Below are 57,671 nucleotides of genomic sequence, written 5' to 3'. Positions count from 1 at the left end.
GGAAATAAAAAAACTTTCAATCGATAATCCTGATTTTTTAAATTTTTACAAAACCCATCGGGAAAAAGTAGCCATTAGCAGCTGGCATATCAATGAATATGAATCGTTTGCTATGTGGCAGATTTTTACGCAAAACAGTGAAGGTTTAGCGATTCAATCCACAATAGGCAGATTACAGGAATCGCTTGGTCCTGAAACAAATTTCTATCAATATATTGGAGAAGTAAATTACATCGATTACAAAAAAGAACACATTCCGTTTGACGATATGTTTTTCCCTTTTTTGTTCAAGCGAAAAAGTTTTCAATATGAACGTGAAGTTCGTATCATTTCAGACATTGGCGAAAGCACTATCAAAATCAATGAAGGACTGAAAATTAGTGTAAATATCAATCAGTTGATCGAAAAAATATACATTCATCCTAAATCCGAAAACTGGTACAAAAACCTAGTTATCCAATTAGTAAAACAACTGGGATTTGATTTTACCATAGAAAAATCAGACTTGGAAAGTGATATTTTGATTTAAAATTATCGCTTCTAAACCGGTTCGTAACCAATTATTTTCCATTCCTTTTTTGACAAATCAATATAGTAGTAATTCACCACGTCTTTCTTATCAAACTCTCCATTTTTATTGGTATCCTCTACGGTTCTGTAGTACAAACGATTTTTAGATTCTATCAATTTCCAATCTATTAATTCCTGTAAATTATACGATATCTTAGTGAATTTTTTACCGCTAATTTCGCTTAAATACAATGCTTTAATATCACTTGTATCTAATTTTCCGTCTTTGTTTGTATCCATGTCGACCATCGTGTACACCATAATCTGATTATTGGTTTTATCAGCAACCGACTTCAAATACGTAGCTGTTTGAATCAAAACAGGCTTGTCTGTCAATTTTCTGATGGAATCCGAATCTACTTTTTGAAATTTTATATTTTGCAAAAACCCGGTAATTTCAAATTCTCCATAATTAGAAATGGTAAAACTCAAATCATTGACGCTGGAAGAACCATATCTCGATTTTATCCCTTTCTCACGAATACTTAAATCCGCTACGGGATGAATCAAATAATCCGTTCCTTCCATTTGAAGTGGCAAGTCGGCAATTTGTATTTGAGTAGAATCGGCTACGGCAATTGCTTTTCCTTTATTAGATCCATTATAAGTCACTTTTGGCTTTTCGATTTCCTCTTTGCAACTGGCTAAAAGTAAAACTGCGATTCCTAATATTGTGATATGTAGTTTTTTCATGTTGTTGTACTATTAAAATTCAAATGTAATCATTTTTAAAAATGGTAATGGTATTCGGTACTTGATTTAACTAATTAAAATTGGGTTAAACTTTTCTAATTGTTAGCGTTTACAACTTCGCCGTCAATTTCACATTAAAAACTCTGGTGGTCATATAATTAGGAATCGCATATTGATTTTTAGAATACACATCACGAACCCAAGTATTCGTAATGGCATTTTGATTATCAAAAAGATTGAAAATTTCTAATCCTATCGCCAACTCTTTAAAGTCCTTAAACCAACCTGTATTCTTTTTTACTGTAGTGTTATCTATAAAAACTTTGGAGAAGCCAACATCCACACGGCGGTAATCATTCAATCGATTTTGGTACAAATAAGGATCAGCATACGATGGCGAACCACCCGGCAATCCAGTATTGTAGACCAAATTCAAGTACAATTTTATACTTGGAATATTAGGCATATAATCTTGAAACAAAAGCCCAAATTTCAATCTTTGGTCCGTAGGTCTGGCAATATATCCTTTATCATTACTGTTTTCTTCTGTTTTCAAGTAACCAAAACTAAACCATGATTCTGTTCCGGGCACAAATTCCCCGTTCAAGCGAACATCTAATCCTTGCGCATACGCTGTTGCATTATTATTAGCCGCATAACGAATGCGAACATTGTCAATCGTATATGTATTTACATCTGTCAGCGATTTATAATACAACTCTGAAACCAACTTGAAAGGGCGATCCCACATTTTGAAACTATAATCATTTCCAAAAACAAAATGAACAGACTGTTGCGCTTTAGTATTCGGTTGTACCATTCCATCTGCATCTCTTAATTCCCTGTAAAATGGCGGCTGATGGTATAATCCTCCCGAAAGTCTAAAAACCATATCTTTCTCCCAATCTGGTTTTATGGCAAATTGTGCTCTGGGGCTAAAAGTAATTTGGGATTTTCCTATTACATTATCACCTGTAACTTCCCAATTGTGCATGCGTAAACCAGCATTATACCAAACTTTACTCGTACCAATATTCGATTTCAAACTCCATTGACCATATCCCGAAAACCTATTGATGGAATTAAAATTAGTCGCTCGGATATTTTGATACGGAACAAGCGGTCCGGTGTAAGGCGAATAGGGCTGATCATTTTTAGGCAAATCAATAATTGGTGGATTCAATGAAAAACCAGCCGAATCAATTACCTCCCACTCTATTATTCTGTCACGGATGGATTCTCGTGTATATTTTATTCCCCATTCAAATTGATTTTCTTTCCAATCGTGAAATCCTTTTATCTCTGTATTTACAATTAGTGCATCCAAATCATTTCTGGCATGACTCAACTGCGATCCAATTCCTCTTGTAAAAGCCACTTCTCCAAAAGTTTCCGATCCAATACTGGAATCTACTTCCCCTAAACGGTATTGGGCGAAAATATCAAAATATTCTTGTTCTAAAGTTTGAAAAACAGAACCGATAAATTTCAAAGTAAAATTATCCGAAACATTAAAAGTTGTTTTTAAAGCCCCAAAATAAGTATCGTATTTATCCTTTTCCTGACCTTCATAAAAAACAGTGAGCGACATAGGATTATCTATGGTTCCAAAATTAGTCTGTCTCGTTAATGGCTGATATTGGTATTTATTTTGTGAAATATTCCCAAGAAAACTCCACTGCCATTTAGCCGAAGCCTGATAGTTTATATTGGTTTGAATATCTGCAAATGAAGGGGTGAAATTCGTTTGAGTCTCTTGGCTTTTTACCAAAAGGCTGTTGTTGCGGTATCGAACTCCCGTAACCGCAGACCATTTTTCATTCTTGGAAACAGCATCAACGGAAAGGCTTCCGCCAAGAAAACTTGCTTCAAGGCTTGCGCCAAATTTAACCGGTTTTCTATAGGTAATATCCAAAACAGACGATAACTTATCCCCGAATTTAGCTTGAAAGCCTCCTGCCGAGAAATCAACATTTTGAACTAAATCCGTATTGGTGAAACTCAAACCTTCTTGTTGTCCCGAACGAATCAGGAACGGACGATAGACTTCAATTTCATTTACATAAACCAAATTCTCGTCATAATTCCCGCCTCGAACTGCATATTGCGTACTCAATTCATTATTAGAATTTACTCCAGGTAAGGTTTTTAAAATGTTTTCGATTCCGGCATTAGCTCCTGGAATTTTTCGGATGATTTCAGGCTCAATTGTTGCAACACCCTGAATCAGTTTTCGGTTATTGGATGTCACAATCACTTCTCCCATTTGTTCCTCCTGATCACTCATCACTGGGTTGAACTCCTTTTGTTCATTAGAATCCAAAGAAAAAATTACCGTTATTTTTTTCAACGAGACATGCGTAAAAACTAACGTTACTTTTTGGTTCGCAGGGACTTTTAGATCATAAAAACCATTTTTATTGGATTGAGTGCCAATACTGGAATAAGAAACATTTACGTTTTCTACCGGTTGATTGTTTTTGTCTAAAATCACACCTTTTATTCTAGCCGTTTGGGCCAATAAACTTAGGCTTGCGAAGAAAAAAAAGAAAACAAAAATTAATTTATGAGTACTCAAATGATTTGGTTTTTATTTTTTTTGGCTTCTAAAAAAACGAGTTTCAAAGGTAGTCGAATTTCCTACATTATCAATCACCACAACTTTTAAATCATTAGCACCATCAGCAACAATTCCATCATTGAAATAATGAATTAGTTTTCTGGTTTTATTATCATATTCGAATAATACCCATTTTCCGTTTAAATAGCCGTTGTATGATTTTATACCTGACAAGTCATCGTATATGGAAAGCTGAATTGTTTTTTGCTCGCTGATCCATTTCCCTTCTACAGGAACGGCCATACTTATTTTTGGTGTAATAGTATCTGCAACCAAAGCATATTTTCCTAAAACTTTAACCTTTGTATTGAATACGCTGTCTTTTCTATAGGTTGGATTGTAATTTACTTTTTTTCCTTCGATTCTACCAATGAACATTTTTTCTCTTTGCGCTTCAGTCGATTTTGTATCTTCAATTGAAACCGTAAAATTAGTATGCACAGGAATAGTATCGTCGTGTAAAAACAAAGTATCATTTTTTACATCAAAATTCAAATCAAAATCTTCGTAAAAAGTTCCTGCAGGAAAGAAAACCGACATGTTTGCTAAAGCAAAATTGCTATCTTTATTAGCTTTGACAAAATAATTCGATTGCACTGGCTCAGGACTGATTATTGTAGTCAATAAATCATATTGAACAGGAATGGCTATTGTTTTTTTATTTCCAAAGAAATCCGAAACTTCAATGCGATACAGCGATGCTAAATTTGGAGTAACTTGTAGCACTCCTTTATTCTCATCAGCTTGGATAATGCTCAAACTATACGGGTTTTTCATAAAAAGCTTCTGAACCCGTTGTTGCATTTTCTTATATCGCGAATAATCAATCAGCGCATTAATGTAGCGCATGTCGTCGAATGAATACGTATTGAATTCATACCCGAAGTTTGGTTTTCCATTATAAAAAGATTGCACTTTATACACTCCGTTATTATTAAACGAGACATCATCAGTGTCATAAGCAGAAATTCCAAAACCTATTGCACCGTTTGCAACTACTTTGTCAGATAAATAGGTTCCGTCTTTTTGCAATGAAACATTCAGTAATAAAGGTCGTTTCGAATGATTGACTGTAGTTTTCGAATCTAAAGGATACACATAAACTCCTGAAACAACTGGTTTCTTAGTATCCTTTAAAAATTTATTGTACCCAAAAAGCATCGGATTGATTATGAATTCTGTTTTAGAATCCCGAAATTCAAAATGCAAATGCGGTCCTTCGGAAGCTCCTGTATTACCAGAGAAAGCAATAATTTCTCCTTTTTTCACCACCATTTCATCTGGCTTAAAAAACATTTCAATTTCAAATGATTGTGCTGCATAATGCGTTTTCTTGATGTAGTTTTCTATTTCACCATTGGCCATTTTTAAATGCCCATAAACGGATGTATACCCATTAGGATGATTGATGTAGATTGTTTTTCCGTTACCAAAAGTAGATATCTTTATTCTTGACACATAACCATCGGCCACTGCATATACTTTCAATCCTTCTTTTTGTTGCGTTCTTAAATCAAAACCTGCATGAAAATGATTGGGTCTCAATTCTCCAAAATTCCCGGACAATTGCATCGGAATATCTAATGGTGAACTAAAATAATCTTTTGGATAGTCAACTTGTGCAAAAACAGAAGTGCAAAAAAATAAAAAAAATACAGAAAATCTCATCGTTTACATTTTTGCTAAGATAAAAAAAGTATTCAAAACAGCGCTAAAAAAAATAGTTCGTAACCATTTGTAAAACTGATATTTAATTAATTTAATGCAAAAAAAATAATAAAATATTGCAAAATTAAAAAGGAATACTAACTTTGTATGATTATGTAATGAATAAGATATATAATGAGTGCAATTGCAGAAATTATTGATACTCTTGAAAATAAGATTGAAAAACTTTTCACTAAAATGAAAGGTTTGGAGAAAAACAATCAAGATTTGAAAAACGAATTAACAAAAACTGCATCCATAATACAAACTCAATCACAAGAGATTGAAGCGCTAAAAACGCAGTATGAAACACTCAAAGTAGCAAATACATTACTAGGCAGTGACGATAATAAAAGAGATACGAAGCTTAAAATAAATTCATTAATTCGCGAAATTGATTACTGTATAGCACAGCTATCAGATTAATAAAAGATATGGACGAAAAGCTTAAAATTAAAATATCAATCGCAGACAGAGTCTACCCGTTAACGGTTGATTTCTCTCAGGAAGAAGGCCTTAGAAGCGCTTCGAAAAAAATTGATAAGATGATCAAGCAATTTGAAGAAAATTACGCGGTTCGTGACAAGCAAGATGTATTAGCAATGTGTGCTTTACAATTTGCTTCACAAACGGAACAAAAACAAATTGATAATGCCATAGATGGAGAAGCAACCATCGAAAGAATTAAAAAAATCAATTCGATTTTAGATCAATATCTCGACAAATAAACGTTCTTTACAAAAACTAAGATACTGCCTACATTAGTTCATATTTGGTAAACTCAACACTAACAATTTAGAATGAGCAAATCATCGTTACTATAGCAAGCCGTTTAAGTACGGAAGCTTGAACAACGAGTTAGCTCAAAACTTGTCTTTCCGAGTTTATACAAGCAACCTAATGTAGGCTTTTTTATATATAAATTTTAACAAACATGGACATATTAACGATTATTATTTCAGGAATTATAGGTATTGCGGGAGGTTTTGGTATTGCCAAACTGATAGAAAAAAGCAATATTTCAAACTTAATTAAAAACGCAAAAAAAGAAGCATCATCCATTTTGAAAGATGCTAATCTGGAAGCTGAAAACATAAAAAAAGATAAAATTCTTCAAGCAAAAGAGAAATTTATTGAATTAAAATCAGAACACGAACAAGTTATTTTATCCCGTGATAAAAAAGTTGCCGAAATAGAAAAAAGAGTTCGCGATAAAGAATCTCAAATTTCTAATGAATTATCAAAAGCTAAAAAAGTAAATGATGATTTTGAATCTAAAACTTTAGAATATACTACTAAAATTGAAAATCTAGATAAAAAACAAACTGAAGTTGACAAACTACATAAAAGTCAATTGCAACAGTTGGAAGTTATCTCTGGTTTATCTGCTGAAGAAGCTAAAGATCAATTAGTAGAAGGACTGAAAGCTGAAGCAAAAAGCAAAGCAATGTCTCATATTCAAGATACTATTGAAGAGGCAAAATTGACGGCACAGCAAGAAGCGAAAAAAATCATCATCAATACCATTCAAAGAGTTGGTACGGAAGAAGCAGTAGAAAACTGTGTTTCTGTATTTAACATTGAATCTGATGACGTAAAAGGTAGAATCATTGGTCGTGAAGGTAGAAATATCCGCGCACTGGAAGCTGCAACCGGAGTAGAAATCATTGTAGACGATACACCGGAAGCTATTATCCTTTCTTGTTTTGATCCTGTACGAAGAGAAATTGCTCGTTTGGCATTACACAAATTAGTAACTGACGGAAGAATTCACCCGGCACGTATTGAAGAAGTAGTTGCAAAAACTGCTAAACAAATTGACGATGAAATTATAGAAGTTGGTAAACGTACCGTTATTGATTTAGGAATTCATGGATTACACCCTGAATTGATTAAAGTGGTAGGACGTATGAAATACCGTTCTTCTTATGGACAGAATTTATTGCAACACTCCCGTGAAGTTTCTAAACTTTGTGGAATCATGGCTGCTGAACTTGGTTTAAACGTAAAACTGGCTAAAAGAGCTGGTTTATTACACGATATTGGTAAAGTTCCAGATGCCGAAAGTGATTTGCCACACGCATTATTAGGAATGCAGTGGGCTGAGAAATACGGTGAAAAAGAAGAGGTTTGTAACGCTATTGGAGCACACCACGATGAGATTGAGATGAAATCCTTATTATCGCCAATTATTCAGGTTTGTGATGCTATTTCAGGTGCAAGACCAGGAGCGAGAAGACAAGTATTGGATTCTTATATTCAACGTCTAAAAGATCTTGAAGAAGTAGCGTACGGATTCAGCGGTGTGAAAAATGCTTATGCCATTCAAGCGGGTAGAGAACTTCGTGTAATTGTTGAAAGCGAGAAAGTTTCTGATGAAAATGCAGCTAACTTATCTTTTGATATTTCACAAAAAATCCAAACGGAGATGACATATCCTGGACAAGTTAAAGTAACTGTAATTCGCGAAACAAGAGCCGTGAATATTGCTAAATAATTTATTGAATTTACATATATAAAAAAACTTCTCATCACTGAGAAGTTTTTTTTTGCATTATATAGAAAGAAGAATATCATTAAAATATGCTATCTATTTTCGAAATCAGCTAATTAATCATTCAAGCAGTCGTTAAAAATGATTTTAAAAGTAGTTCCTACCCCAACTTCACTTTCAACCGAAACAGTCCCTTTCATCGATTCTATTTGATTCTTTGTAATGTGCAATCCTAATCCTCTGGCTTCTTCATGCTTGTGAAATGTTTTGTACATTCCAAAAAGAGAATCCCCATATTTTTTCAAATCGATCCCTAATCCATTATCAGAAATTGACAACGTTTTATTTCCATTTTCCAATGAGAAAGAATATTTTATCTCAACAGGCTTATTAGGATTCGAATATTTTATGGCATTTGTTGTAAAATTCAACAAAACACTTTCTAAGTATGCTGGATTAAAATCGACAAAAACACCATCAGGAATCTCTTTTATAATGGTAACTTGATTTTGATTTTTTAAATTCTTGATCAAGTCCAAAGTCTTATTTAAATATAAATTCAAGTCCAATGATTCAATCGGAATACTCGAATTACTTTGTATAAGTACCAATTGGGTCAAATTTGCTATTGTTTCGTTTAAATCATTCGAAACAGTGCGCAAATGAGACAACATTTCTTTGTTGCTCTCTAAATTATCATCAGCATCTATAAAATCTAATAGTGATTTAATATTACCCGCTTGAGTATTTAGATTATGGGATACAATATGTGAGAAATTCAATAGTCGGCTATTTTGCTGACTATACAATTCCATTGTTTTTATTAACTCTAGTTCTTTTTCTTTTTGCAAAGAAATATCAGTATGCGTTCCTATAACTCGCAATGCTTTCCCATTGATGTCCCGCTCTATTACTTTTCCTCTATCTAAAATCCATTTATATTTTCCGCTTGACGTTAAAACACGGTGATAATTTTCATAAAAAGGTGTTTTATTGTCAAAATGATCATGAATTTCAGAGTAATATTTTTCTAAATCATCAGGGTGCACAATTTCATCCCAACGCTCAGGATTATCAAAAATATCCAAAGACTCCTGTTCGAGAATTTTCATCGATTGTGAGGAATAGAAAACTTTGTTAGTCGTTAAATCCCAATCCCAGACTCCTGCTGTAGAAGCTTCAAGAGCAAATTTAAAACGTTCTTCAGAAATTTTAAGTTTAATTTGCTGCTCTTTTAAGTCTGTTATATCTGAAATCCTTCCATAAAAAGCAATATTCCCATCAGGATATAATTCTGGTTTTGATTCAACTTTAAGCCAGCGCAATCCCTTTTCAGGTAATAAAACCCGGAACTCAAAATCCCATCTTGTAATGTTTCTTTTTGCTTTTACCAATGACTCAAAAAACGACAATCGATCGGCCTCAAATATCCTGTCATAGACAAGGAATTTATCACTGTCAACAAAATGATCTGAAGACAACTCAAAAAAATCGTTTACCGATTTACTCACTAATGGAAATAAATAGGTATTGTCAGGAGCAATAACAAATTCAAAAATTAAATCTGGAATCTCATTAAATAATTTATTGTAAAAATTATTTACCTCTTGGCAATTTTCGTTTTGGGGAAAATCAAAAATCATAACTACTTTTTATCATTATAATACAACACAATTTAGATTATATTTTTTATTTAGCTATCAAATTAACAATAAAATCGCATCAATTTAATGAGAAAGCCCCCTTGCTATTTAGAAATTTCATTTTAGGTTCAATCTGTAGATCTTTTCCTTCCTAAATAGTTTAAAATTTGAAATTATAACACAAAATGTTATTTTCTGGGATGAAACGAATTTAGAACTTGTGTCAGAAACTTTCTGTCAAGATGCACATATATTTCTGTTGTCGTTATCGATTCATGACCTAGCATCAACTGTATTGAGCGTAAATCAGCTCCATTTTCCAAAAGATGAGTTGCAAAAGAATGTCGCAAAGTATGCGGACTTATAGTTTTATTCAAATCAATTTTGACTGCTAAGGTTTTTATAATAGTAAAAATCATTGCTCGAGTTAACTGTTTTCCTCTTCTATTTAGAAAGAGCGTATCCTCAAAACCTTTTTGAATAGTACTATGTGTTCTAATAGTATTCCTGTAAATTTTAATGTATTTCTGCGTCAAATCACTTATTGGAACAAAACGCTGCTTATTTCCTTTACCCGTTATTTTAATAAAGCCTTCCTCAAAGAATAAGTCGGAAATTTTCAAAGAAACTAATTCTGAAACCCGTAATCCACAACCATAAAGTGTTTCGAGCATGGCCCGGTTGCGTTCGCCTTCGTTTGTGGTTAAGTCTATCGCAAAAATAATACGATCAATCTCATCCACCGATAGCGTATCCGGAAGCTTCCTGCCCGTTTTAGGAGTTTCAATAAGTTCTAATGGGTTGTCTGCCCGGTAATCTTCAAATATCAAATAACTAAAAAAACTTTTAAGACCTGATATAATTCTGGCTTGTGAACGTGGATTGACTTCCTTAGCCACACTATAGATAAATTGCTGCACCGTTTCTTCTCCAATTTTTATTGGCGAAACGATAATTTCGTTTTTAGCCAAAAAAAGGCACAACCGTTCGATATCAAAAGAATAATTATCTATAGTATTCTTAGACAAACCACGTTCGATTTTTAAGTATGATTGATAGTTTTTTATACAGGAAATCCAGTTCATAATTACAAAGTAAAGCTTTTTTGGGCATAAAAAAACCTTCCACGAATGTGGAAGGTGCTATAATCAATTTTCAAAAATTTAGAATTTGTAGTTAAAACCTAAATTGATTGAAGAAAATGTTCCGTTATTAGAAATTCCTTTGTAACCTGCATAAACTTCAATTTTTTCAGATTGATAACCAAATTTCGGTTGGTATAAGAAACCACCATCTCCATCACCGCTACCAGCATAAATTGCATACCCTAAATCAGTCCCTAAAAACAAATGATCAGTAAATGAGTATTGCCCTGTAGCAGCTAATGGTATAAATCCAGCGTTAGGGACTTCAAATCTACCAGCTCCAGAACCAATTGTTTCACCTAAATAAGCAGTGTACCCTGTTGTAACACCCGCACTAAATTTGTCTGTAACATTCCACATGTAAGTAACATCGACACCTAAATTAACAGAATAAGCATCTTTAATGTCCCCAGTAGGCAAACCTACATGAGCTCCTACTTTAATCCCTCCATCTTGAGCATTTACATTTCCAAACGTGAAAACTGCAACTAATAACAAAGTAATTTTTTTCATAATAATTTTATTTACATTTAGCAACACAAAGTTAAACAACTCATATACAGCTAATTACATTAATTAATAAAATTCGATGAATTTCAAATTAATTCGATTAAAAACAGTAAAAATTAACATTTAATCATCTGATTGCAATGTGTTTACTGTTTTTTAAAATAATTATAAGTCGTGAAAAAAATCTGTTAAATAAAAACAATATCAATTTGATCTTTAAGTTTAAGTGAATCTTATAAGTAAAAAATATAAAATTATAATATTTCTATACTTTAAGAGTTTTATCTTGCATGTTCAAATTAAGAACAATAATTAAAAACAATATTATGAAAAAGACAATTTTAGTTACCGTTTTACTGCTCGCAATTTCAAGTACTATGCAAGCTCAATTAGTTAAATTTGGAATTAAAGCCGGTTTAAATTACGCCAATCAAACGGGAAGCGAAATAACTATCAATTCAACTAATTACAATAAAAAAGATGCAATTACCAGTTATCATGCTGGTTTAGTAGCCGAGATTAAGTTAACTGATGGTTTTTCTGTTCAGCCTGAATTATTATATTCTACTCAAGGAGCAAGCTATGAAAATGCTGGAGAAGAATTTAAAAATGAATTGGGTTATTTATCCATTCCGGTTTTGGCAAAATTTCATTTGAATAAAACAGTCAGTCTTGATCTTGGACCACAAGCCTCTTTTTTATTGAGCGAAAGAAATGATTTTGATGTAAAAAATGCTGAAACTTTTGAGTTTGGAGTAGCTGGAGGTTTAGGATTTAATATCACTAAAAACTTTTTTCTACAAGGTCGTTACGTATTAGGATTAACCGAAGCTTCAAAAGAGGCTGAAGTTAAGAACTCCGTTTTACAAATATCAGCTGGATTTACGTTCTAAATTCCAATAAAAAATTAAATTTATCAAAACCGTTCTTTAAATTGGAACGGTTTTTTTATTTTTACAAAAACTGGAATTATGAAAATTAGCATTATCAACGGACCAAATCTCAATCTTTTAGGAAAACGCGAACCAGAAGTTTATGGCAGCTTAACCTTTGAAGAATATTTTACCTCGTTACAAATAAAATTTCCAACAATAGAATTCACGTACTTTCAAAGTAATATTGAAGGCGAATTAATAGATAAAATTCAGGAATTTGGTTTCTCCTACGATGGTATTATTCTAAATGCCGGGGCCTATACCCATACTTCCATTGGCATTGGCGACGCCATAAAAGCCATCACCACTCCAGTGATTGAAGTCCATATTTCGAATACGTTTTCACGTGAAAGCTTCAGACACCAGTCCTATATTTCTGGAAATGCAAAAGGAGTTATTCTGGGTTTTGGTCTAAAAAGTTATGAATTGGCAATACAATCTTTCTTGTAGCTCCCCAATTAAAATAAAAATATTCCTATAAATGTTTAACAAATAATTAATACCCTCTTTTTAAAGTTCTTCTATTTTTGCGAAAGAAAAAACTTTCATGAGAAAATACTACCTACTTCTAATTACTTTGGTATCAATTACCAACCATGCACAAATAAAGGGAACAGTTTCTGACGAAAAAGGGAATCCCCTACCTTTTGTAACCGTTTTTCAAGAAGAAACCTATAATGGGACTACCTCAAATGAAGCAGGGAAATATGAACTTAACTTGAAGAAAACGGGAAAGCAAACTGTCGTATTTCAATTTTTAGGTTTTAAAACACAAAGAATAACAATTCAGAAGGATAAGTTACCGTATTCATTTGACGTTAAAATGATTGAAGAAAGTTTTTCTTTAAATGAAGTTGTTATCAACACCAAAATTAATCCTGCAATTGCTATCATAAAAAACGCAATTGCCAGTAAAAAAGAAAATACCCAAAAAACAGCTCGTTTTAACGCCGATTTTTATTCCAGAGGTATTTTTAAACTAAAAAATGCCCCTAAAAAAATATTCGGTCAAAAAATTGGTGACATGAATGGCTCTTTGGATTCTACAGGAACCGGGATTATTTCATTGTCTGAAACTTTTTCTAAGATTACTTTTGAAAAACCCAACAATTTAAAAGAAGTGGTAACCGCCTCTAAAGTAAGCGGAAGAGACAATGGCTACAGTTATAATACGGCCAGATCATCTTTTTATGATTTCTATGACAATACGATTGACTTTGGGGTTAATATGATTTCTCCAATCGCAAATAATGCGTTCAATTATTATAAATATAAACTGGAAAGCACTTTTTATGATGCCAATAATCAAATAATCAATAAAATAAAAGTTACTGCAAAACGAGACAGCGAACCTGTTTTTGAAGGTTACATATATATTGTTGAAGATTCTTGGGCCATATATGCCGTTGACTTAGATATTAAAGGTTACCGAATGAAAGAAGAGTTTGTCGATGTCATGACTTTAAAACAAAACTTCAGTTACAATAAAAGCAATAAAATTTGGGCAAAAAACACTCAAAGTCTTGATATTACAGCCGGAGCCTTTGGCATAAAATTCAATGGAAAATATACCTATGTGTATAGTAATTATGAATTTGTAAACTCCTTTGCTAAAAAAACGTTTACAAATGAAATTACAAGTGTCGAAATAAATTCAAATAAAAAAGATTCTATTTTTTGGAATAGCACCAGACCCATTCCTTTAACAATCGAAGAAAGCAGTGATTACATTCGAAAAGACAGTATTTACAAGGTTAGAAATTCTAAAAAATATTTAGATTCTATTGATGCCAAAGGGAATAAATTCAAAATAATGAAACTACTGACAGGTTATACTTATAGAAATAGTACAGAGAAAAACTCCTTTAGTTATGAAGGATTACTAAATCTGGGTTCTTTAAGTTTCAATACCGTACAAGGTTATAATTTTGATTCTGGATTTAGATACACCAACTGGAAAAATCAGGAAAAAAAAGGAATATACACTTCCATCAGTACAAAACTCAATTACGGTTTTGCTGAAGATCGTTTGCGTGTAACAGGGCAATTTATCCATCGGTTCAACAATCAGAATTACGCCACTGTATACTTAACAGGAGGCAGTTCCGTCAAGCAATTTAATCCCAATGAACCCATCAGTAAAGTTATAAACACGATAAGTTCATTGGCATTCAAGAACAATTTCATGAAGCTGTATAATCTAGAATCGGCAGCAATTGGGTACAGCCAGGATGTTGTAAATGGAGTAAACCTAAATGGAAAGATAGAATACCAGCAACGCAAACCATTATTTAACAACACTGATTTCTCTTTCTTTAACAAGAACGATTTATACACTTCTAATAATCCGCTGGCACCAGATGACTTTATTACTCCTGCTTTTGAAAAGCATCATTTGATGAAAGCTACTCTAAATGCAAAAATAAATTTTGGAAACAAGTATTCCTCGCGTCCCGATGGGAAATTTAACATCCGAAATGAAAAATATCCGACTCTTTATTTAGGATATGAAAAAGGGTTTGCTGCCAATGAAAAAAAATATGAATTTGACCACGTAAATGCACGATTAACCTATGATTTAAAATTGGAAAACAAAGGAACTCTAGGAATGAATTTAAAAGCTGGAAAGTTTCTAAATGCAGAAAATATCTCCTTTGTAGATTACAAACATTTTAACGGAAATCAAACACACATAGGTCAGACAGAACGCTATTTGAATGTTTTTAACTTATTGCCTTATTATTCTAACAGTACAAATACCCGTTATTTTGAAGCACATGCAGAATACAATGACGAAGGATATATTATGAATAAAATTCCGCTGTTGAATACATTAAAATCAACTTTAATACTGGGGGCTCATACACTTTCTACACCAAATATTAAGCCTTACACTGAGTTCACGGTTGGTTTAGATAATTTAGGCTTTGGCAAATTTAAAATGTTACGGGTCGATTATGTACGTTCTTACCAAAATGGTTTCCAAGGTGACGGTGTAGTTTTTGGACTTAAATTTTTAGATATTTTAGAGTAAAACTTCAACAAAAAAATAGCTTAGTAACAAGAAAAAAGGCACGAAAAATAATCTTCTTGTGCCTTTTTTAGTTTTATGAATTTCAAAAATGATTTAAATAATGAAATTAATTCGGTTCCACATGAATCAAAACGTGACCCAATTCCGGGATTTCCTTTTGCAAAGTGTCTTTCAGTTTATGTGCTAAGTCATGTCCTTCTTTTACTGTAATATTCGAATCCACAATTGCATGCAAATCTACGTGATATTGCATACCGGCTTTTCGAATAAAACACTTTTCCGTGTCTATAATTCCGTCTACTTGAAGCGAAACTATTCTAATTTGTTCAATTAAATCATCGTATAAATGTTCATCCATTATTTCCCCCAGAGCAGGTCTGAATATTTGATAACTATTATAAAGAATAAATCCTGAAGCAAAAAGTGCTGCCCAATCATCAGCTGATTCGTATCCATTTCCTAAAATTAAAGCAATTGAAATCCCAAGAAATGCCGCCACGGAAGTTATTGCATCGCTGCGATGGTGCCAGGCATCAGCTCTCAGTGAGGAACTATTGGTTTGAATGCTCCTTTTCATCACTAATCGAAAAGAATACTCTTTCCAAATGATTATTGCCCCAAGAACGATTAATGTCCATGGTTTTGGCAATTGATGTGGTGTGCCAATATTGATGACACTTTCATAAGCAATAATGGTGGCAGAAGTGATTAAAAAACCCACAACCAAAAAAGTGATTAATGGTTCAGCTCTTCCATGTCCATAAGGATGATTTTTATCTGCTGGTCTATTGGAATATTTAATTCCAAATAACACCAAAAATGAAGCAAAAATATCAGTGGTAGATTCAATTGCATCCGCTATTAAAGCATACGAATTCCCGAAAAATCCCGCCAGACCTTTAATAATGGCCAAAGATGTATTTCCAATAATACTAAAATAAGTGGCCTTTATCGCTGTTTGTTCGATTGACATGATCTTTTTCTAAAGATTAATTAAAATTAAAAACGTTTAAGTAAACCGTATTGAATGCTTAGATTCAAATCCTATTTGGTTTACTTAAACGATATTTTATAATTATTTATTTGATTTACGCGCGTACAATATTAGCTCCAATAGCTCTCAATCGTTCGTCAATGCGCTCGTACCCTCTGTCTATTTGTTCAATATTCTGAATGGTACTCGTTCCTTTTGCCGAAAGCGCTGCAATCAATAAAGAGATTCCCGCACGAATATCCGGAGAAGACATTGTAGTGGCTTTCAATTGTGATTTAAAATCGTGTCCCATAACAACAGCTCGGTGTGGATCACACAACATGATTTTAGCTCCCATGTCAATCAGTTTATCGACAAAGAACAATCTGCTTTCAAACATTTTTTGGTGAATCAATACATCGCCTCTTGCTTGAGTGGCAACTACAAGAACAATACTCAATAAATCAGGAGTAAACCCAGGCCAAGGTGCATCGGCAATTGTTAGAATAGAACCATCAATATCTGTTTTTACTTCATACCCATCTACGTGAGCAGGAATGTATATATCATCTCCTCTACGTTCCAGAGTAATTCCAAGTTTTCTAAAAGTATTAGGTATAACACCCAAATTATCCCAACTTACATCTTTTATCGTAATCTCCGATTTTGTCATTGCAGCAAGACCAATCCAACTTCCTATTTCAATCATATCAGGAAGAATTCTATGCTCACAACCACCTAAACTTTTAACACCTTCAATAGTCAATAAGTTAGATCCAACACCTGTTATTTTAGCTCCCATGGAGTTTAACATCTTACACAATTGTTGTAAATAAGGTTCACAAGCAGCGTTATAAACTGTTGTTCTTCCTTTGGCCAAAACGGCAGCCATAACAATATTAGCGGTTCCGGTAACTGAAGCTTCATCCAATAACATATCAGCACCTGTCAATCCTTTAGGCGCTTCTACACCATAAAAATGATCTTCTCTATTGTAACGGAATTTTGCTCCAAGATTTATAAAACCTTCAAAGTGGGTATCCAATCTTCTGCGTCCAATTTTATCACCACCTGGTTTTGGAATATATCCTCTTCCGAATCGTGCCAAAAGTGGCCCAACAATCATAATAGATCCACGAAGAGAACCGCCTTCTTTCTTGAATGCTTCAGTTTCTAAATACTCTATATTCACTTCATCGGCTTGAAAAGTATAAGAGCCAGATCCTGTTTTTTGGATTTTAACTCCTAAATTTCCTAAAAGCGTAATTAGTTTGTTGATGTCAATAATATCAGGAATATTATTAATAATCACTTTTTCAGAAGTTAAAAGAACAGCACATAAAATTTGCAATGCTTCATTTTTGGCCCCTTGTGGCGTGATTTCTCCTTTTAGACTAATGCCTCCTTCTATTTTGAAAATTCCCATTTTTTACAGTTATGAGTTATAAATTATTAGTTATGAGTTAAAAAGTTACGAGCTAAAAGTTACTACTGAAAATATTCATAACTTATAACTCTTAATTTATAACTGACTTACAAAGGTTTTCTATTTTGATTTTTGTGCGTCGGATTTGGTTTTCCAGTTTTTGCATTCTTATTGCTAAGAATTTTTGGCTGTCCTACCGGCAAGATTTTATTAGAAACCCGTTTATTCGTTCGTAATAAATCAGTGGTATTTAATAATTCCTCTGTACTTTGAATCAAATTTAACTTACCATCAGACAGTTCATATAAATGTTCAAAAATGACATCATCCTTAACCGTGTCTTTATTCCAACTCAAATAGGATTTTTTCATGTGATTAGCGATCACTTTCACTAAAGCACTTTTCATCTCTCCATCTTCCCATTTATTGGCTACATCAATCATATATTTTATGTTGTTGCCATAATACCTGTATTTTGGAAAATTCTGAGGATAACTCAACACATCCGGCTTCAATTGTAATACTTCACGGGATGGAATTGGATATGGAGAATCAGCTACTAATTTAAAATCAGACATGATAAAAATCTGATCCCACAACTTGTGCTGAAAATCAGGAACGTCACGTAAATGTGGATTCAAACTTCCCATTACCTGAATAATGTATTTTGCCGCTTTGTTGCGCTCTACATCATCTTCAATTTTAGTTGCCTGATCAATCAGTTTTTGCAAATGGCGTCCATATTCCGGAATAATCAAATGCGATCTTTCCGCATTGTATTCCAAATGGTGCACCACATCGTTCGAGTTTTCTTTAATATATTTTGAATTCATATTCGAATGTATATTTTTTGATCTTACATGCTCTTTTTCGAAGATTTATAATCATTCGATTGTATATGCATCAAAATTTTGTTTTATATCTAAAGAGAAATAATCCCCTTAATGGTAGAAACTTCTAGGTATTTATCTACTATTTCTTGCGAATCTTTCATGGTTACGTCAACAGATATACTGGTAAACTTTCCCGTCTTGGATTTTGTCGTTTTTATAACTGCTCCCATACAATCAAAAGCCAACTGAACACGTTCAATGTTATCATTATCTGTTGGCACAATAAATTTAAATAAGTATTCTGCCGGCCATGTATTGCTCATGTCCAACTCTACTTTTAATCTATCATAAAATTCTTGAGTGTTCTTATCCATTTTCTATTTAAAAATAAAGGCAAATATACAGTTTCAAACGTAAATTATGAATTTTGAATTATGATTTTTTACCTAATCTTATTTTAACCGCAATCATTTTTTCAAATCCCAATAAGTTTAAGTAAATTTGCCCCTTATTTTTTAAAAGTGCAGAAAGAAATCATAGTTATCATTGGCGGTCCAGGAACAGGTAAAACAACTATCATCGATGGATTAATAGCTAATGGATATTGTTGTTATCCCGAAATTTCACGGGAAGTAACTTTAGAAGCAAAAAAACAAGGAATTGAGCAATTATTCCTCGAAAAACCACTACTATTCAGCGAATTACTTCTTGAAGGAAGAAAAAAGCAGTTTCATAATGCTTGCAAAGAGCCTCATGAAGTCGTTTTTATTGATCGGGGAATTCCGGATGTTTTGGCTTATATGCATTATATTGGCGATAGCTATCCTGCGACTTTTGACATAGCTTGTCGCGAACATACGTACTCAAAAATCTTCATTCTTCCGCCGTGGGAAGAAATCTACATTAGCGATCATGAACGTTATGAAAACTTTGAACAAGCTAAACTCATCTGTAATCACTTAACTGAAACGTATCAAAGTTACGGTTATGAACTCATAGAAGTTCCTAAAGATACCCTGGATAACAGAATTCTTTTTATCTTAGATGAAATTTCTAAATAATTTTCGAGTTTAGAATTTACAATTTGGGATATTTTCTACGAATTGAAATCTATAATCTATGCAAGAAGCGTTAGCTATTCTTCAAAAATATTGGAAACACGACAAATTCAGGTCGCTGCAAAAGGAAATTATCGATTCCGTTTTAAGTGGTCAAGATACCTTTGCATTGATGCCAACCGGCGGAGGCAAATCAGTCTGTTTCCAGATTCCGGCGATGATGAACGAAGGAATTTGTCTGGTGATTTCGCCATTAGTAGCGCTGATGAAAGATCAAGTTGCTAATTTGCAAAAGCGAAATATCAAAGCCATTGCATTAACCGGCGGCATCAGATCCGAAGAAATGATTGATTTACTAGATAATTGCCAATTCGGTAATTATAAATTTCTCTATTTATCTCCGGAACGCTTGCAATCTGACTGGATTCTGGAACGAATAAAAAACCTTCCCATAAACTTAATTACCATTGATGAAGCGCATTGCGTATCTCAATGGGGACATGATTTCCGACCTGCTTATTTGAAGATTTCCGCATTAAAAAAACATTTTCCAAAAGTACCTTTCCTTGCATTAACCGCTACTGCGACTCCAAAAGTCAAAGAAGAGATCATCACTGAACTGGGATTGCATGATCCGCAAGTTTTTGAGAAATCATTTGCAAGAGAAAATATTGCGTACATGGTTTTTGAAGTAGAAGATAAACTTTTCAGAATAGAACAAATCCTAAAAAAAAATCCAGAATCATCTATCATTTATGTTCGAAACAGAAAATCTTGTTTGGAAATTTCCTCTCAACTTAATTCGTTAGGATTTAAAGCAACCTATTATCACGGCGGACTTTCGTCCAAAGAAAAAGACAAGAACATGCAGCTGTGGATGAATGAAGACGTACCCGTTATTGTGGCCACCAATGCCTTTGGGATGGGAATTGACAAAGCCAATGTAAAAACCGTAATTCACATTCAACTACCCGAAAATTTAGAGAATTATTACCAAGAAGCGGGACGCGCAGGAAGAAATGGCGAAAAAGCCTATGCCGTTTTACTAACAAGCCCTTCTGATATTATTCAGGCTGAAAACCAATTTATAAATATTCTCCCTGATAAAAAGTTTTTGAATCTCATGTATGTTAAACTCAGTAATTATTTTCAGATCGCTTACGGAGAAGGAATCAACGAACAGTTTACATTCAATTTGCATCATTTTTGTTTAAAATATGAATTCCCCACACTGAAAACGTACAATGCAATGCAATTTCTGGACAGACAAGGAATTATCAATCTGTCTCAAGAATTTTCTGAAAAAATCACGTTGCAATTTCTTATTCCTTCCAAAGAAGTGATTCGTTACATGAGTTTGAATCCTAATGACGAGGAAATTATTTTGGCAATATTGCGAACCTACCCCGGAATTTATGAAATGCAAACCGCTTTCAACTTACAATTGATTGCTAAAAAATCAAATCACAAGGAAACCGAAATACAAGCGGTGTTACATAAATTGAAAGGAAAAGAGATAATAGAATATCATTCGAAAAATAATGATTCTACACTGATTTTCAATGAAGTTCGGGAAGATGAAAGAACCATCAGTCGGGTTTCAAAATATTTAGAAAATCAAAATCAATTAAAAAAAGAACAACTCCAGTCCGTTCTTTATTATATCAATGAAAAAAAGGTGTGTAAAAACAAACTGATTTTGAATTATTTCGGCGAAGAAACAAACGTTGATTGTGGAATTTGTTCCTTTTGCATTACCAAAAAAAACAAGAAAAAAGATAGTACATTACTTTCAAAAGAAATCGTTACTTTATTACAAACCGAAGATTTAAATTCGAGAGACATTCAAAATAAAACTAAAAACAGCCCTGATGAAGTTATCTTTGTACTTCAGGATTTATTAGAAAACAACACTATTTTGGTTAAACCAAATAATAAATATACTTTAAGATCATAATGGAAAAATTACGAATTATTTTTATGGGAACGCCCGAATTTGCCGTGGGAATATTAGATACAATACTAAAAAACAACTATGAGGTTGTGGGCGTTATTACCGCCGCAGACAAACCTGCAGGTCGTGGACAAAAATTAAAATATTCTGCAGTAAAAGAATATGCACTGGCCAATGATCTTACTTTATTACAGCCTGCAAACCTTAAAGACGAAGCTTTTCTATCGGAATTGAAATCGTTGAATGCTAATTTACAAATTGTAGTTGCTTTTAGAATGTTACCAAAAGTAGTATGGGAAATGCCGGTGTTAGGAACTTTCAATCTTCACGCTTCACTCCTACCGAACTATCGCGGAGCCGCACCCATTAATTGGGCAATAATAAATGGAGAGACTAAAACGGGTGTGACTACTTTTTTTATTGACGATAAAATTGATACCGGTGCGATGATTTTAAGCTCGGAAACACCAATTGATGAGACCGAAAATGCGGGTCAATTGCATGACCGATTAATGGATTTGGGAAGTAAGACCGTTATTCATACTTTGGAGATGATTGAAAAAGGAAATGTGGACACAATTATTCAAAAAGACACTGCCGATATTAAAACGGCTTACAAACTTAACAAAGAAAATTGTAAAATAGACTGGACAAAACCAGCTGTGGAAATAAACAATCTGATTCGAGGTTTGAGCCCGTATCCTGCAGCTTGGTGTTTCATTCAGGACAAAAATGAAGAATGGAATGTAAAAATATACGAAGCTAAAATTGTTTTAGAAGATCATAATTATACGATTGGAAGTATAATTTGTACTAAAAAAGAAATGAAGGTTGCAGTAGAAAATGGATTTATTCAAGTGTTGAGTTTGCAGTTTCCGGGTAAAAAGAAGATGAATACACCCGAATTACTCAATGGAATTACATTTTCAACTGAAGCAAAAACTCATTAACACCAACAAAAACGGGCGTTAAATCCATTTTAACAAGAAATAACCTTACTTTTATTAACAAAAAATATAAGTTATCAACAAAACAACCTAAAATCGTATAAAACGCTTGCAAGGAACGTATTTCCTACTAAATTTGTGTATTAACAATTTTTTTTAACCAACAATTAATAACTATTTATTATGAACAAATCAGAATTAATCGATGCTATCGCTGCTGATGCAGGAATTACAAAAGCTGCAGCTAAATTAGCTTTAGAGTCATTTTTAGGAAACGTAGGTGGTACTTTGAAAAAAGGTGGAAGAGTATCTTTAGTAGGTTTTGGATCATGGTCAGTTTCAGCTAGAGCTGCTAGAGACGGTAGAAATCCTCAAACAGGAAAAACAATTCAAATCGCTGCTAAAAATGTAGTGAAATTTAAAGCTGGTGCAGAATTAGAAGGAGCGGTAAACTAATTTAAGTTTTCCAATATAATTAAAACCTTCCAGATGGAAGGTTTTTTTATGCTTTTCAACGATTTTATTTTGTACTAATATAATAAAAAACTTAAATTTAATAAAAATTATATTCCGATGATCACAGATAAACTAAAAAAAGGATACCTGCTCATTGCAGAGCCTACGATAATTGGGGATCTATCATTCAATAGATCGGTAATTTTATTAGCTGATTATAATCAAGAAGGATCCGTTGGTTTTATAATTAACAAACCTTTGAAGTATACCATTCATGATTTAATTCCGGATATAGATGCGCGATTTAAGATTTATAATGGTGGTCCGGTAGAACAAGACAACCTCTATTTTATACATAACATTCCAGATTTGATTCCTAATAGTATTGAAATTTCAAATGGAATTTACTGGGGAGGTGACTTTGAGTCAACAAAAGAACTCATCAATAAAGGCGCAATTAATAACGATAATATCCGATTCTTTCTAGGTTATACGGGTTGGAATGAAAATCAATTAGAAAACGAAATGGAAAGTCATTCATGGATTATTACCGTTAATAGCTATGAAAATAAAATAATTGGAAAATCAGCAACACATTTCTGGAAAGAGCAAATCATGGAATTGGGTGGAGAATACCTCATCTGGTCTAATGCCCCTGAAAATCCATACTTAAATTAAGTATTACTAATCATTTCATTAAGTTTTTCAATCAGTAGTACTGATAAATCAGTAGCAAATACTTTTTTTCGGTATTGGGTTATCGGCTGAATTCCTTTTATGACATTTGTAATAAACAATTCGTCAGCTTTTTGAAGGTCAAATGGAGAAATCATTTCCTCTACAACTTCTAAATTTTCTATTTTTTTAGCCAAAGCAAGAATTTGCTTTCTCATTACACCATTCAAACATCCCTCAGAAACCGGAGGTGTAATTAGTTTGTTGCCTAATACCATGAAAATATTCCCTTGTAATGCTTCAACAATATTTTTACTATCGTTCAACAACAGACAATTATCCAAACCATTTTCATTTGCAAAAATACTTCCTGTTATATTTATGATTTTATTAGTCGTTTTAATAGACGAAAGTAATTGTTTTGTAATGTAAAAATCTTTGTATAAATCTACTTCATATGCCATTTTTTCAATTGAATACAACGTATTCTCAAGTGCTATTGAATGGATCAGAAAAGAGACCGTATTGTTTTGTGGTAAATAAAATCCTCCATCATTTCTATAAACGGTAATTCGAGCACGAGAAGAATTAACTACGCCATTATTTTTAACTAAAGAAAGTATTTGTTCTTCTAGATATTCCATGGTAAAAGTCATCGGAATTTCCATTCGAACCACACGCATTGAAGACATTAACCTAAAATAATGATCCTCGAGAAAAAGGATTTTATTGTTTAGTATTTTAACCGTTTCAAAAACGGCATCGCCATATAAAAAAGCTCGGTTTTGTGTCAATATATTAGCATCCTCAGATACAATAGTCCCATTAAAATTAATCATAAAAAAAGCCCTAAATTTTATTCAGGGCAAATATAAGTTATAAAATACTATTTTACTATACGGAACCAATTAGATGTTTAAGATCCGAAATTTGATTCTCCCACAATAGTGTAGCTTCATCAACTTCATCTTTTTCTGCAAAATCAACTACCATTAAAGAGACATCCTTGGTCAGCTCATCCACTAAAATATGCAATTCAAAAAAGTATTCTGTGTCTTTACTATTCTCATCGACCCATTTGAATTTCACTTTTTCACCTGTTTTCTTAGAAGCAAGTCTTGCTTTTTCTTGGGAATCATTCCAAATGAAAGTAAAAAACTCACCTCGAGAGTTCACATTATCGGCAAACCATTCAGACAGACCTGATGGAGTCGATATATATTGATACAATAATTGAGGCGAAGAATTTATGGGAAACTCGATTTCGTAACGTACTTTTTGATCCATGAGCTACATTTAATTTTTTGGAAATATATAGAATATTACTCCGAAAAAAAAGCATTTTTAAAAATATTTTTTTTTATTAAAAATATGCTTGCAAGCATTAATTTTATTTTTATATTTGCACCCGCATTCAGGGATGGTTATCCATCCGGAATCATGGCGAGATAGCTCAGTTGGTTAGAGCGCAGGATTCATAACCCTGAGGTCCCGAGTTCAAATCTCGGTCTCGCTACAAAAACAAACCCTTAGACATTAATTGTTTAAGGGTTTTTTATTTAAATTAATTCCTCTCTCAGTGAGGAATTTGAGTGAGGAATTTTAAAAAAGCAGTAGACTATAACTCTAACAATTTGAATAATACGTAACCAGACCTCAGGTCCAGTAATATTATTTCTTTTTTCTTAAGTAAAAAAGTACTGCATTTTTAAAATACCACATTGTTAAATTACAATTTAAGTCAGCAATAATGAGTTTAATCTTTTCAATTTTATCAATTTCCTTCAATCATATACAGCCCAACTTAAAATAAAAAGTACTTCCCAGTCCTAATTCGCTTTCAATACCAATGGTTCCTCCTTGCGCCTCAATAAATTCCTTGCTTATGGCTAAGCCCAATCCCGTACCAGATTTATGGCTTCCGGGAATCTGAAAATACTTATCGAAAATTTTAGTTTTATAGCGGCTGTCAATTCCTTTTCCGGTATCAATCACTTGAAAAGCAATCTGATTATTTTCTTTTTTCAATTGTACCGTAATACTGCTATTTTCCGAAGAATACCGAATAGCATTGGTTAGAAAATTGATTAAAACCCAAGCCGTTTTTTCACTGTCAGCCTTCACTTCCGGCAAGTTATGCTCCATTTCTATCTGCAATTCGATTTGCTTTTGTTCGGCTTGCACTTTTATCGCTTCAATGGCATAATTTACAATTTCATACGGATTACTTTTTTCTATATTCAACTGAATATTTCCTGTTTCCAGTTGTGATAATTCCAGTAATTCTCCTGTAATTTTAAGCAATCTCTGGCTGTCCTCATTGATGCCGTCAATGAGCTGTTTTTGGTCGGTATTGATACTTCCTGTTTCTGGTTTTTCCAGCAATTGCAAACTCATTTTAATCGAAGCGATTGGGGTTTTCAACTCATGCGAAACGGTGGCAATGAAATTAGTTTTGGCAAAATCCAATTCTTTAAAAACAGTAATATTTCTTAAAATAATCACGTCACCAATAATGATAGTTTGGTCTTCTCCCGTTGGCTTTATAGTAATTGTTACTGTTTCTTTTTCGAAATAACTTTCCTTTCCATCGGCAAAAATTTTCATTGGAAGTGATTTTTGTCCCGAAGTATTGGAATCATTTGATAAATTATTTATAATTAAGGATTTCATCAAATCATTTGTTAATGCTAAAGTTGAAGCCAATTTTCCGATAGCTTCTTCCGATTTTAAACCCATAATTTTCAATGCTTCATCATTCGCAAATAAAATCAGACCTTCATTGTCCAATCCTATAATCGGGTCATGCATATTGTTAATCAGCGTTTCTAATCGTTTCTTTTCAAAGGACAGCTTATGCAGATTACTATTGCTGTATTCCTCGAGTTTTTGGGCCATTGAATTGAACGATTTGGCCAAATCACCATACTCGTTATGATTCATAAAATGCACGCGTTCCGAATAATTTTTATTGGCAATTTCTTTAATGCTTGCAGTAAGCTCTTTTATTGGATTGGCAATATTATTGGGTAAATTCACTAATAGATTGAACGCAATCAAGAAGCAAAGTGTACCTGTTACTGCAATCCACAAATTAGCGGTTTCGGCTGTATGTGTAGCAATATCACTTTTCTCTTTAATCGCAATCATATTCAACTTCATAATCTCAAAAACATCCTGCCGAATTTGGTTTTTTATAGTTTCATCAGTCCTATTTTTTTTTAAAAAATCAAAACTTTTTTGCAAATTATACGTCGCTTTATCTTCGCCAATCTCAGTAATATTGGCAATCTGATTCTTAAGATTCGTTTCAAAAATAACAATTGCTTTTTCTTCATCGACATTAATTTCATCTAATGAAAGGAGCATATTCCGAGAATATTCGAGCGTATTGTAATTCGCTTTTAGAATATTTTCAGTGTCTTTTTTTATCGAAAAAATATAAAACGCAGCCACTAATGAAAGTATAATTATCATTAGAAAAAGTAAGCCAACGCCCAAGTTTAATTTGGTTTTAATTCTCATATTGTCATTGCGAGGAACGAAGCTATCTCATCCCTCTTTTATTTAATTAGTTGTCACGAATTTACTCATGTAAATTTGTGAATCTGTGGCTATATTATTTTTATGCCAGAATTACTAAATCAACATTCGATAAAGAAAGACTATTCAATAAGCGCCTGAAAATCGTTGTTGACAAAATTACTTTAAATAAATTCAAGTGCGGTTTTCCTATGCAAACCGTTGTAATATTTTTTTGTTCCACAATTTTCAGCATGGCATCTGTAATATTAGAATTTTGAATTTTAATCACTTCTGCTCCAAGTTGTGTGGCTAATTTGAAATTATTTATCAAATGGCGTTGCTTGTCCAATGCAATTTTATCGCTGCTTTCTTTTGGTGTTTCCACGTATAAAACATACCAATTACAGTTGTAATAACTGGCCAAACGGGCTGCTTTTCTGATAACAATTTTAGCCGTTTTATCATTGCTGCTAATGCAAGCCAACAGTTTTTCATGTCGTAAAGCACTATTTTTCGGAACTTCATTCTCTACTTTTCTAAGCACTTGACCCGCAACTTCTTTCAACGCCAATTCCCGCAATTGTAAAATTTGATCTGATTTAAAAAAGTTATTCAAAGCCGTCTGAATTTTATCTGCGGTATAAATTTTCCCTTCTTTCAAACGGGCAATCAAATCCTCCGAGGTCAAATCAATATTCACCACCTCATCGGCCAATCGCAGCACATTATCCGGAATTCGCTCCTGAACATCAACATTCGTGATCCGTTTCACGTCTTCATTCAAACTTTCAATATGCTGAATATTCACTGCCGAAATCACATTAATTCCCGTTTCCAAAATCTCCAAAACGTCCTGCCAACGTTTCTCATTCTTGCTTCCCTCAATATTCGTATGCGCCAATTCATCAACAATAACCACCTCAGGACGCAAATTGATAATGGCTTGCACATCCATTTCCTCGAGTTGTTTGCCTTTATAGAAAAGCGTACGTCTTGGAATTACCGGTAAACCTTCGAGCAATTCGTGTGTTTCCGCTCGATTATGTGTTTCAATATATCCAATTTTTACATCAATCCCTTTTTTCAATAAAGTATGTGCTTCCTGCAGCATACGAAACGTTTTGCCCACACCGGCACTCATCCCAATGTAGATTTTAAACTTTCCTTTGCGTGATTTTTGTATTAAATCCAGAAAGTGCTTGACGTTATTTTCTTTTTCGTTGTCCATATTTTTTTATTCTATGAGAAGTGAAAAGTAAAATGTTTATAATCTACAACATCTCACTTTTCACTTTTCACTTTATTTAAAACGAAATCGCTAATGAAGTCGTCAAAAATAAATTGTCATTACTAGGCAAATTATCTTTCAAAAATACCGCATCCTTACTATTCAAATTTCGGGCTTCTACTCTGAACATTAAATTTTCAGTAACTAAATAGTCAAAATTAGCCGAGAAACCGTAGGTTTTAAATCCGTTTGGCGTTCCCGTTGCAATGATTACCCCTTTTTTGTCCTGATAATATTCGCCTCTTGCCGCCAACTGAATTTTAGCGGTTGGTTTGTATTGCGCAATCAAAATTGGAGAAAACCAAATGTCATATTTGTCACTTTTATTGGCTGATTGTTGCGAACCTATATCAAAACCAGCAATTACGCTTGTTTTTTCAGTCACTTTAAATTGTCCGTAAAAGTTATTGAAATAACGCCATTTTCTATCATTATCCGGTTGCTCATTTCCAACGTAGGTACTCCAATTCAATGTTGTTTTTGAAGTTGGTTTATAAGTAATTTGCGTTCCAAAAGCTGGTGTTTGATTATCCTCAACTTTCTGGATGCGTTGCCAGCCATTCAAATACATCGCAGCCAAATACCATTTTTCGCTTTTTGAAGTATAGCCAATTTTCACTCCCGTTTCATAATACGGAGAGTTGTCCGCCAAAATACTTCGGGTCAAAGTCATACAATCTTTACCAATCGCACTTTCAAAACCAATATGCGAGGGCATAATTCCCGCATCAACCCAAAGATTATGGGCTGCCGAAATTTTCACACCAATGTTCGCCTCATACACATTTTGTAATAAATCCTGTTCCGCTGCCAAATTATATTCAGCATATGTGCCCGCCATAAGTGCAAAGTTTCCACGAATATTATCCTTTGCATAATTCACTTTTACCAAACCTAAATTCAGATTCAATTCATTATGCTTGTTATGACTGTAAATAAATCCCGGTCGTACATGATTGTCTGGATTCCCAAAATCATAACTATAATAGGTCTCAACATATCCCGAAAACGTGAAGGAACTTTTTGACTCTTCTTGAGCATTAACTGTTGTAAATCCGAAAGCTATTAAAGCTGTAACTATTATTTTTTTCATTTTGTTAGTCATTGTGAGGAAGGAAGCATCCTCATTTATTATTATTATTATTATTATTATTATTATTATTACTCTAAGAAGCTAATCCCGCTATTCGTTGCAATCTTATGAGCCGAACACCAGCTCATAAGGATTTCCACTACTATCGGGGCTAAAAAGGGTGTTTTTTAATTATAAGTTTATTCCAACCCTGACTGGGTTATGTTTTTTTTATTTCAACGCATCCAAAGCCACATTCAATTCCAGAACATTCACTGTTGAAGTTCCCATTAACGAGGGTGTATTGATTTTGGTTTCCACCAAAGCTTTTACTTTATCTTCAGATAATTTTCTTTCCTTCGCCACGCGTCGTACCTGAATTAATGCCCCTTCTGGAGAAATATTTGGATCCAGACCACTTCCAGAAGCCGTAACCATATCTGCAGGTATTTCCCCTTTTTTCAAATACGGGTGCACAATCAAAAAGGTATCGATTCTTTTTTGAATCAAAGCCAAATACTCCGAATTGCTTGGTCCTTTGTTGCTGCCTCCACTTCCCGCAGCATTATAATCTACTGCCGAAGGTCGTCCCCAAAAGTAATTGGATTTATCGAATTTCTGTCCTATTTTTTGGTAACCCACCACCTTTCCGTTTATAGAAATGGTTTCTCCTTTTCCTTTGTTTGGAGCAAACTGCGCAATTCCGTAAATCGCTAACGGATAAATGACTGCTAGTAAAATTACCATTAATAAGGTAAATTTTAATATTGAAAATATATTTTTCATTTTGTTTATTTTATAAACCTAACAGGTTTCAAAAACCTGTTAGGTTTGATTTTACATAAATAGTGCTACAACCAAATCGATTAATTTGATTCCGATAAAAGGAACAATCAACCCACCCAAACCATAAATCAACAGGTTTCGTTTCAAGATGGCACTTGCACCAATTGGTTTATAATCTACACCTCTTAGAGCCAGCGGAATCAATATCGGAATGATAATCGCATTAAAAATCACCGCTGATAAAATAGCACTTTCCGGGCTGTGCAAACGCATGATATTCAAACCATCAAGAGCTGGAATCGCCGTAATGAAAAGCGCAGGAACAATAGCGAAATATTTCGCTACGTCATTGGCAATCGAGAACGTGGTAAGCGTTCCTCGGGTCATCAGCAATTGTTTTCCAATTTCAATAATTTCAATTAACTTGGTTGGGTCATTGTCTAGATCGACCATGTTTCCTGCTTCTTTTGCAGCTTGCGTTCCACTGTTCATGGCAACACCAACATCGGCTTGGGCAAGAGCGGGCGCATCATTGGTTCCATCACCCATCATCGCCACGAGTTTCCCATTTTGTTGCTCGTTTTTGATGTAGTTCATTTTATCCTCAGGTTTGGCTTCGGCAATGAAGTCATCGACACCGGCAGCCTCTGCAATAAATTTGGCCGTCAAAGGATTATCTCCAGTAACCATCACCGTTTTTACACCCATTTTTCGCAAACGGTCAAAACGTTCTTTCATTCCCGTTTTGATAATATCCTGCAATTCAATAACCCCTTGAACTTCATTGTTTTTGACAACGACCAATGGCGTTCCCCCTTTTGAAGAAATAGCTATAACCCTTTGAGCAGTATCATCCGGAAAATCATTTCCGGCTTGAAGCGCTATATTTTTTGCGGCATCTTGGGCCCCTTTTCTAATGTTGGTTCCATCTTTCAAGACAACTCCACTGGTTCGGGTTTCGGCAGTAAATTTGATTAAAGTAGCACCTTCAACAGACAATTTTTGAGCTACTTCCACTCCTGCCAATTCCACAATACTTTTTCCTTCGGGAGTATCATCGGCAAGTGAACTTAATACAGCCGACTTGATGAAATCGTCTTGCGAAACCCCTTTTGCTGGATAAAAATTAGTGGCTTTTCTATTTCCTATAGTGATTGTTCCTGTTTTGTCCAAAAGCAATACATCAATATCACCCGCAGTTTCTACCGCTTTACCTGATTTGGTAATTACGTTGGCACGTAAGGCTCTGTCCATCCCCGCAATTCCAATAGCAGATAGTAAACCACCAATTGTCGTTGGAATCAAACAAACAAAAAGGGAGATAAAAGCAGCAATCGTAATTGGTGCATTCGCATAATCGGCAAATGGTTTCAAAGTAACACAAACAATCACGAAGATTAAAGTAAAGGCTGCCAACAAAATCGTTAATGCAATTTCGTTTGGTGTTTTCTGACGGCTTGCTCCTTCTACCAAAGCAATCATTTTATCCAGAAAACTTTCGCCTGGTTCGTTGGTAACGATTACTTTAATTTTATCAGACAATACTTTGGTCCCACCCGTTACCGATGATTTATCACCCCCAGATTCACGAATTACGGGCGCACTTTCTCCAGTAATGGCACTTTCATCGATAGTAGCCAATCCTTCAATAATTTCACCATCCGTTGCAATTAAATCTCCAGCTTCACAAACGAAAATATCGCCCTTCTTTAATTCAGAAGAACTGATATTTTTGATTTCACCATTAGGAAAAAGCTGTTTAGCTGGTGTTTCCTCACGTGTTTTTCTTAAACTGTCGGCTTGTGCTTTTCCTCTGGCTTCGGCGATAGCTTCGGCAAAATTGGCAAACAAAAGTGTTGCTAATAAAATTAAGAATACAATGAAATTATAAGCAAAACTACCTTGATCCTGTGCGCCAAACAAAATGGCTATACACACAGCAAGCATAATGGCATTCCCGATTTCTACGGTAAACATTACCGGATTTTTGAACATTATCTTCGGGTTAAGCTTTACAAAAGACTGCACTAAGGCGTCTTTTACCTGCTTGCTCTCAAACAATGAATTGGATTTATTTTTAGTCATTTTTTTGTTTTATTATTATAATCATTCTGTTCAGTTAACTTTTTTAACCACATGGAAACATAGATTTTAATATCGTTTATGCTGAGAAGTTTCACTTTTATATAGTTTACATAGCTCTGTGAAAAATGGAATTTCTATTGATTCTCTTCTAACCACTTTTAATTCCTATGTTCTCTATGTGGTTAAAATTTTATAGCTAATCATTGAAAAATTAATTATTTATTTTAATGTAAAGTATTCTGCCAATGGACCTAAAGCCAAAGCTGGGAAGAAAGACAAAGCAGCAATGATGGCTATTACAGCAAAAACCATTACTCCAAAAATGGTAGTATCTGTTTTTAAAGTTCCCGCACTTTCCGGGATGTATTTTTTATTAGCTAATAATCCTGCGATAGCCAATGGTCCAATAATAGGAAGGAAACGACTCAATAACAATACAATTCCTGTAGTGATATTCCAAAACGGATTGTTGTCTCCTAAACCTTCAAAACCAGATCCATTATTCGCGGCACTCGAAGTATACTCATATAACATTTCCGAAAATCCATGATGTCCGGGATTGTTCAGCCAACCTGTTGCGTTTCCGCTAAACCAATAGCCCATTGCCGTATCATTCGCAGCAAAATAAGAAGCCAAAGCAGTTCCTGACAATATCAATAAAGGATGAAGAATAGCAATGAAAGCAGCAATTTTAACTTCGCGTGCTTCGATTTTCTTTCCTAAAAATTCAGGCGTTCTACCCACCATTAAACCAGAAATAAATACAGCCAGAATAATAAAAATATAGAAGTTCAAAATCCCTACTCCGCATCCGCCATAAAAGGCATTGATCATCATAGCCAATAATTCCATCGAACCTGAAACTGGCATCGAACTATCGTGCATACTATTAACAGATCCTGTAGAAATTACCGTTGTGGCAATGCTCCAAAATCCAGTAATGGCAGGTCCAAAACGAACTTCCTTGCCTTCCATAGCTCCAGTAGCTTGGGAGATTCCCATTCTTTCGATAGCTGGATTTCCGTTGAGTTCACTGATAACGGTTGGTATTACCAAAAGCAAGAAACCAACTGTCATTACTCCAAAAATAACGTATGAGAATTTTCTTTTCTTTAGATAAAAACCCAAAGCAAAAATCATCGCAAACGGGATAATTAGTTGTGCCCATAATTCGATCGCATTACTAAAATAAGTTGGATTCTCTAAAGGATGCGCAGAGTTGGCTCCAAAAAAACCACCACCATTGGTACCTATATGCTTGATGGCAATAAAAGCGGCGGCTGGTCCACGAGAAACTTCTACTGAATCTCCTTGCAAAGTAGTAATTGCATCTTTTCCTTCAAATGTCATTGGTGTTCCGCTAAACAACAGCGCCACAGCAACAATAGCAGAAAGTGGCAATAAAACGCGTGTACAGCTTTTGATAAAATAATTATAAAAATTCCCTAATTTATCGGTAGTTCTCTCTTTCATTGCAATAAAAACCATTGCTGCTGCTGCCATTCCGACACCAGCAGATACAAATTGCAAGAACATTAAGAACATTTGCGACAAATAAGAAACTCCACTTTCACCTGAATAATGCTGTAAATTACAGTTTACCACAAACGAAATGGCGGTATTGAACGCCAAATCGGGCGACATGGATGGATTATTGTCAGGATTTAAAAATAGTGACCCTTGAAATAATAGAATAAAAAAACAAAGAAAGAACCAAACCATATTTACACTCAAAAGTGCTTTTAAATGTTGCTTCCAGTTCATTTCTTCAGTTGCATTGATGCCGCTGATTTTAAAAATGAATTTTTCAATTGGATTGAAAATCGGGTCAAGTAACGTTTTATCATTCGAATAAATTTTAGCAATATACCTTCCTATTGGAATAGCCAAAACTATCGAGACGATAAAAATACTGATGACACCAAATAACTCTGTATTCATAATTTTAATTTTTGATTGTTGATTTTAGATTTTAGATTCTCTGTGACAATCTTAAATTCCAAAAATTCATTTTTTTTTAAAATTTTTCTGGTTTGATTAATACATAAACCAAGTAGCCAAATACGGCTAGAGCGACAAGAAATAGTGCGATCATAATTTAGATTTTTTCAAAGAATTCGACTGATTTAAAACAAATCGCAAAGAGCACAGCTCCTAATGCGAGTAAAAGAATGGTGATTAACATGGATTTTTAGATTATTTGGATTATTAGACTTTTAGACAATCGATTAGCCTCATTACACTCCCGAAGCATTGATTTGTTTGATGTATTCTGCCTTTAACGATTTTGGAAACAGATTGGAAATACTGCAATGACGCAGTTCCATAAAAGAGGAAACCGAAAAAACATACACATTAGAAATGGCACTCTTTGTTTCGCTGCTTCCTGTTGCAAATAGCCGCTCTGCCAAAGCCAAACATTTTTTTGCTCTGGTAATGTTTCCAGTAATGATTGCAGTCTTAGTGATTTCGGCAAAGCGTTCTGCTTGTTTGTAAATCGTAGTGACTTGATTTTTCATAAGAATGATTTTTTATGTTCTTCATCGCTTATGCCAAAATGTATTCCAAGAAATCACAGACACATATAAAGCACCATCAATTAGTGACTTATGTATTTTCAGTCAAAATACGGCATAAAAAAAGCCTATCATTTTGATAGGCTTTTCTCGTTTTGATATCTTTTTCAAGGCTCAGAACTCCGAAAGTGTATGATTATAAATTACTGAATATTGTATTCGTCTAATTTTCTATAAAGCGTTGCAACTCCTATTTCTAATAAGCGTGCCGTTTCTGCTTTATTGCCTTTGGCATAATTTAGAACTTTCTGGATGTGCAATTTTTCCACACTTTGCATAGAGAAAGCAGACAGTGTTTTGTTGGTTTTATCCTCCTGATGTTGCATCTCATAAGGTAAAACGTCTTGGGTCAGTATTTCACCATTTACCAAAATTACAGATCGCTCAATTATATTTTTTAATTCTCTGATATTTCCAGGCCAATGGTAGGTTTCTAATTTATGAAGAAATTCGACATCAATAGACAATGTTTGCTTGTTTGTTTTAGCTGAAAATTGTGCCACAAAATAATGTGCCAATGGAGCAATATCTTTTATTCTTTCCCGTAATGGCGGAATTGTAATCTCAAAAATATTTAATCGGAAATACAAGTCCGAACGAAAACGGTGTTCTTCGCTTTCGGTTTTCAAATTGCGATTGGTTGCGGCAATTAGCCTAAAATTTGATTTTTTGGGAGTGGTATCGCCTATTTGAATGTATTCGTTGGTTTCTAAGACACGTAACAATTTAGCTTGTAATTCTAATGGCATTTCGCCAATTTCATCCAAAAATAAAGTTCCGCCATTCGCCTCTTCGATGAATCCTTTTTTGTCTTTGATGGCGCCTGTAAAAGCCCCTTGTTTGTGTCCGAACAATTCGCTTTCGAGAATTTCCTTACTGAAAGTACTGCAATTTAAAGCTACAAATGATTTCCCTACTCGGTTACTATTTTCATGAATGGCTTGCGCAAAAACTTCTTTTCCAGTTCCAGTTTCTCCGGTTAAAAGCACGGTCGAATCTGTTTTGGATACTTTTTTGGTCAAATCAATTACTTGTTCCAATCCTTTAGATTTTCCAATAATAGTATCAAAGGAATATTTATCTGAAATTCGTTTTTCGAGCTGTTTGACTTTTTTTAATAGTTGTACTTTTTCCAATGCTTTGTATAACAATGGGATAATTTTATCATTATCATCGCCTTTTACGATATAATCGAAAGCTCCGTTTTTCATGGCTTGAACACCATCGGAAATTTTGCCGAAGGCAGTTAATAAAATAACTTCTGTTAGAGGAAAAGCCGCTTTTATCTTTTGAACAAAATCAACCCCATTGCCATCAGGAAGTTTGACATCACAAAGTACCACATCAATATCATTATGTTCTAATTTCTTTAAACCTGATTTTAAATCGGATGCTTCAAGAACTTCGAAGCCTTCTGATTTTACGATTCGGGCAAGAAGGCTACGTAGTTTTTCCTCGTCGTCAATAATGAGTATGTTTTTCAAGATAGAATAGATAAAATTTTAGGTTACAAAATTAAGATTTATTTCTTAACTTTCTGTGATGACTAAGTTAACATGTCCAGTTGGTTGCACAGTCTTTTTTGTTTCACAGAATACTATATTTTGGATTGTTAGCCTTGGTTTTATTATTTATGAATCAGTACTTCTAGTTTTTGGTATGATGATTTGAATTTTAAACTGAGGTTTTAATAAGCACAAAAGTATCGAGTAGTTTTGATACTGAAATGTTTTTGATACTATTTTTAATTCTGTGATGTTTTTATATTACAAGTAATGTGAATTCTAGCTTTAAAAATTCATTCAGATTTGTGAACAATTAATTATACTTATGCTGTAGGTGTTTGTTTCTTTTTACAACCAAACCCTAATTTTAAACTATTTTACTTTGATTTGTTATTTCCTGATACTTTATTGCTAACGATCTACACCAATATTTACCTATTATAGATACCAATAACCCTCCTATTCGTCTAAGCATAATTCTCTGTTTTTATTTGTTGCTGCAAATTAAAAACCATACTTCGCAGTATATCTCCGAGATTCGTATTTTTGAGATAATTTCTTGAAATAACATAATTCACTATTAGATATTGTTCATTTTACAGTTCAAATTGTACCACTAAATAGTAATTGAAAGGAGTGAGGAAATTAAAAAAAGCGATAAAACCTACTTTTAACAAAAAAAAATAATCAGTAACTTATAAAATAAAAAGATCCTATTTCAATTTTCGTAACCCTGAGGTCCCGAGTTCAAATCTCGGTCTCGCTACAAAAACGAAAAACCTTAAAAAACAATTTTTTAAGGTTTTTTTATGTCTAAATTTGAATTTTCTACACTTTGTCTTCTATTTTTATCAAGTGCGAAGTAAAAGCGAACTTGTAATCAACACCTACAATAAATTTACCGAGCAGCTATTATAAATTATTTATTTAAAACTCAAAATATTTAACATTTTTAACAACTTAAAAATGATTATTAGCGCTTTTAATCGGTTAAATAATACATTTTACCGGTTTTCAAATTGTTTTTATTAAATATTTAATTTAGATTTGAGCACCTATAATTTAACAACATGAAAAAAATTACCTGTCTAGCTTTTTTATTTTTTCTATTATTCTGTCAATTTTCAATAGCACAATCAATAAACAATTGGCAAATAAAAGAGGAATCGAAAATCTCAAAAACCATTTCTAAACCAGATAAAAAAATCATTCCTTCTAAATATAAAATTTTCTCATTAGATTTTAAATCTTTAAAAACAAATTTGAGCTTTGCATCCAAAAGATCCCAAAATAATAAACTGACGACAACTTTATTATTAGATTTTCCTCTTGAAAATGGAACTACCGAAAGCTTTAGTGTTGAGAAAGTAAGTACTTTACATCCTGATTTGGAAGCAAAATACCCAGATATTCAATCTTTTTATGGAGTGAGTAGAAAGAATCCTTTGAATAAGATTTATATTAGTATGTCTCCCGAAGGATTTACAGGACTTATCACTGGCGAAAAAACTATTTATATTGATCCCTTTGCAAAAAATGATACCAAAAACTATATTGTATACGACAGAAAAGATTGTACAAAAAACCTAACCGATGGTTTTGTATGTAATACGGTAATGGATGAGCAATTGACTTCTTCAATTTCAAGTGGAGCTAAGGGTGCTAAGATTAATAATTCTACCGACGGAAAGCTAAGAACTTATAGGCTTGCGGTAGCCTGTACCTCAGAATACACAACCTATTGTGGTAATACCGTTGCTGGTGCTTTAGCAGCAATTAATACGACTATCACTCGTGTAAATAGTGTCTATAAAAGAGATTTCGCTGTTGTTTTTCAACTTGTGGCCAATAACGATCGATTGATATATAGAAATAATGTCAATATTGATGCTATACCAGATGCTGATCCGTATGATAATTATGATGGCTCGCAAATGTTAGGTACAAATACTTCAAATATTACAGGGTTAATAGGTGTTGGAAATTATGACATTGGGCACGTTTTTAGCACTGGTGGTGGTGGAATAGCTAGTACTGGACCTTGCATGGCGGCGTCTAAAGGAAGTGGAGTTACTGGAATTGTAACACCGCAATTTGATCCTTTTGATATAGATTATGTATGTCATGAAATTGGACATCAATTTGGAGCAGGACATACACAAAATAATAACTGCCAGAGAGCTTCTACATCAGCTATGGAACCAGGAAGTGCCTCTACGATTATGGGCTATGCGGGTATATGCGCACCAAATGTTCAAGGAAATAGTGATGCTTATTTTCATGCAATCAGTATTCAGCAAATGACAGCGGCAATTGCCACACACACTTGTGAAACAGAGACTGTTACTGCAAATAACGAACCTGTTTTGGCTGCCATTGCAAATTATACTATTCCCAAATCTACACCTTTTACATTAACGGGGAATGCAACTGATGCCGAAAATAATCCAATGACCTATACATGGGAACAAATGAATAACGAAACAACGGGTGTAATGCCTCCTGTTTCGACAAATCCTGGAAGCCCAAATTTCAGATCTTTCTCTCCTACAACATCTCCTTCGAGAACTTTTCCTAATCTCAATGCAATTATAGATAACATTACACCTACATGGGAGGTTTTACCAAGCATAGCAAGAACACTAAATTTTAGATTAACCGTTAGAGATAATAATCCTTTAGGAGGTCAAACTAAACAAGGGAACAGTGTTGTAACGGTTTCAGGAACGGCTGGTCCTTTTTTAGTAACTGCACCTAATACAGGTTCAGAAATTTGGTATGCTGGTGAAACAAAAACTATCACATGGAATGTAGCCAATACGAATACAGTTACTTTTTCTACAACGGTAAATATTAAACTATCTACTGATGGTGGTTATACGTATCCAATAGTTTTAGCTTCAGGAGTTGCTAATAGTGGATCGCAAAACATAACCGTTCCTAATAACGTTGGCAAATTAAATAGAATTAAAGTTGAAGCTGCTACCAACATTTTCTTTGATTTATCCAATGCTAATTTTGAAATTAAATCAGGTAAGTTTGAAATAATTACAGCACAGAGTGGTGTTTCAGTTTGTAAACCTACAAGTGCTGTTTATACACTTAACTACACACCAGCACCAGGATTTAATGAAATAGTAACATTCTCTGCAATTGGTTTGCCTACAGGTGCAACTGCTTCTTTTTCTCCAACTACAAGAACTAACACTGGTAGTGTTACCATGACGGTATCATCTATTGATAGTGTTTCTGCTGGAAATTATTCCTTTAACTTTAATGGGACATCTACAAGTGCAAATATCAATTTCCCCGTTGCCTTAAATGTTTTTGATAATATAATTGGAAATGTAATGCTCACTGGCCCATCAAATGGAGCCTCAAATCAGCAAACATCTTCGTTATTGCAATGGCAAGCTTTGTCTAATGCTTCTTCATATCTCGTTCAAATTTCTACCAATCCAAATTTCTCAACTATAACAGAATCCGCAACTGTTACCTCAAACTCCTATCAAACTAACGCTTTGACACAAGGAACTATTAATTATTGGAGAGTTAAGCCAATAAATCCTTGTGTAAGTGGTGTCTTTTCTGAAGTATATGTATTTCAAATTGCCAGTGATTTCTGTAAAACATATGCTAATGTTTATTTTGAAAACAACGATTCGACTTGGGAAACCAATTCTACAAATGCCGTTAGTGCAAGGATTGACATTCCAGACAACATCATAATTAGCGATGTGAACTTTTATATGAAGGCCACACATCCTTTGTTATCAGATATTAAAATGCAATTTAGTGGGCCAACTGGAATTTTTGCTGAAATCTACAATAGAGATTGTAATGGAGCCAACATAGATGTTACTTTTGATGATAGTGGTGCTCCTCTACCTGTTCCATGTTTGACTACGCTCTCGGGAGTTAAACAATCAAGTCAAGCATTGTCAAAATTTAATGGTTCTTCTTCTCTTGGAACTTGGGTATTATTAGCCACTGACAGAGTCGCAAATACTTCAGGGGGTACATTTAATCAATTTAATATTAGCATCTGCGGTAAATTACAAATTGTAAATAATATCACACTAACTTACAATCCTGTAAGTGTTGGACAAGGTACTACGACAACGATACTTCAATCTAAATTAAGCGCTTCACAACCTGGAGCTACCACATCACAATTAATCTATACTATTACACAGCTTCCTGCAAGAGGAACTTTAAAATTGAATGGAACTGTGTTGAATAATGGAGATGTATTTAGCCAAGCCGATATTAATAATGGATTACTAAGCTATATTAATGATGGCATCAATTCAAATTCTGATAGTTTTAAATTTTCGATAAAAGGGAATAATTCAGCTATTTTGGGAGGACAAACTTTTGCTGTAAATATTTGCGGAGCTCCAATTCCAGTTGTAGCGAATTTAACTATTGTAACAGGGCAATGTTCAACTACTGCAACAGCTCCAACAGCTTCTAGTGCTTGCGCAGGAGTAATTACAGGAACTACTGCAACTACATTCCCTATTACAAGCCAAGGAACTACCATAGTAACTTGGACATATAATGATGGCAATGGCAATACATCAACTCAAAATCAAACAATAATTATTGACGACACAATTGCTCCATTAGTACCTACTTTAGCATCTGTGAGTAGCCAAAACCCAGTAACTCTCGTTGCTCCAACTACTACAGATAATTGCACGGGTACTATTACTGGTATGACAAACACTGTCTTTCCTATTATAGATTCAGGAACCACAGTTGTCACTTGGACATTTGATGATGGTAATGGACAATCGGTAACTGCCTTTCAAAATGTACTTATAGACAGTTCTGCTCCAACAGTGCCAACTTTACTAGTCGCTTCCGGAACAACTCAGACGTCAACCCTTTTATCTTGGAATGCTTCTATTGATGATGTTGCTGTGACTGGATATGATGTTTACCAAGACACTGCTTTAATTGCTACTGTAGCTTCAACGAGTTTTACAGTGACTGGACTAACCACTTCTAGTCCATATGCTTTTTCTGTAAAAGCAAAAGATGCATTCGGGAATATTTCTGGGGCTAGCGATGAAGTTATTATTACAACCTTAGATCCAATAATTGATGTAACTGCACCAACTTCACCCACAAGTTTAGCAGCATCTGGAACAACACAAAGTTCCACTAATTTGTCATGGGTAGCCTCTACCGATGATGTGGGGGTGACTGGATATGATGTATATCAAGGTATAACTTTATTAACGACTGTAAGTACAACAAGTTATGAAGTAACAGGATTATCTACTGCTTCCGCTTATACCTTTACAGTAAAAGCTAAAGATGCTGCAGGAAATGTATCGGCAACAAGTAATGTTGTGGATGTAACTACCCCAGATACTACAGCACCAACAGTAACGACGGATTTAACCGCTTCTGGAACTACATCGACAACTACAAATTTATCATGGACTGCCTCTACCGATAATGTTACTGTAACTGGATATGATGTATATCAAGGTGTAACTTTATTAGCAACTGTAAGTACAACAAGTTATGTAGTAACAGGATTAAATACTGCTGCCACTTATACCTTTACAGTAAAAGCCAAAGATGCTGCGGGAAATGTATCGGCAGCAAGTAATATTGTAAACGTAACTACCCCAGATACTACAGCACCAACAGTACCCGCGAGTTTAACCGTTTCTGGAACTACATCGACAACTACAAATTTATCGTGGACTGCTTCTACAGATAATGTTGCTGTAACTGGATATGATGTTTATAAGGGAGTAACACTACAAGGAACAACATCTGGCACTACTTATTCCGTGACTGGATTAACAGCTTCAACTGCCTATACTTTTACGGTAAAAGCAAAAGATGTTGCCGGAAATGTATCTCCTTCAAGTAATATCGTAAATGTGACAACATTAGCCAATACTTTAATTTATTGTACATCGCAAGGAAACAGTGTGGCTAGTGAAAAAATTGGAAAAGTAGTTTTAGGAACGATCAGCAACACTTCAACTGGTGGAACTGGTTATGAAAACTTTACTGCTATTTCTACAAATACATTTAGGGGAACAGCTTATACCATAACAATAACTCCGTCTTGGACTTCAACAAAATACAAAGAAGGATATGCAGTTTGGATTGATTATAATAGGGATGGTGATTTTGCCGATGCAGGAGAACTAGTATGGTCTAAAACCGCTTCAACAACAACCCCAGTTTCCGGTTCATTTACTATTCCAGCAACTGCTGTAATTGGTTCAACCAGAATGAGAGTGTCGATGAAATACAACGCAATTCCAACATCGTGTGAGGTATTCTCTTTCGGACAAGTAGAAGATTATACCGTAAATATTGTTTCTTCTACTGCCAAATTAATTGAATCCATCAAGGTACAGAATATCAATATATATCCAAACCCTGTAAAAGGAGCTGTTTTAAATATATCGTCAGCTGAAAACGCTACGTACAGAGTTATTAATTTACTTGGACAAGAAGTTTCAAAAGGAAAAGTTGAAAATGGAGCTGTTTCAGTTACAAATATTAACACCGGTACTTATTTACTAGAAATAACCACAAACGGACAATCTGTAATAAAACGTTTCATTAAGCAATAATCATTTCAAATTTTATACTAAAAAGCTACCTCGATTCGAGGTAGCTTTTTTTTGCTATGTTGTCAAAAAAACATTTTGTCCGATAAAAAAAGGATATGCTGTCCGCTTTGCGAACTAACATTTTTTTTTCCACAGATTTAAAAGATTTTCACGGATTTCCCCTAATAAATCGAATTCGCTTTTCTCTAATCTGTGGAAATCTTTTAAATCTGAGGCAAAAAGTATTGTTTGGTATTAGTTACGAATAGTCATATCACTTTATTTTTTTGCCGCATATTTAAAGGATTTTAATGGATTTCTCCAATAAATCTAATTCTTTTTTTCTTTAATCTGTGGCAAAAATTATTGCTGGTATTAGTTACGGATAGTCATAAAAAAAATAAAATATTGTATCAACCCAATAGAGGTATTTGCTCCTGCAAATAATCTACGGAACATTCAGATAGGTGCAGATTAATTATTTTTATCAACATTTAACTCCTATCGGAGCAATCCCACAGGAGTCTGATATTGGTAGTTTAAGGATTTACAAGACACAGCACTGTACCGTAGGGACTTTACCACATTTAAATCTTCGACAAATGAAACAAAAAACCCGATAAACAGCAAAAAATTATAACATTTTATCAACAAAATGTTGTTTCGTAAAAAACAAACAAGTAGTTTTATGGCCTAAATATCTTACCCGAAAGTTCATGACTCAAAATTACTTTTCAAAAAACACCCTTTTTACTTTATATTTTTTATTACTTAGTTTTTTTGGATTTTCTCAATCCTCACAAACATTCAACACACCAGGAAGCTCCACCTTCACTGTTCCAGCTGGAGTAACGAGTATAAATATTGAAGCATGGGGCGCAGGTGGTGCAGGTGGTGGAGCTACAGGAACAAATTCTTCTGGAGGTGGTGGTGCAGGTGGTGCTTATGCTAGAAGAAATTCCTATGCAGTAACACCTGATACAAATTACACAGTAACTGTAGGTAGTGGCGGTATAGGCAGCAGAGGTAATGGTACATCTGGAGGATTTTCATCGTTGAGTAGCGGTGCAACAACCTACTTATTAGCCGTTGGTGGTAATGGAGCAGCTTTTACAAATACGAATAACACCTACACTACAGGAGCTACAGCAGTTAGCTCAGGTAATACGGGTTTTACAGCTCCTCTTAGTTATTATGGAGGAAAAGGTGGTGATGGTCTATTTGGTGGTGGTGCTGGAGGATCAAGCGCAGGTACAGGCTCTAATGGAAATTCTGGTATTGACCAAAATGGGGGTGCAGCAGTAGCTGGAGGAGTTAAAGGAGCAGATGGTTCTACAGAAAGTGGAGACGGAGCTTTTGGTACCCCACCTGGTGGTGGTGGTGCAGGGGCAAATGCTCTAACAAAAACGGATAGATCTGGTGGAGGTGGTGGAAATGGGCAAGTAATCATTTCATGGACATGTCCTATTTTTAGCTTGAATAGCACATCTGTAGCAACTCCTTTATGTTCAACTTTTGCTGCAAATGTATCTGTTAATTCGAGTATAACTGGTCTGCCAGTAGGCACCTATACCGTAACCTACAATATTTCTGGAGCTAATACTGCTTCAGGAAATACTGCAACTATGAATGTTACAACTGCTGGTACAGGAAGTTTTTCTACCAGTACCTTACCAAACTCAGGATCAACTACAGTAACTATAACAAATCTAGCCGCAGGAACATGTAGTAATAACATTTTACTATTTAATAGTGCAACTATAACAGTATCAGCTACCCCTACAATAACTTCAACTACGCCTGGTTCAAGAACAGGTACAGGCACGGTTCCCTTAAGTGCAGTAGCATCTGTTGGGACAATTTCTTGGTTTACTACAGCAACTGGAGGAACAGCATTAGTAACAGGGAATAGTTATACTACTCCATCTATTACAGCTACAACTACCTATTACATACAAGCTACTAATGGATCTTGTACATCGAGTCCAAGAGTTGCTATTGTAGCAACTATAAATAATCCTGAAATTGCCGTTTCAGGAAATGGCTTCACTATTACAGATGGTGATACTACACCAAGTACTGGTGATTTTTCTAATCTAGGAAATTCCAATCTTCTCATAGGTTTAACCAGAACTTATACCATTAATAATTTAGGTGCGGCAACATTAAATTTAGGCAGTATAACTATTGGAGGAACAAATGCCTCAGAATTTGTAGCAACAAATCCCCCAACATCAATTGCACCTCAATCAAGTGCCACCTTTACGATTACCTTTACTCCCATAGCTATAGGTACACGAAATGCAACTTTATCATTTACCACTGATGATGCAGACGAAAATCCCAATAATTTTAATATAGCCGGAACGGGAGATACCGGGGTAACACCAGAAATTAATCTACAAGGAAACAGTACTGATATTATTGATGGAACATCTGGTGGATCTACAACTAATAACACTGATTTTGGGAGTGGATTGGCTGGAACATCTATTGTAAAAACATTTACCATTCAGAATTTAGGCACTGGTCTTTTAACACTTACAGGAACACCTAGAGTTGTAATAACCGGGGATGGTGCATTTACAGTAACAAGTCAACCAAGCAGCAATTCAATTGCTCCAAGTTCAAGTCTAACCTTTCAAGTTACATTCAACTCTGCCATCACAGGAAATTTTTTAGCCATTGTAAGCATAGCAAATAGCGATGGTAATGAAAGTATTTATGATTTTGTTATTACGGGAAATACGACAGTTACAGGTAGGGAAATAGACATACAAGGAAATGATGTTTCTATTGTTGATGGAGATACCACACCAAGTGTTTTAGATCAAACCGACTTTGGAATCACCGATACAACCACAAAAATAGCGATTCCTTTTCAAATCTATAATTATGGAACTACTGCATTGGGAATAACAACTACTGTTAATGTGACGCCAGCAGGCTTCTTTACAGCGAGTATAATCCCTACGAGTTCATTAGCTGCTAGCGGGATTACCAGTTTTGTGGTTACATTTACTCCTACTGCGGCAGTAGGTGTAAAAACGGCTACTATCACAGTAACAAACACAGATAATGTGGGTACTCCAAGTGAGACCTCTTATGATTTTGTTGTATCAGCAGAAATTAAGGTCCCAGTTGCGTTAACAGTTGCTCCAGGAGGAGTTACCTCTAATCTTAAATTTTGGCTAAAAGCTGATAGTAATATTGGAAGTGTTGCTGACAATGTTGCTATAACAACTTGGCAAGACAAAACAACAGGAAGTACTAAGGATGCCATTGCAAAATTAGGTAAAGAACCCAAATTTCTACACAATACCACTAATAATGTCAACTTTAATCCAGTTATTCATTTTAATGGGGCAAATGCTATGGCAGGTGGACAAGGATTTAATAATTTGGATATGTTTGTAGTTATTAAGCCAACAAATACTGTAACTTCTACTACAAGTCCAATGGATACTTATTGTGGTGATGATATTGCCATTAATAAAGGAAGTCAAGATGTAACTGGTTTTGAAATGGGGAATACCTCGAGTAGGTTCACAAATGAAGTATTCGCATATAATCAAGGGGCTAACACATCTTACGGAGTCAGTGAAATAAGTACCTCAAAATCTTATACTGGAGTTAATATTTTTAATCCCAGATATGTTGGGTCGGGCACAGGATCCACAAAAATGGGTATCTTCAACAATGGCACTTTATTATCAACAACTGAAAAATTAACAGATCCTGGTACTTATATACCATATAAGGATATTCTAAACTCCAGATATTGGTTAGGAGCCAGTGAAGCTTTTGGTCCTAGTTTTAATGGAGATTTTCTTGAAGTAATCAATTATAACACCAGTAATACTGCAACTGACAGGAGGAGAATAGAGACTTATTTAGCTATTAAATATGGTATTACACTAGGAAGTAATGGAACAAGTCTGGATTATTATAACTCTGCTTCTATAAATGCAGCTACATCAATTTACGATGCAAGTACAGGATTTAATTACAATATTGCTGGAATAGGCCGTGATGATAAATCTGAATTGAAACAAAGACAATCTAAAACTGAAAATATAATTGATGATGTCACCATAGGACTTGGCGGTATTTATAATAAAAACTCCGATAACCCAAATAATTTTATTAACGATAAAGAGTTTTTAGTTTGGGGAAGTAATAATGGAACACTGCTTGCTCAACCCGCAGTAATAGTAAACATGAGTTCGGGGATATCACCTTCATTAACTACTGAAGTTGATTTTATTTCAATAGGACGAACTTGGAGAGTGAAAGAAACTGGCGGTAATATTCCTTCTTGTAAGGTTTCTATACCTTCTACTCTACTTACCTCCACGATAACTCCTCCTGGTGATTTCTTGATGTTCATATCGAGTACTCCTCAATTTAATCCAACATCAGAATATAGAATTATGCGCGTTAACGGGTCAAAACTAGAAACTGATTATGATTTTGACGGAACTAAATATATTACTTTTGGTTATGCTCCAGAAAGAACTTTTGAAAGAGCTATCGATTTTGATGGTGTAAATGATTATCTAGATGCTGGTAAAGTTTTAGATTTAAACACATCATTTACAGTCTCTGCTTGGATAAAAAGTAGTACTATCAACCAAACAATTCTTTCCAAAAGAAACAACCCTTATACCGCAGGGTATGATTTAAGTATAAATGCATCCGGAAAAGTTGAGATGAGTTGGTTTAATGGCACAAAACAAACTATAACATCTTCTATAATAATGCCTACAGAAAAATGGCATAATGTATGCGTGGCATACGATAATTCAACCTCAACAGCAAAATTATATATCGATGGTTTTGAAGATGCAAGTAAAACATTAAGCAATGTACCTGCGAATCCAACACAATCTTTCTTAATAGGAGCAGCAAATGGTGTAACACCTACATCTTTCTTTAATGGTACTATCGATGAGGTTCGCATTTGGAATGTTGCGCTCTCTGTAAAAGAACTACGTTATGTTATGAATCAAGAAATTCTAAGTAACGGCATAGCAACTAATGGAAAAATTATCCCTAATAGTATTACATCGAATGAAATTAGTAGTATCCCTTGGTCAAATTTAAGCGCCTATTATCCAATGTCTACCTATACTTTTACTAATGCCAAAGACATATCAAACAACAATAATACGGCTGCTCTACGAAATTTAACAACTGTAGATTTGCAAACTGCACCATTACCTTATGAATCATTAGCAAATGGAAGCTGGGAAACTCCCGGAACATGGAAAAACAATACTGTTCAAGATATTCCATATAGTTTATCAATAGTAGATGATATTGAAACTATAGATTGGAATATTGTAAAAACAAGTCATAATATTACTTCGGTAGGGAATAAAACCGTTTTAGGATTATTCGTTAACAGCAACACATTGAGTGCTACAACTGTTGGAGGATTACAAACTGATGGAACTAAAATTGAAGTTTCTCATTACTTGAAACTAGATGGAAAAATTGATTTAGTGGGAAGATCACAATTGATACAAAAACTAGGCAGCGACTTAGATGCAACCAGTTCGGGTTCATTAGAAAGAGACCAACAAGGACAATCTAACAAGTATAATTATAACTATTGGAGTTCACCTGTGGGTGCAATTAACGCCACTACAAACAACAATGCTTTTACTGTGGCCGGAGTTTTAAAAAACGGAACAAATCCTGCAGCACCAGCAACGATAACTTGGGTTGGTGGTTTTGATGGAGCAACATCTCCATTTAGTTTAGCACGCTATTGGATTTTTAAATTCGATAATTTAGCGAATGACTATGCCAATTGGACTCAAATAGGTGAAACAGGATCATTGTCAGCAAGTAAAGGATTTACCTTAAAAGGACCAGGAACTTCAGGAACACAAAACCTTACCTTTTTAGGAAAACCAAATAACGGTACTATAACAAACATAGTACTCGCAGATCAATTGTTACTTATAGGGAATCCCTATCCATCTGCATTAGATGCTGATAAATTTATAACCGATAACATTGGTTCAGTTGAAACATCTATTACTGATCCCGCAATTGATGGAGCATTATATTTCTGGGAACATTACGCAACTAACAACACCCATATATTAAGAGCGTATCAAGGGGGTTATGGCATACGAAATCTGTCTGGAGGAGTCGCTCCAAGCGCTACTGGCGTAGATTTCATAAGTGGGTCTGGTGCAACAAGCAAGTTGATTCCTAACCGATATATTCCTGTAGCGCAAGGTTTCTTTGTTGCTGGAATAGCTGGCACAGGAGGAACAGTAACTTTTAATAATAGTCAAAGAGATTTTCATAAAGAAGACGAAGTTGGGGTTTCCCAAACAACGTATAGAATTCCGGTTAGTCCAAAAGCTTCTAGCCATTGGACGGACAATAGCAATGCTCCAATTGAGAAAGACACTCATAAAAAAGTACGGCTAGGATTTAATGTTATCGACAAAACCTTCCACAGACAAGTGCTTTTGGCCTTTATGGACGAAAAAGCAACAAGTGCTATGGATAATGGTTATGATGCCTTTAATATTGATGAATCTCCAAGTGATATGTATCTATTGAATGGTGAAAATGAATTAGCGATACAAGGAGAAGGTTATTTTGATGAAGACGCCTCCTTCCATATTGCTGTTCGAATGGAAGCAGCTGGAAAAGTATCTTTTGGTATTGATGCATTAGAAAATTTTGATGAAAACCAAAATATTTTTGTTTACGATAAAGAAACGGATACTTATAATAGTATAAAGAATACCCTTTATGAAATAGAACTTCCTGAAGGATACTTTACTGATCGTTTCTCATTACGTTTTACGGATAAAACCCTTAGCGTAAAAGATCCTGCTTATGAAAATACCGTTCAAGTAGTCTTTACCCGTTCTAATAATGTTTTGAATATAACAAATGATGCAAATGACAATACAGTTCTTGCCGTGTCACTTTTTAATATCCAAGGAAAATTAATATCTAAATGGGATGTGACTGACAAGGAACAAACCAGTATTAAAATACCTATTCAGAACAAAAAATCAGGAGTTTATATCGTAAAACTGAAAACTTCCAAAGGGAATATCAGTAAGAAAATTATCGTCAAATAATTTAAAATAAAATAACACTTCAGAAAGAGACTTCTCCTAACCGGGAAGTCTTTTTTTATACAATTAGACCAATTAAAAATGATTCATTAAAATCATAAACTGTTAATTAAGATTAACTAAATATCTATGGTTACATTTTTTTGAATAGTAATAAATATTGAAAATTTAGAAACCAGTAACTATTTCCCCATAATAGTTCCTATTTATTTTTTTATAAAAATTAATTATTTTGTATTAATTAAACTACAATATTTAAATAAAAATGTATTTTGTCGATTTTATTTGCACTTTAGCTGATTAATCACAATAATACATTTAACTTTAGTCCATAAAATATCACTCAAACAAGTCACGCTCAAAAGATAAAAAACTGAACCTTAATTAAATACAGTAATTAGACTATGAATAAAATTACTTTAATAAGCAAAAAATTAGTTTTTACAATTGTTCTCCTTTTCATTACATTTTTTGGAATTTCACAAACGACTCAAACCTTTTCCACATCTGGAACATTTACTGTTCCTGCTGGGGTGACCTGGATACAAGTTGAAGCTTGGGGAGGAGGAGGCGCTGGTGGTGGTGCAACAGGAAATCCATCTGCTGGTGGCGGTGGTGCCGGTGGCGGCTATGTTAAGAATACATCCATTACAGTAATTCCAGGCACTACATATACTGTTACTGTTGGAACAGGCGGAGTTGGTTCAACAGGCACAGGTGGTGCAGGAAATTCATCTTGGTTCGGGTCAACGGCTACATTATTAGCTGTTGGTGGTAATGGTGGTAACGGTGCAAGTGGTAATCTTTCAACTACTGGTGGTGCAACTGCATCCACAAGTGGCAATATTGGCTGGTCATCTGGTTTTAATTATTATGGAGGGGCAGGTGGAACCGGTGCAGCATTAGGGGTATCAAGTGGCGGTGGTGGCGGAAGCGCAGGAACAATCTCAAATGGAAATAGTGCTCTTATAATGCTTGGAGGTGCTGCAGTTACTGGAGGTGGTGCAGGGGCAACAGGCTTAGATATCAGTAGCGACGGAAATTCAAGCACTGCTTTTGGCGGTGCTGGAGCTGGGGCTAGAGCAGGAACCGGTGCAGATAGATCAGGCGGGAATGGCTACAAAGGTCAAGTAATTATCTCATGGACCTGCCCTACTTATAGTTTAACGGCAACTCTATCGGTAACTCCAATCTGTCCAAGCAACACAGCCAGTGCATTAGTAACATCCTCAGCAGCAGGACTACCAGTAGGAACTTATACTGTAACATACAACTTAACAGGAGCCAATACCGCTACAGCCAATACCGCAACTATGATGGTTACAAGTGCCGGTTCAGGAATTTTTACCACAAGCGCACTTTCAAATTCCGGTACAACTACTATAACAATTACAAATCTGACAAGTGGTGGAACTACTCCTAATAATTGTAGTTCTAACATTGGTACAAATAATACTGCAAACGTAACCGTAAATGCCACTCCTACAATTACAGGTACAACTCCCGCTTCTAGAGTTGGCTCTGGCACAGTTGATTTGTCCGCAACTGCTTCTGCCGGAATAATTTCTTGGTTTGCAGCATCAACTGGAGGAAGTGCTTTAGGAACAGGACCCAGTTTTACCACGCCATTTATTGCTACAACGACAACCTATTATATTGAAGCGGTTAATGGTCCATGTGTTTCTGCCGCAAGAACAGCTATAGTAGCAACCGTAAATTTACCCGAAATAAATATTCTGGGAAACGCTGTTTCAATTATTGATGGTGATGCAATTCCAAGTCCCACAGATTGGACCGACTTTGGGTCAATGGAAACTAGTACAGGAATCATTACAAAAACATATACCATTCAAAATACGGGTACTTCCCCCTTATCCATAGGAGTCCTAACTATTTCCGGAACTAACGCTGGCGATTTCACAGTTACCACTAGTCCGAGTACTTCAATTGCTGCGGGAGGCAGTTCTACATTTTCTGTCAGCTTTAATCCTAATACCTTAGGTTTAAAAACGGCCGCAATTTCAATTGTAAACGGCGATACTAATGAAAATCCTTATGATTTTTCTATTCAAGGTACTGGAATTCAAACCTTTTTTGATAGCGACGGGGATGGTGTATATGACAATTTTGATATAGATGATGATAATGATGGTATTCTAGATGCTACTGAGGAAACAAATTGTAACAGCTCAAATGGCCATAAAGTAGATTATAAGTTTTTAAATGAAACCTTCGGGACAGGAGGAAGGACTTCAAGCTTTACAGCTGCTTATAATGCAACAACAACCTATTGCTATGAAGACGGAATTGCAGGCACTAACACGACAGCATGTCCTAGCCAATCAACCTGGATACTAGACGATGGGGAATACACGGTGGTTTCTAAAATAACGGGAACAGTAGCCAGCGACCCTGAAAATATTCATGGTGATTTAGCTTGGTACAATGGCGAAGATCATACCACAGGGGACACCAATGGAAGAATGGCGGTTTTTAACGCCAGTTTTACTCCCGGCACATTTTACGAAACAACGATAACAGGAATCCTGTCCAATCTGCCTGTAACCTACAGTTTTTGGGTATTAAATATAATGGCCCCCTCTACTTTCCCAGGCTCAATTTTACCCAATGTAACAGTAGAATTTTATGATTTATCAAACAATCTTCTTACGACTTTCAACACAGGAGACATCGGAAGGTGCTCTGGAAGCACTACGGACAATACCTGCAGTCAAGGAGTTTGGAAACAATTCACTACTAGTGTCAACTTAGGAAATGTGAATGCCTTTACCATCCGTTTCAAAAATAATGCTCCTGGTGGTGGCGGTAATGACCTTGCATTGGATGACATCCTAATTTCACAAACTTTATGTGATTTAGACCATGATGGAGTTGCCGATATGTTTGATTTGGATGCCGATAATGATGGTATTGAAGATGTTATTGAAACTGGCTTAGGAAACTTGAGCAATGCTAAAGGAAGAATAGATGTGACTTGGGTTGACACCAACGGAAATGGACTCCTTGATAGTGCCGAATCCACAGCTGCATTACCAGCATTAGACTCTGATAGTGATGGAATCCCAAATTATATAGATTTAGACAGTGACAACGACAGTCTTTTCGACTTGGATGAATCTGGGGCAGGAAATACAAATGCTGTTTCTGGATATGTAAATGGGGACGGAGACATCAATGGGGACGGAACAGGAGATGGTCCGGAATCAGAAATATTTAGAAGTAAAGATATTAATGGAGATGGAATAACAGAAGGTTTTGGAGACGGAATATTAGACATTTACGACTATGGTACGGGAGCAACAAACCAATACGGAAATTTAGGACAAGGTATTGCAACTGCAAATCCAGCTACTACCTATCTAAAAGACACAGATACCGACGGAATCCCCGATTATCTTGATGTGATATCTAACGGAAGTACATTTGATATTGCAAATACATTATTGATTTATGACTATAAAATTTTAGACACTAATAATAATGGAATTATTGATGGAACAACTGACATTGACAAAGATGGCATTCTGGATACTTTTGATACGAATACGTTTCAGTGGGGTTCACCAAGAGACATCCGCACAAAACTATTTCTAGATTTTGATGGACGAAATGACTATGGACAAAGCACAGCAATCCTTGGAGGTTTAGCCAATGCATCGCTCATGGCATGGGTTAATTTAAACCCTGCATTTTCTTCGGAAGGAGTCATTATAGGACAAAATAATTTCCAAATACGAATAACAGCTACCAAGAAATTAGAAGGAATTGTTAATGGAACTTCAGTCCTTTTTAATACCACCTTAAATGTATCACAATGGTATCATGTTGGGGTAATCTATGACGGTGCCAATATAAAGTTATATTTAAACGGTGCTTTGGTGGCAAGCCAAGCTAAAACAGGAAGCATTTCAGCAGATGCATCGCTTCTCACTTTAGGAAGAGATCCAAGCAGTAATACAAAATATTTTAAAGGAAAAATAGATGAAGTAAGAGTATTTAATTTGGCTTTGACCGATTACCAATTACAACGAATGGTATATCAGGAAATTCAAGATACCAGTTCACAAATTAGAGGTACAATTGTCCCAAAAAACGTAGCCACCTCTCCTATTCCTTTGCCTTTTGCTAATTTGCTTCGTTATTACAGAATGGACAATTATAAAGATGATATAATTGATGACCTGACAACTCCTGCAATTGATATCATTGGAACAAAAATTTACAACCATAAGAACATTCATATTCAACAAGCCCCTATGCCTTTTTTAACAGAACGAAATGGAAGTTTTTCAACAGCGGTAAACAGCCCTACAAAAGAAATCAGAGGAGAAGATATTATGGAACAAAACTGGTCGATAGTACATGTAAAACATGACATTACAGAAACGGCTAACAACATTGATTTAGGCATGCTGGTGGATGCAGGAAAAAATATTATAATGAACAATGATACCAAAATACAAAATGATTGGTACTTAAAATTAGATGGAAAAATTGATTTAGTTGGGATGTCACAGTTGGTGCAAACCACGGAAAGTGATTTAGACGTTACAAGCTCAGGATATATCGAAAGAGATCAAAAAGGACAATCTAATTTATACAATTATAATTATTGGAGTTCTCCAGTCAGCCCAATAAATGCAACTACAAATAACGCTGACTACACCGTTTCTGGCAGTTTGAAAGATGGAACCAATCCAGTAACACCAATTGCAATAAATTGGATAGGTGGCTATGACGGTGCTGCAACAACTCCAATTAGTCTAGCTCGTTACTGGCTTTATAAATTTGATGATTATGCTAATGATTATGCTAATTGGGTTCAAATAAATGAAAATGATCCAATACGAGTAGGTCAAGGATTTACATTAAAAGGAAGTGGAGCATCATCAGGAACTCAAAATTATACCTTCATTGGAAAACCGAATAATGGATCGATAACAACAAATACTGTTGGTGATGATCAATTATTGTTAACCGGTAACCCATATCCATCTGCATTAGATGCCGACGCTTTTATAACTGATAATATACCTTCTTTAGAAACTTTCTCAAATCCCTCTACAGATGGCACTTTATATTTTTGGGAACATTATGCAACCAATAACACCCATATTTTACGTGATTATCAAGGTGGATATGCTGCACGAAATTTAACTGGGGGTTTAGCGCCATCAGCAGCTGGTATTGATTTCATCAGCCAATCAGGAACCCCATCAAGAGGGATTCCTAACCGATATATTCCAGTAGGCCAAGGCTTTTTTGTGAATGGAAAAATTGGTTCAGGCGGTACAGTTATCTTTAAAAATAGCCAAAGAGGTTTTCATAAAGAAAATGACGCTTTGAATTCTAATGTAATGTATAAAATTGGACACAATGATAAAAAGGAAAAATCGTTGAGTAATACTAATAATGACAATGATCCTATAGAAAAAGATACTTTTAAAAGAATTCGATTGGGATTTAATTCCCATAACGATTACCACAGACAGGTATTATTAGGATTTATGAATGAAAAAGCAACCAGCGAAATGGATTACGGTTATGATGGTTTAAATATCGATGACTTTCCCAATGATATGTATTTTTTGAATGGAGAAAATCAATTGGTAATTCAAGGCGAAGGATTTTTTGACATCAATGCTTCCTACCCTATTGGAGTAAAAACGGATGCTGCAGGGAAAGTCAAATTCCTAATCGATGCTTTAGAAAACTTTGATGTAAACCAACCTATTTTTCTATACGATGATGACACCAAAATGTACTATAATATCCGAAATGAAGCTTTTGAAATCAATCTTACTGAAGGCGAACATAATTCCCGTTTTTCATTACGATTCAAAGACAAAACACTAAATCTTAATGAGGAAACCAGTATTGATAATGAAATAAAAATAGCCCATTCACAAAGCAAAAACACAATAATAATCAACAATAAAGTAATAGATATAACTGTTCAAGAAGTGACTTTATTCAATATTATTGGACAATCAATCACCACTTGGAAAATTGAAAATCAAGGACAATATGACATACAGCTTCCAATCAAAAAAATAAGTTCAGGAGTGTATATTGTAAAACTCAAAACTTCCAAAGGAGCTCTCAGTAAAAAAATAATTATTAAATAATCTTAGGATTAATAAACTTTAAAAAAGAGAAAACTGTCTGAAAAGACAGTTTTTTTTATGTCTAAATTGTTCCTGAAAAAAGAAAAAAAGAAAACCTCCAAGCTTAATTTTATTAAAACGAGTAGTTTATCGGGAGATAAAATCCTTTTATCGAAAAAAAGATTTTTTTAATAAAATTTAGTTATAAATTCTTAATTTTAAGCTTGTTAAGCTTATAAAACCTAAAAAAAACAATATATACAATCCGAATAAAATAATCCTTTTGTCATTTTTGAATATCAATTCTAAAAGAAAATATAGAGAATAACAACAGCTTGATTAATTTTTTCATTGCAAATAATACCACAATAATAAACTTTATTTTACTTCTGTAAATGTCATAGATTATTCTATGTCCAGATTACAAAATCTTAATTGTTTGATTAAAAAGTGTGACTATTATGAAAAAAAATTACTTCTTTATAATTCTATTGTTTCTAACTTCACTATATAGCTTTGGGCAGTGTCAGACTCTCTCCGGAGATAATAAAGTTTGCATTAATACAACTGAAACGTATACAGCTGTATCTGGTGGATCAAATTATAGTTGGACATTTTCTGGAGGAACTCTTAGTTCTGGAGGTTCGCTAACTGACAATACAATAACGATTGATTGGGGTAGTGTTGCCGGAAACTATGACATTACTGTTACTTTTGATGGCGCTCCTAGTTCTAGCTGTGTAGGAACGATAACAGCTGCTCTTAGTGTAAGTGTAAATGTAAAACCCAACACTCCAAATGTTTCTCCTTTAAATTATTGTTTAAATGCGGCCTCTGTTATAGAGGATGCTATTTCAGGATCTTTAACGGATCTCCTTTGGTATACTGTATCAACAGGAGGAATACCTGCTTCTATAGCTCCAACACTTGATACCAGTATTGCAGGAACCACTTCATATTGGGTCAGTAGAGATGGTGGAGGACCAAGTTGCGAAAGTGATCGAGCTGAGATTGTGGTTACTGTAAATCCTCCAACAGGAGCAACCAGCTTTACAGCGGGAGCAACCACAGTATGCCAGAATGCATCTGATGAGACTTATACTGCAACGGCTGCCAACAGCACTTCAGTAGTATATTCGGTATTACCGGTAGCAGCGGGAACAATAAATGTAAGTACCGGGGTGATGAATTGGGATGCGGCGTTCAGCGGAACAGCTACTATCACCGCCACTTCAACTGGGCTATGCGGTACGACAACCGCAGACAGAATGCTAACGGTAACACCCAATAACACAATTGCTTTATCATCGGCAGTAGGC

The 57,671-nt window shown here is 34.7% G+C and carries 36 protein-coding genes, 1 tRNA gene and 2 pseudogenes (1 of these 39 running past the window's edge); 18 read left to right on the top strand and 21 right to left on the bottom strand.

What is annotated here, in order from left to right; translation table 11 throughout:
* Positions 1-529: the 3' portion of a DUF2971 domain-containing protein gene (locus E0I61_RS13495; protein ID WP_131992869.1), read on the top strand. 173 nt of this gene lie to the left of the window's left edge; the window shows 529 of its 702 coding nt (coding positions 174-702); the start codon falls outside the window, past its left edge; the stop codon is at positions 527-529.
* Between the two features lie 11 nt (positions 530-540).
* On the opposite strand, the gene E0I61_RS13490 is transcribed toward E0I61_RS13495, so the two are convergent.
* The 3 genes from E0I61_RS13490 to E0I61_RS13480 all read right to left on the bottom strand — a co-directional run bounded on the left by E0I61_RS13490 (position 541) and on the right by E0I61_RS13480 (position 5,551).
* Positions 541-1,263: a hypothetical protein gene (locus E0I61_RS13490; RefSeq protein ID WP_131992872.1), complete on the bottom strand. Its 723-nt coding sequence runs from the start codon at positions 1,261-1,263 to the stop codon at positions 541-543.
* Positions 1,264-1,372: 109 nt separating this feature from the next.
* Entirely contained in the window at positions 1,373-3,841 is a 2,469-nt protein-coding gene (locus tag E0I61_RS13485) for a TonB-dependent receptor (protein WP_132072035.1), read from the bottom strand.
* A 12-nt stretch (positions 3,842-3,853) separates the two neighbouring features.
* Positions 3,854-5,551: a M23 family metallopeptidase gene (locus E0I61_RS13480; protein ID WP_132072034.1), complete on the bottom strand. Its 1,698-nt coding sequence runs from the start codon at positions 5,549-5,551 to the stop codon at positions 3,854-3,856.
* Positions 5,552-5,725: 174 nt separating this feature from the next.
* On the opposite strand from E0I61_RS13480, the gene E0I61_RS13475 reads away from it, so the two are divergent.
* The 3 genes from E0I61_RS13475 (at position 5,726) to rny (ending at position 8,087) form a co-directional block, all read left to right on the top strand.
* Entirely contained in the window at positions 5,726-6,016 is a 291-nt protein-coding gene (locus E0I61_RS13475) for a hypothetical protein (RefSeq protein WP_131915205.1), read from the top strand.
* Between the two features lie 8 nt (positions 6,017-6,024).
* Positions 6,025-6,318 (top strand): cell division protein ZapA, encoded by a 294-nt coding sequence (locus E0I61_RS13470; RefSeq protein ID WP_131915206.1) that lies wholly within the window; start codon positions 6,025-6,027, stop codon positions 6,316-6,318.
* A gap of 206 nt (positions 6,319-6,524) precedes the next feature.
* Positions 6,525-8,087: a ribonuclease Y gene (rny, locus tag E0I61_RS13460; protein WP_131992881.1), complete on the top strand. Its 1,563-nt coding sequence runs from the start codon at positions 6,525-6,527 to the stop codon at positions 8,085-8,087.
* Between the two features lie 113 nt (positions 8,088-8,200).
* Here the strand turns inward: rny and E0I61_RS13455 are convergent, their stop codons facing one another.
* The 3 genes from E0I61_RS13455 to E0I61_RS13445 all read right to left on the bottom strand — a co-directional run bounded on the left by E0I61_RS13455 (position 8,201) and on the right by E0I61_RS13445 (position 11,385).
* Positions 8,201-9,727, bottom strand: coding sequence for a sensor histidine kinase (locus tag E0I61_RS13455; RefSeq protein ID WP_131992884.1), 1,527 nt, complete (start codon positions 9,725-9,727; stop codon positions 8,201-8,203).
* Between the two features lie 188 nt (positions 9,728-9,915).
* On the bottom strand, positions 9,916-10,812 hold the full coding sequence (xerD, locus tag E0I61_RS13450; protein ID WP_131992887.1) for a site-specific tyrosine recombinase XerD: 897 nt from the start codon (positions 10,810-10,812) through the stop codon (positions 9,916-9,918).
* A gap of 78 nt (positions 10,813-10,890) precedes the next feature.
* Positions 10,891-11,385 carry a hypothetical protein gene (locus E0I61_RS13445; protein ID WP_132072032.1) on the bottom strand — a complete coding sequence of 165 codons (495 nt, stop codon included), beginning with the start codon at positions 11,383-11,385 and terminating at the stop codon, positions 10,891-10,893.
* A 323-nt stretch (positions 11,386-11,708) separates the two neighbouring features.
* Here E0I61_RS13445 and E0I61_RS13440 point away from each other — a divergent pair, with 323 nt between their 5' ends.
* The 3 genes from E0I61_RS13440 to E0I61_RS13430 all read left to right on the top strand — a co-directional run bounded on the left by E0I61_RS13440 (position 11,709) and on the right by E0I61_RS13430 (position 15,351).
* Positions 11,709-12,275, top strand: coding sequence for a porin family protein (locus E0I61_RS13440; protein ID WP_131992893.1), 567 nt, complete (start codon positions 11,709-11,711; stop codon positions 12,273-12,275).
* A gap of 78 nt (positions 12,276-12,353) precedes the next feature.
* Positions 12,354-12,767: a type II 3-dehydroquinate dehydratase gene (aroQ, locus tag E0I61_RS13435; protein WP_131992896.1), complete on the top strand. Its 414-nt coding sequence runs from the start codon at positions 12,354-12,356 to the stop codon at positions 12,765-12,767.
* 97 nt (positions 12,768-12,864) lie between these two features.
* On the top strand, positions 12,865-15,351 hold the full coding sequence (locus tag E0I61_RS13430) for a DUF5686 and carboxypeptidase regulatory-like domain-containing protein (protein WP_132072030.1): 2,487 nt from the start codon (positions 12,865-12,867) through the stop codon (positions 15,349-15,351).
* A 106-nt stretch (positions 15,352-15,457) separates the two neighbouring features.
* On the opposite strand, the gene E0I61_RS13425 is transcribed toward E0I61_RS13430, so the two are convergent.
* The 4 genes from E0I61_RS13425 to E0I61_RS13410 all read right to left on the bottom strand — a co-directional run bounded on the left by E0I61_RS13425 (position 15,458) and on the right by E0I61_RS13410 (position 18,957).
* Entirely contained in the window at positions 15,458-16,324 is an 867-nt protein-coding gene (locus tag E0I61_RS13425) for a cation diffusion facilitator family transporter (protein WP_132072028.1), read from the bottom strand.
* Positions 16,325-16,439: 115 nt separating this feature from the next.
* Positions 16,440-17,750: a UDP-N-acetylglucosamine 1-carboxyvinyltransferase gene (gene murA, locus E0I61_RS13420; RefSeq protein WP_132072026.1), complete on the bottom strand. Its 1,311-nt coding sequence runs from the start codon at positions 17,748-17,750 to the stop codon at positions 16,440-16,442.
* A 107-nt stretch (positions 17,751-17,857) separates the two neighbouring features.
* A complete protein-coding gene (locus E0I61_RS13415; RefSeq protein ID WP_131992905.1) occupies positions 17,858-18,583 on the bottom strand; it encodes a DUF4290 domain-containing protein in 726 nt (241 codons plus the stop codon).
* 89 nt (positions 18,584-18,672) lie between these two features.
* Entirely contained in the window at positions 18,673-18,957 is a 285-nt protein-coding gene (locus tag E0I61_RS13410) for a DUF493 family protein (RefSeq protein WP_131992907.1), read from the bottom strand.
* Positions 18,958-19,104: 147 nt separating this feature from the next.
* On the opposite strand from E0I61_RS13410, the gene E0I61_RS13405 reads away from it, so the two are divergent.
* The 5 genes from E0I61_RS13405 (at position 19,105) to E0I61_RS13385 (ending at position 23,676) form a co-directional block, all read left to right on the top strand.
* On the top strand, positions 19,105-19,644 hold the full coding sequence (locus E0I61_RS13405) for an AAA family ATPase (RefSeq protein WP_132072024.1): 540 nt from the start codon (positions 19,105-19,107) through the stop codon (positions 19,642-19,644).
* Between the two features lie 58 nt (positions 19,645-19,702).
* Complete coding sequence (locus E0I61_RS13400) at positions 19,703-21,598, top strand: RecQ family ATP-dependent DNA helicase (RefSeq protein WP_132072022.1); 1,896 nt, start codon at positions 19,703-19,705, stop codon at positions 21,596-21,598.
* Entirely contained in the window at positions 21,598-22,545 is a 948-nt protein-coding gene (gene fmt / locus E0I61_RS13395) for a methionyl-tRNA formyltransferase (protein ID WP_132072020.1), read from the top strand. Before E0I61_RS13400 ends, fmt begins: the two co-directional genes overlap by 1 nt.
* A 180-nt stretch (positions 22,546-22,725) precedes the next feature.
* Positions 22,726-22,998 (top strand): HU family DNA-binding protein, encoded by a 273-nt coding sequence (locus E0I61_RS13390; protein ID WP_073017033.1) that lies wholly within the window; start codon positions 22,726-22,728, stop codon positions 22,996-22,998.
* A 117-nt stretch (positions 22,999-23,115) separates the two neighbouring features.
* Positions 23,116-23,676 (top strand): YqgE/AlgH family protein, encoded by a 561-nt coding sequence (locus tag E0I61_RS13385; RefSeq protein WP_132072018.1) that lies wholly within the window; start codon positions 23,116-23,118, stop codon positions 23,674-23,676.
* Here the strand turns inward: E0I61_RS13385 and E0I61_RS13380 are convergent.
* Both E0I61_RS13380 and E0I61_RS13375 read right to left on the bottom strand, forming a co-directional pair.
* On the bottom strand, positions 23,673-24,512 hold the full coding sequence (locus tag E0I61_RS13380) for an aminotransferase class IV (RefSeq protein ID WP_131992922.1): 840 nt from the start codon (positions 24,510-24,512) through the stop codon (positions 23,673-23,675). The two genes, E0I61_RS13385 and E0I61_RS13380, sit on opposite strands and share 4 nt — an antisense overlap.
* A 55-nt stretch (positions 24,513-24,567) precedes the next feature.
* Positions 24,568-24,960: an START-like domain-containing protein gene (locus E0I61_RS13375; protein WP_099716121.1), complete on the bottom strand. Its 393-nt coding sequence runs from the start codon at positions 24,958-24,960 to the stop codon at positions 24,568-24,570.
* Positions 24,961-25,115: 155 nt separating this feature from the next.
* Between E0I61_RS13375 and E0I61_RS13370 the strand changes: the two genes are divergently transcribed.
* A tRNA-Met gene (locus E0I61_RS13370) sits at positions 25,116-25,189 on the top strand.
* A 272-nt stretch (positions 25,190-25,461) separates the two neighbouring features.
* On the opposite strand, the gene E0I61_RS13365 is transcribed toward E0I61_RS13370, so the two are convergent.
* From E0I61_RS13365 to E0I61_RS13325, 9 genes are all read right to left on the bottom strand, one after another.
* Positions 25,462-27,198 (bottom strand): HAMP domain-containing sensor histidine kinase, encoded by a 1,737-nt coding sequence (locus tag E0I61_RS13365; protein WP_132072016.1) that lies wholly within the window; start codon positions 27,196-27,198, stop codon positions 25,462-25,464.
* 100 nt (positions 27,199-27,298) lie between these two features.
* Positions 27,299-28,426: a sensor protein KdpD gene (locus E0I61_RS13360; RefSeq protein ID WP_131993096.1), complete on the bottom strand. Its 1,128-nt coding sequence runs from the start codon at positions 28,424-28,426 to the stop codon at positions 27,299-27,301.
* A gap of 76 nt (positions 28,427-28,502) precedes the next feature.
* A complete protein-coding gene (locus tag E0I61_RS13355; RefSeq protein ID WP_132072014.1) occupies positions 28,503-29,579 on the bottom strand; it encodes a porin in 1,077 nt (358 codons plus the stop codon).
* Positions 29,580-29,789: 210 nt separating this feature from the next.
* Complete coding sequence (locus E0I61_RS13350) at positions 29,790-30,344, bottom strand: K(+)-transporting ATPase subunit C (protein ID WP_131993102.1); 555 nt, start codon at positions 30,342-30,344, stop codon at positions 29,790-29,792.
* Between the two features lie 51 nt (positions 30,345-30,395).
* Positions 30,396-32,429 carry a potassium-transporting ATPase subunit KdpB gene (gene kdpB / locus E0I61_RS13345; protein ID WP_132072012.1) on the bottom strand — a complete coding sequence of 678 codons (2,034 nt, stop codon included), beginning with the start codon at positions 32,427-32,429 and terminating at the stop codon, positions 30,396-30,398.
* A 219-nt stretch (positions 32,430-32,648) separates the two neighbouring features.
* Entirely contained in the window at positions 32,649-34,370 is a 1,722-nt protein-coding gene (kdpA, locus tag E0I61_RS13340; protein ID WP_132072010.1) for a potassium-transporting ATPase subunit KdpA, read from the bottom strand.
* Positions 34,371-34,446: 76 nt separating this feature from the next.
* Positions 34,447-34,524 carry a K(+)-transporting ATPase subunit F gene (kdpF, locus tag E0I61_RS13335; RefSeq protein ID WP_131917220.1) on the bottom strand — a complete coding sequence of 26 codons (78 nt, stop codon included), beginning with the start codon at positions 34,522-34,524 and terminating at the stop codon, positions 34,447-34,449.
* A gap of 142 nt (positions 34,525-34,666) precedes the next feature.
* On the bottom strand, positions 34,667-34,948 hold the full coding sequence (locus E0I61_RS13330) for a DUF7674 family protein (protein WP_131993111.1): 282 nt from the start codon (positions 34,946-34,948) through the stop codon (positions 34,667-34,669).
* A 200-nt stretch (positions 34,949-35,148) separates the two neighbouring features.
* A complete protein-coding gene (locus tag E0I61_RS13325; RefSeq protein WP_165930233.1) occupies positions 35,149-36,492 on the bottom strand; it encodes a sigma-54-dependent transcriptional regulator in 1,344 nt (447 codons plus the stop codon).
* Between the two features lie 1,088 nt (positions 36,493-37,580).
* On the opposite strand from E0I61_RS13325, the pseudogene E0I61_RS16375 reads away from it, so the two are divergent.
* The 5 genes and pseudogenes from E0I61_RS16375 to E0I61_RS13295 all read left to right on the top strand — a co-directional run.
* Positions 37,581-41,558 (top strand): annotated as a pseudogene (locus E0I61_RS16375) (reprolysin-like metallopeptidase); the annotation flags it as partial.
* 63 nt (positions 41,559-41,621) lie between these two features.
* A pseudogene (locus E0I61_RS16605) lies at positions 41,622-43,127 on the top strand (fibronectin type III domain-containing protein); the annotation flags it as partial.
* A gap of 695 nt (positions 43,128-43,822) precedes the next feature.
* Positions 43,823-50,227, top strand: coding sequence for a choice-of-anchor D domain-containing protein (locus E0I61_RS13305; protein ID WP_132072006.1), 6,405 nt, complete (start codon positions 43,823-43,825; stop codon positions 50,225-50,227).
* Between the two features lie 401 nt (positions 50,228-50,628).
* Complete coding sequence (locus E0I61_RS13300) at positions 50,629-56,373, top strand: LamG-like jellyroll fold domain-containing protein (protein WP_132072004.1); 5,745 nt, start codon at positions 50,629-50,631, stop codon at positions 56,371-56,373.
* 440 nt (positions 56,374-56,813) lie between these two features.
* On the top strand, positions 56,814-57,671 hold an 858-nt coding region (locus E0I61_RS13295), incomplete at its 3' end, for an Ig-like domain-containing protein (RefSeq protein ID WP_205728760.1).

It is taken from the genome of Flavobacterium ranwuense (genome assembly GCF_004349315.1).
In the GTDB taxonomy this organism is placed as follows: domain Bacteria; phylum Bacteroidota; class Bacteroidia; order Flavobacteriales; family Flavobacteriaceae; genus Flavobacterium; species Flavobacterium ranwuense.
Note: the sequence above shows the minus strand (reverse complement) of the source record. Positions and strands in the feature narration are given on the sequence as shown.

Coding starts and splice junctions, on each gene's coding strand:
- E0I61_RS13490 (WP_131992872.1), bottom strand. CDS start 1,263: ATGAAAAAACTACATATCACAATATTAGGAATCGCAGTTTTACTTTTA.
- E0I61_RS13480 (WP_132072034.1), bottom strand. CDS start 5,551: ATGAGATTTTCTGTATTTTTTTTATTTTTTTGCACTTCTGTTTTTGCA.
- E0I61_RS13475 (WP_131915205.1), top strand. CDS start 5,726: ATGAGTGCAATTGCAGAAATTATTGATACTCTTGAAAATAAGATTGAA.
- E0I61_RS13470 (WP_131915206.1), top strand. CDS start 6,025: ATGGACGAAAAGCTTAAAATTAAAATATCAATCGCAGACAGAGTCTAC.
- rny (WP_131992881.1), top strand. CDS start 6,525: ATGGACATATTAACGATTATTATTTCAGGAATTATAGGTATTGCGGGA.
- E0I61_RS13455 (WP_131992884.1), bottom strand. CDS start 9,727: ATGATTTTTGATTTTCCCCAAAACGAAAATTGCCAAGAGGTAAATAAT.
- xerD (WP_131992887.1), bottom strand. CDS start 10,812: ATGAACTGGATTTCCTGTATAAAAAACTATCAATCATACTTAAAAATC.
- E0I61_RS13445 (WP_132072032.1), bottom strand. CDS start 11,385: ATGAAAAAAATTACTTTGTTATTAGTTGCAGTTTTCACGTTTGGAAAT.
- E0I61_RS13440 (WP_131992893.1), top strand. CDS start 11,709: ATGAAAAAGACAATTTTAGTTACCGTTTTACTGCTCGCAATTTCAAGT.
- aroQ (WP_131992896.1), top strand. CDS start 12,354: ATGAAAATTAGCATTATCAACGGACCAAATCTCAATCTTTTAGGAAAA.
- E0I61_RS13430 (WP_132072030.1), top strand. CDS start 12,865: ATGAGAAAATACTACCTACTTCTAATTACTTTGGTATCAATTACCAAC.
- E0I61_RS13425 (WP_132072028.1), bottom strand. CDS start 16,324: ATGTCAATCGAACAAACAGCGATAAAGGCCACTTATTTTAGTATTATT.
- murA (WP_132072026.1), bottom strand. CDS start 17,750: ATGGGAATTTTCAAAATAGAAGGAGGCATTAGTCTAAAAGGAGAAATC.
- E0I61_RS13415 (WP_131992905.1), bottom strand. CDS start 18,583: ATGAATTCAAAATATATTAAAGAAAACTCGAACGATGTGGTGCACCAT.
- E0I61_RS13410 (WP_131992907.1), bottom strand. CDS start 18,957: ATGGATAAGAACACTCAAGAATTTTATGATAGATTAAAAGTAGAGTTG.
- E0I61_RS13400 (WP_132072022.1), top strand. CDS start 19,703: ATGCAAGAAGCGTTAGCTATTCTTCAAAAATATTGGAAACACGACAAA.
- fmt (WP_132072020.1), top strand. CDS start 21,598: ATGGAAAAATTACGAATTATTTTTATGGGAACGCCCGAATTTGCCGTG.
- E0I61_RS13390 (WP_073017033.1), top strand. CDS start 22,726: ATGAACAAATCAGAATTAATCGATGCTATCGCTGCTGATGCAGGAATT.
- E0I61_RS13385 (WP_132072018.1), top strand. CDS start 23,116: ATGATCACAGATAAACTAAAAAAAGGATACCTGCTCATTGCAGAGCCT.
- E0I61_RS13380 (WP_131992922.1), bottom strand. CDS start 24,512: ATGATTAATTTTAATGGGACTATTGTATCTGAGGATGCTAATATATTG.
- E0I61_RS13375 (WP_099716121.1), bottom strand. CDS start 24,960: ATGGATCAAAAAGTACGTTACGAAATCGAGTTTCCCATAAATTCTTCG.
- E0I61_RS13365 (WP_132072016.1), bottom strand. CDS start 27,198: ATGAGAATTAAAACCAAATTAAACTTGGGCGTTGGCTTACTTTTTCTA.
- E0I61_RS13360 (WP_131993096.1), bottom strand. CDS start 28,426: ATGGACAACGAAAAAGAAAATAACGTCAAGCACTTTCTGGATTTAATA.
- E0I61_RS13355 (WP_132072014.1), bottom strand. CDS start 29,579: ATGAAAAAAATAATAGTTACAGCTTTAATAGCTTTCGGATTTACAACA.
- E0I61_RS13350 (WP_131993102.1), bottom strand. CDS start 30,344: ATGAAAAATATATTTTCAATATTAAAATTTACCTTATTAATGGTAATT.
- kdpB (WP_132072012.1), bottom strand. CDS start 32,429: ATGACTAAAAATAAATCCAATTCATTGTTTGAGAGCAAGCAGGTAAAA.
- kdpA (WP_132072010.1), bottom strand. CDS start 34,370: ATGAATACAGAGTTATTTGGTGTCATCAGTATTTTTATCGTCTCGATA.
- kdpF (WP_131917220.1), bottom strand. CDS start 34,524: ATGATCGCACTATTTCTTGTCGCTCTAGCCGTATTTGGCTACTTGGTT.
- E0I61_RS13330 (WP_131993111.1), bottom strand. CDS start 34,948: ATGAAAAATCAAGTCACTACGATTTACAAACAAGCAGAACGCTTTGCC.
- E0I61_RS13305 (WP_132072006.1), top strand. CDS start 43,823: ATGACTCAAAATTACTTTTCAAAAAACACCCTTTTTACTTTATATTTT.
- E0I61_RS13300 (WP_132072004.1), top strand. CDS start 50,629: ATGAATAAAATTACTTTAATAAGCAAAAAATTAGTTTTTACAATTGTT.